This is a genomic window from Streptomyces sp. NPDC058086 (assembly GCF_042885015.1).
Taxonomy (GTDB): domain Bacteria; phylum Actinomycetota; class Actinomycetes; order Streptomycetales; family Streptomycetaceae; genus Streptomyces.
In genome coordinates, this window is record NZ_JBHVST010000032.1 from 55,692 (window position 1) to 104,660 (window position 48,969).

A 48,969-nucleotide genomic window follows, 5' to 3' on the forward strand; every position below is an offset into this window, starting at 1 on the left:
GTACGAGCTGGCGAGCACCGTCGACGTGGACGCGGCCGTCGCCGCCGCCCGTGAGGCGTTCCCCGGCTGGGCGGGCGCCACCCCCGGCGAGCGCTCCGACGCCCTGCACCGGTTCGCCGCCGTGCTCGCCGACCGTGCCGAGGAGTTCGCCCGGGCGGAGTCGCTCCAGTGCGGAAAGCCCCTCAAGCTGACCCGCGAGTTCGACGTGCCCGGCACCATCGACAACACCGCCTTCTTCGCGGGCGCGGCCCGGCATCTGCAGGGGCAGTCCGCGGGCGAGTACTCCGGCGACCACACCTCGTACGTACGCCGCGAGCCCATCGGTGTCGTCGGCTCCATCGCGCCCTGGAACTACCCCCTCCAGATGGCCGCCTGGAAGATCCTCCCGGCGATCGCCGCGGGCAACACGATCGTGCTCAAGCCCGCCGAGCTGACCCCGCTGACCTCGCTGCTCTTCGCCATGGCCGCCACCGAGGCCGGCATCCCGGACGGCGTGATCAACATCGTGACGGGGGCCGGCAAGGACGTCGGTGAGCACCTCGTCGGCCACCCCGACGTGGCGATGACCTCCTTCACCGGGTCCACCGCGGTCGGCAAGCGCGTCGCCGAGATCGCCACCTCGACCGTCAAGCGGCTCCATCTGGAACTGGGTGGCAAGGCCCCGTTCGTGGTCTTCGACGACGCGGACCTGGACGCCGCCGTGAACGGCGCGGTCGCGGGCTCGCTCATCAACACCGGGCAGGACTGCACGGCCGCCACGCGCGCGTACGTGCAAAGGCCCCTCTACGAAGAGTTCGTGTCCAGGACGGCCGCCCTGATGGCGAGCGTCCGCCTCGGCGACCCGTTCGCCTCCGGCACCGACCTCGGCCCGCTGATCTCGCACGCCCAGCGCGACCGCGTGGCCGGATTCGTCGACCGGGCCCGCGGCTACGCGCGTGTGGTGACCGGCGGCGAGATCCCCGAAGAGCTCAAGGACGGCGCCTACTACCGGCCCACGCTCGTCGCCGACGCTCCCCAGGACAGCGAGATCGTCCAGTCCGAGATCTTCGGTCCCGTCCTGGTGGTGCTCCCCTTCGACAGCGACGACGAGGGAATCAGGCTCGCCAACGACACTCCGTACGGTCTCGCCGCCTCCGCGTGGAGCCGGGACGTGTACCGGGCCAACCGCGCGACCCGCGAGATCAAGGCAGGCTGCGTGTGGGTCAACGACCACATTCCGATCATCAGCGAGATGCCGCACGGCGGCTACAAGGCGTCCGGCTTCGGCAAGGACATGTCGGCGTACTCGTTCGAGGAGTACACCCAGATCAAGCACGTCATGTTCGACAACACCGCGGTCGCCAGGAAGGACTGGCACCGCACGATCTTCGGGGACCGGCCCTAGGGGGTGTTTGAGAAGTCCCGCACAGCACCCGCGGCGCCCGGCACGCACCCTCGCCGCACCGGCCAAAGACCCTAGTAGCTCCGCTACGAGGGCCTTCGTCCGGCACGCCGAGGGCACGCACCGAACACCGCAGGCACCGCACTGGACTTCTCAAACACCCCCTAGTCGATCCGGAGCCGGCCGCGCGTCGGCTTCCGACTATCGCCGAGTGGCAGACCAGGCCGCCAGACCACGGCCGCGACCCTTCCGAAAGGGCATCACGAGCATGGAGCAGTACGAGCCCGACCGCCTCTCCCCGGCCCAAGTGGCCGCCATGCGGCGCAGTTTCAGGAATGGCAGGGCCGCGCTCAGCCGCCGCTCGCTGCTGCGCGCCTCCGCGGGCGGCGCGCTCGCCGTCGGCGGGCTCGGCGCGCTGAGCGGTTGCGGGATCCCGGCCGCGGGCAAGACCCAGGGCGGCGTCTCCGCCGAGGACCACTCGGCCAAGGAGAAGACGATCAACTTCTCCAACTGGACCGAGTACATGGACGTCGACGACAGCGGGAAGCACCACCCGACGCTCGACGCGTTCACCAAGCGCACGGGCATCTCGGTCAAGTACACCGAGGACATCAACGACAACGTCGAGTTCTTCGGCAAGATCAAGCCGCAGCTCGCCGCGGGCCAGGACACCGGGCGCGACCTGATCGTGGTCACCGACTGGCTGGCCGCCCGGCTGATCCGCTTCGGCTGGGTGCAGAAGCTGAACGCCTCCAACCTCCCGCACGCGTACGCCAATCTGTCCGCCCAGTTCCGCAGCCCCGACTGGGACCCGGGACGCGCCTACTCCTACCCCTGGCAGGGCATCTCGACCGTCATCGCCTTCAACAAGAAGGCGTTGAACGGCATCGAGGTGAAGTCGGTCTCCGACCTGCTCGACAACCCCAAGCTCAAGGGGCGCGTCGGCTTCCTCTCGGAGATGCGCGACAGCATGGGCATGACGCTGCTCGACATGGGCAAGGACCCGGAGAAGTTCACCGACGACGACTTCGACGCGGCGATCGCCCGCCTCCAGAAGGCCGTCGACAAGGGCCAGATACGCCGCTTCACCGGCAACGACTACACGTCCGACCTCACCAAGGGTGACCTCGCGGCCTGTGTCGCCTGGGCGGGTGACATCGTCCAGCTCAAGGCGGACAGCCCGGACGTGGACTTCATCATCCCGGACAGCGGCTACCTGACGTCCACGGACAACATGCTGATCCCCAACAAGGCCCGTCACAAGACGAACGCCGAACGGCTCATGGACTTCTACTACGAGCCCGGTCCGGCCGCACAGCTCGCCGCGTACATCAACTACGTCTGTCCCGTCGACGGGGTCAAGGACGAGCTTGCGAAGATCGACAAGTCGGCGGCGGACAACCCGCTGATCATCCCCGACAAGGCCATGGCCGCGAAGTCCCACGCCTTCCGCTCACTGACGCAGAAGCAAGAGACGGCCTACGAAGAGAAGTTCGCCAAGCTCACAGGGGCGTAACGCCTCCGGCGGCTGAGCGGTTGCGGTGGTCCGGGCCGCCAGGGCGGTTGCCCGGCGCCCCAGAAGATCCATGCCGACTCCGCCGCGCGGCCCCCGACCGGCGCAGCGACCGCAGCCCGCCCCGGACACCCCTACGACCCCGACATTCAGGGACCACACCATGACGACAGACAACGGCGGCGACGTCCGCCTCTCCGGGATCAGCAAGACGTACGGCTCCTTCACGGCCGTCCACCCGCTCGACCTGACCGTCCCCGAGGGCTCCTTCTTCGCCCTCCTCGGGGCGTCGGGCTGCGGCAAGACCACCACCCTGCGGATGATCGCGGGCCTGGAGGAACCTTCCTCCGGCACCGTCTTCCTCGGCGACCAGGAAGTGACCCACCTGCCCCCGTACAAGCGGCCGGTGAACACCGTCTTCCAGTCCTACGCCCTCTTCCCGCACCTCGACATCTTCGAGAACGTCGCCTTCGGCCTGCGCCGGCGCGGCATCAAGTCGGTGAAGAAGCAGGTCGAGGACATGCTGGAGCTCGTCCAGCTCGGCGAGCAGGCCCGCAAGAAACCGCACCAGCTCTCCGGCGGCCAGCAGCAGCGCGTCGCCGTGGCCCGCGCCCTGATCAACCACCCCAAGGTGCTGCTCCTCGACGAACCGCTCGGCGCCCTCGACCTCAAGCTGCGCCGTCAGATGCAGCTGGAGCTCAAGCGCATCCAGACCGAGGTCGGCATCACCTTCGTGCACGTCACGCACGACCAGGAGGAGGCCATGACGATGGCCGACACGGTCGCCGTGATGAACGCGGGCCGCGTCGAGCAACTCGGCGCCCCCGCCGACCTCTACGAGAACCCGCAGACCACGTTCGTCGCCAACTTCCTCGGCACCTCGAACCTCATCGAGGCCGCCGTCGACAGCAAGAGCGGCGACGACATCGTCCTGGCGGCGGGCGGCGGCAAGCTGGTCCTGCCGCAGGCGCGATGTTCGGCGCCCACGACGACCGGCGGCAAGGTCCTGGTCGGAGTCCGCCCCGAGAAGATATCGCTCACGCACGTCGACGACGCGGGTCAGATCCCGGACGGCCGCAACCGGATCACCGGCAGGATCGCCGACTCCAGCTTCATCGGCGTCTCCACGCAGTACGTCATCGACAGCGCGGTCTGCCCCGAGTTCGAGGTCTACTCCCAGAACATCGACCGCGACGCCCGGCTCGCCCCCGGCGCCGAGGTGGTCCTGCACTGGAGCCCGGCGCACACCTTCGGTCTCGACGCGGCGCAGGACATCGACGCGGGTGTGGAAACGGTCGAGGCGGAGGCCGCCTGATGGCCAGCGTCACCGAGGCGCCACTCCTCGCGCCGCAGCCCGACAAGAAGCCGCCCCGCAAGCGCGGCCGCCTCGTCCCGTACTGGCTGCTCCTGCCCGGCATCCTCTGGCTGCTGATCTTCTTTGCGCTGCCGATGGTCTACCAAGCCTCCACGTCCGTACAGACGGGCTCCCTGGAGCAGGGCTTCAAGGTCACCTGGCACTTCCAGACGTACTGGAACGCGCTGGCCGACTACTGGCCCCAGTTCCTGCGCTCGGTGTTGTACGCGGGCGCCGCGACGATCCTGTGCCTGGTGCTCGGCTACCCGCTGGCGTATCTGATCGCCTTCCGCGCGGGCCGCTGGCGCAATGTCGTGCTGATCCTGGTCATCGCGCCGTTCTTCACGAGCTTCCTGATCCGCACGCTCGCCTGGAAGACGATCCTCGCGGACGGCGGCCCGGTCGTCGGCGCGCTCAACACCCTGCACGTCCTGGACGTCACCAACTGGCTCGGCTTCACCTCCGGCGACCGCGTCCTGGCCACACCACTCGCGGTGGTCTGCGGCCTCACGTACAACTTCCTGCCCTTCATGATCCTGCCGCTCTACACCTCGTTGGAGCGCATCGACGGACGCCTCCACGAGGCGGCGGGCGACCTGTACGCGAAGCCGTTCACGACCTTCCGCAAGGTCACCTTCCCGCTGTCGATGCCCGGCGTGGTCTCCGGCACGCTGCTGACCTTCATCCCGGCCAGCGGTGACTACGTGAACGCCGACCTGCTCGGCTCCACGGACACCCGGATGGTCGGCAACGTCATCCAGACGCAGTTCCTGCGGATCCTCGACTATCCGACGGCCGCCGCGCTCTCGTTCATCCTCATGGCCGCGATCCTCATCATGGTCACCCTCTACATCCGCAAGTCCGGGACGGAGGATCTGGTCTAAATGGCCTTCGTACGCTGGTTCAAGCGGAATCTCGTCGTCATCGGTGGACTGCTGACGCTGGGATATCTGCTGCTGCCCAATGTCATTGTCACGGTGTTCTCCTTCAATAAACCGAAGGGGCGCTTCAACTACGAGTGGCAGCAGTTCTCCCTGGACGCCTGGCGCGATCCGTGCGGCGTCGCCGACATGTGCGGCTCGCTCTCGATCAGCCTCCAGATCGCCGTCTGGGCGACCATCGGGGCCACGATCCTCGGCACGATGATCGCCTTCGCCCTCGTGCGCTACCGCTTCCGGGCGCGCGGCGCGGTGAACTCGCTGATCTTCCTGCCGATGGCGATGCCCGAGGTCGTCATGGCCGCCTCGCTGCTCACCCTCTTCCTCAACCTGGGTGCTCAGTTGGGTTTCTGGACGATCCTGATAGCCCACATCATGTTCTGCCTCAGCTTCGTCGTGACGGCCGTCAAGGCGCGTGTGATGTCGATGGACCCGCGCCTGGAGCAGGCGGCACAGGACCTCTACGCCGGCCCGGTGCAGACGTTCCTGCGCGTCACCCTGCCCATCGCGGCCCCCGGAATCGCGGCGGGCGCGCTGCTCGCCTTCGCGCTCTCCTTCGACGACTTCATCATCACCAACTTCAACGCGGGCTCGACCGTCACCTTCCCCATGTTCGTGTGGGGCTCGGCGCAGCGCGGAACACCCGTTCAGATCAATGTCATCGGTACGGCCATGTTCATCGTCGCCGTACTGTTCGTCCTGGCCGGAATGGTCATCAGCAACCGCCGCAACAAGCAAAAGGCGTAGTAAAAGGCATCGCGGAAGGCATAACCCACAGAGAAATTTCGGTGGGTAATTCAGCTGTAGGGAGTTGAAATCATGGCCCCAAGCGCCATGACCCGTTGGACCACGTCTCTTTCCGAAGCCCAGCCGGTTCCGTACTGGCTGGACGACCCCGGCAAGCCCCACCCCGAGCCCGCTCTCACCGGCGCCGAGACCTGCGACCTGCTCGTCGTCGGCGGTGGCTACAGCGGACTGTGGACCGCGCTCATCGCCAAGGAGCGCGACCCGCAGCGTGAGGTGGTGCTCCTGGAGGGCCGCGAGGTGGGCTGGGCCGCCTCGGGCCGCAACGGCGGCTTCTGCGCCGCGTCCCTGACCCACGGCCTGGCCAACGGACTCACCCGCTGGCCGGACGAGATCAGGAAGCTGGAGGAGCTGGGCGCCCGCAACCTCGACGAGATCGAGGCGGCCGTCGCCCGCTACTCCCTCGACTGCGACTTCGAGCGCTCCGGCGAGATCGACGTCGCCACCGAGCCGCACCAGGCGGCCGAACTGCGCGACTGGCACGAGGAACTGCAAGACCGGGGCCTGGCGGACGGCATCGAGTTCCTGGACGCCGACGCGGTCCGCGAACAGGTCGACTCGCCGACCTTCCTCGCGGGTCTGCACGACCGCCGCGGCGTCGCCATGCTCCACCCCGCCAAACTCGCCTGGGGTCTCAAGCGGGCCTGCCTGCGGCTCGGAGTGCGGGTGCACGAGCACACGCCCGCGCTCGCCCTGAAGGCGTACGGCGCCGGCATGGCCGTACGCACCCCGTACGGTTCCGTCCGCGCCCGCAAGGTGGCGCTCGCCACCAACATCTTCCCGAACCTGGTCAAGCGGGTGCGCGCGTACACCGTTCCGGTCTACGACTACGCGCTGATGACCGAACCCCTGACCGCGGACCAGCTGGCGTCCGTCGGCTGGAAGAACCGGCAGGGCCTCGGGGACTCGGCGAACCAGTTCCACTACTTCCGGCTCTCCGCCGACAACCGCATCCTGTGGGGCGGTTACGACGCGATCTACCCGTACGGCGGCCGGGTGCGCGCCGAGTACGACGACCGCCCGGAGACGTACGCGAAGCTCGCCGGGCACTTCTTCACCTGCTTCCCGCAGCTGGAGGGCGTCCGCTTCACCCACGCCTGGGGCGGCGCGATCGACACCTGCTCGCGCTTCTCGGCCTTCTTCGGCACGGCGCACCAGGGGAGGGTCGCCTACGCGGCCGGGTACACGGGTCTGGGCGTGGGCGCGACCCGGTTCGGCGCGGACGTGATGCTCGACCTGCTGGCGGGGGAGCGCACCGAGCGCACGGAACTGGAGATGGTCCGCAAGAAGCCCCTGCCGTTCCCGCCCGAGCCCTTCGCCTGGACGGGCATCGCGCTCACCAAGTGGTCGCTGGCGCGGGCGGACACCCACGGCGGGCGGCGCAATCTCTGGCTGAAGACGATGGACAAGCTGGGACTGGGCTTCGACAGCTGAGCCGCGCCGGCGCGGCGTGCGCCGCAGTGGTTGATCCACAGGCGTGCGCCCAGCTCATCCATCGTGATCCGGCTCACCACCAACACGTGGTGGAAACCCGCGTAATGCCCGGCCCGAACCTCCCTCCCCTCTGTGACGCGACCAGCGTCGACACGAGGAGAGAGAGGTTCCGCCATGACAGGGGCCAAGACGGCGGTCGAGTGGCTGGCGTCCGTTGCGCCGGATCCCGAGGCCTGCCGCCGGGAATGGGAGCGCAATCTGCTGGGGGTCGCGCTGCTGCCGGCCGGCAGGCTCTGGGACGTACTGATCCTGCCGGGCGAGCTCGGCTATCCCACGCTCGACGTGCTGACCCGGGTGATCGACCGACTCGGCCCGGTGCTCGTCGACTTCGGCGACGCCCGGATGGGTTTCTTCGTGCCGCCCGGCACCGCTGCGCGCTGGCTCGGCACGGGGATGCGCACGGCGGGGCGCGGTACGTGGATCGTGGTGCCGTACCCCGGACGGGCCACCGGCGGGGTCCGCTGGCTGATCCCGCCGGACGGCACCGGCACGCTCACCGATCCGGCGCTGCTGGAACTGGCCATGCACGAGGCGGCGGCGGGCATCGCCGGAAACGAGGGTCGATAGCCGCCACGGGGACGGACCGCGGTAACGGACCCCGGTGACAGCCAAAGGTCTTGACAACAGGATTGGTCTGGACCAAATTGGGCGCGCTCCACCCTCCTGAATTCCCCCATGCCCGGAGGCAGTTGTGGATCGCACCGAACGCACCAGACCGTCCACGCGTCAGAGGCTGCTCGCCGTGTGCACGGCCACCGTTCTGGCCGTATCCGGCCTCGCCGCACTCTCTTCGGCCGCCCGTGCGGCCGACGCGGACCTGGTCAGGAACGGCGGATTCGAGGCGGGCCTCGACGGCTGGACCTGTACGGCGGGCGCCGTCGTCAACTCACCGGTACGGAGCGGCAGTTCGGCGTTGCGGGCGACCCCGGCCGGCAGCGACTACGCGCAGTGCTCCCAGACGGTGACCGTCAAACCCGACTCCCAGTACACCCTCGCCGGATACGTCCGGGGCAGTTATGTCTACCTCGGCGCGAGCGGCACCGGCACCACCGACGTCTCCACCTGGACCCAGTCCGCCCCCGACTGGCAGCAGCTCACCACCACCTTCCGCACCGGCCCGTCCACCACCAAGGTCACCCTCTACGCCCACGGTTGGTACGGCACCGGCGCGTACTACGCCGACGACGTCTCCCTCGTCGGCCCCGGCGCCGATCAGGGACAGCCCCCGGCCGCGCCCACCGGCCTGGCCGTCGGCACGGTCACGTCCTCGACCGTCGCCCTGTCCTGGTCACCGGTCACCGGCGCGACGGGCTACGCCGTCTACCGCGACGGGGTGAAGGTCCAGACGGCCACCGGCACCTCGACCACCGTGAGCGGTCTCGCACCCTCGACGGCGTACGCCTTCCAGGTCGCGGCGGTGAACGACGCGGGGGAGTCGGCGAAGTCGGCGACGGTCACGGCGACGACGCCCACGGGCTCGGGAGGCTCCACCGGGCATGCCCTGGTCGGCTACCTCCACGCGAGCTTCGCCAACGGCTCCGGCTACACCCGCATGGCCGACGTCCCCGACAGCTGGGACATCATCGACCTGGCCTTCGGCGAGCCGACCTCCACCACCTCCGGCGACATCCGCTTCACCCGCTGCCCCGTCACCGAATGCCCGACCGTCGAGAGCGACGCCGACTTCAAGGCCGCGATCAAGGCCAAGCAGGCCGCGGGCAAGAAGGTGCTGATCTCGATCGGCGGCCAGAACGGCCAGGTGCAGTTGACGACGACGGCCGCCCGCGACACCTTCGTGTCCTCCGTCTCGAAGATCATCGACACCTACGGCCTGGACGGCCTGGACATCGACTTCGAGGGCCACTCGCTCTCCCTGGACGCGAACGACACCAACTTCAAGAGCCCGACCACACCGGTGATCGTGAACCTGATCTCGGCTTTGAAGACCCTGAAGGCCAAGTACGGCTCCAAGTTCGTCCTGACGATGGCCCCGGAGACCTTCTTCGTCCAGCTCGGCTACCAGTACTACGGCACGGGCAAGTGGGGCGGCCAGGACCCGCGGGCCGGCGCCTACCTCCCCGTCATCTACGCCCTGCGCGACGACCTGACCCTTCTGCACGTCCAGGACTACAACTCCGGGTCGATCATGGGCCTCGACAACCAGTACCACTCCATGGGCGGCGCCGACTTTCACATCGCGATGACCGACATGCTGCTGACCGGCTTCCCGGTCGCGGGCGACGCGAACAACGTCTTCCCGCCCCTGCGGCCGGACCAGGTGGCGATCGGCATGCCGGCGTCGACGAACGCGGGCAACGGTTACGTCGCGCCGTCCGAGGTCACCAAGACCCTGGACTGCCTGACCAAGAAGACCAACTGCGGCTCGTACGCCACGCACGGCACCTGGCCGGGGCTGCGCGGGCTGATGACGTGGTCGATCAACTGGGACCGCTTCGGGAGCTGGGAGTTCCAGCGGACCTTCGACGGCTATTTCGGCTGACGGCTGTTTCGGCCGAGGAAGAGCCGGAGCAAGAGCAGCAGCACCGCGCAGAGGCACCAACTGGCCGCCACGTCCAGCGGCCAGTGGTAGCCCCGCCGGATCAGGCCGAAGGCGACGCCCAGGTTCAGGGCGAGACAGCCGACGAGCAGGGCGCGGCGGGCCCCGGCGCCCCGCAGCCACGGAATCAGCACCAGGGCCGCACCGCCGTACGCGATGACGGCGGTGGCGGTGTGGCCCGAGGGATAGAAGCCCGTGCTCGGGCCCATGACCGGTGGGCCCGGCCGGGCGACCAGCTCTTTCAAAGGCACGATCAATGCCGGAACGACCGCCATCAAGGCCGCCGCCGCGACGGACGGCAGCCACCAGCGCTCCCACCCGGCCGCGCGGGCCCGCCACGCCACGTATCCGAGCACGACAGCCAGGACCGGCACCGCGACGGTGACATTGCCCAGATCGGCCAGCAGTTCGGAGACGCGGTCGGGGTGGACGAGACGGCCGCTGAGGCGTTCGTCCGCGCGGGCGAGGGGGCCGTGGGCCGCGACCTGCCAGGTGATCAGCGCGAAGAGGAGGGCCGGAAGGCCGAGAAGTCCGGGACGCCCGAGGAGGAAGGTCGGCCACCCCGGAACAGGGGGGGTAGTTCCGAGGCGGCCGTCCAGATCGGGTCGTCGCGCGCCCCGGGGGGTTTGGGGCGGGCGACTGTCCGATCGGTGAGGAGATCCGGAGCCGGAAGCTCCGGGTGTGTGCGCGAGGGCACGACCAGGGCGAAGCTGGGGAGGCCTCGACCCGGTGTCACCCACAGTCCCCTGTGGGCGGGGTGTATCTCTCATCTGGGTAGAACCTACGGCAGGGGATCCGGCTCCGACAGACGCAATCGCGTCCCGTCATGCACCTCGCACACGTTCTTCACACGCTCTGACCCCGGTCGCCGCAGCCCCGGAACCAAGCGGAATCCGCGCGGGGCGGTCGGCCGGGGTCCGGGGCTGGGACGGGTGGGGCGTCAGATACGGGCGAAGGCCTGCTCGATGATGTCGAGGCCCTCGTTCAGCAGGTCCTCGCCGATGACCAGCGGCGGCAGGAAGCGGAGGACGTTGCCGTAGGTGCCACAGGTCAGGACCAGCAGGCCCTCCTGGTGGCAGGCCTTGGCGAGCGCGGCGGTCGCCTCCGCGTTGGGCTCCTTGGTGGCGCGGTCCTTGACCAGCTCGATGGCGATCATGCCGCCACGGCCGCGGACGTCGCCGATGATGTCGAACTTCTCGGCCATCGCGCCGAGGCGGGCCTTCATGACGGCCTCGATGTTCTTCGCCTTGGCGTTGAGGTCGAGCTCCTTCATCGTCTCGATCGCGCCGAGCGCGCCCGCACAGGCCACGGGGTTGCCGCCGTAGGTGCCGCCCAGGCCACCCGCGTGCGCGGCGTCCATGATCTCGGCGCGGCCGGTCACGGCGGCGAGCGGCAGACCGCCCGCGATGCCCTTGGCGGTGGTGATCAGGTCCGGGACGATGCCCTCGTCCTCGCACGCGAACCACTGGCCGGTGCGGCAGAAGCCGGACTGGATCTCGTCCGCGACGAAGACGATGCCGTTGTCCTTGGCGAACTTGCTGATGGCGGGAAGGAAGCCCTTCGCGGGCTCGATGAAGCCGCCCTCGCCGAGCACCGGCTCGATGATGATCGCGGCGACGTTGTCGGCGCCGATCTGCTTGTTGATCATGTCGATCGCCTGGGCGGAGGCCTCGGCGCCGGCGTTCTCCGGGCCGGTCAGCCAGCGGTAGCCGTACGCCACCGGCACCCGGTAGACCTCGGGCGCGAACGGGCCGAAGCCGTGCTTGTACGGCATGTTCTTGGCGGTCAGCGCCATCGTGAGGTTCGTACGGCCGTGGTAGCCGTGGTCGAAGACGACGACGGCCTGGCGCTTGGTGTACGCACGGGCGATCTTGACGGCGTTCTCGACGGCCTCGGCGCCCGAGTTGAACAGGGCCGACTTCTTGACGTGGTCACCCGGCGTGAGCTCGGCCAGCGCCTCGGCGACGGCGACGTAGCCCTCGTACGGCGTGACCATGAAACAGGTGTGGGTGAAGTCCTGGAGCTGCGCGGAGGCGCGGCGTACGACGGCCTCGGCGCTCGCGCCGACGGAGGTCACGGCGATGCCGGAGCCGAAGTCGATCAGACGGTTGCCGTCGACGTCCTCGATGATGCCGCCGCCGGCGCGCGTGGTGAAGACAGGGAGCACCGAACCCACACCGGCCGCGACCGCGGCGGTGCGTCGGGCCTGCAGTTCCTGCGACTTCGGGCCGGGGATGGCGGTGACGACGCGGCGCTCCTGCGGAAGTGCGGTCATGAGGGGCTCCCTGATGATCTTGCGAACCGGACGGCCCCGCGACGGACGGGGTGCGCCGGGCGGGGTGTTTTCGGACTCTTGACTTCTTTCTTCGCAGGCTAGGGCCGGGAACGGAGGGTCGGCATGCTCCATGTGGGCGTTGTCGGAGGAATCCGTTGTCCGCGGTGGACATAGAGGGGCGAGAGGCTGATGGTCCCGGTCCGTCGGCGGTCCGTCGCCGCTCCGTCCGGGCAAGGCGCGGACCCGGCCGCGTAAACGGTGAACTCCCCCCGCAGGGGCACTAGATTGACTCGCGGACGAAGCACGGAGCGGCTGGTCAGGGGGCAGGGCGATGGACAGCGACGGGACGCAGGACGCGCGGGGCGGGCATACCGGTGCCGTGCCGGGACCCGCCGTGCCGCCGCCACCCGGGCCTCCGCCACCTGGAGTACCCCCCGTACCGAGGGGAACGCCGCCGCGGCCCACGGGTCTGCCGTCCGTGCCCGAGCAGTCCCCGGCCCCCCGGCCCACCGTCGCCGACTGGCTCAACAAGCCGCGACCCGCCGCCGGACCCGGGATCTGGCGGTACGGATACCGGGTGCGTCGCCCGTCGAAGGGGCGGGAGCGGCTCTCGCCGGTCACGATCGTCGGGCTCGCGGTCCCGCTCGTGGTGGCACTGGTCGTCTGGTCGCTGTGGCGCCACGGCAGCGTCCCCTACATGTGGGTCGTGCTGAAGCTGTTCACACCGGACGACTGGTGGTGGAGCGGCACCACCTCGCCCAAGGTGTGGCAGGGGGCGGAGGCCATCGAGGTCTACAACGGGGTCTTCTTCGGCGTGCTGGTCTACACCATGGGCCGGCTGGGGAGCTGGCCCGAGGTCGTCCGCCACTACGTCACCGGGCGGCCCCAGCCCCTGCGCGCCGCCCTCGCCGCGCTGGGCGCACTGATCGCCCTGACGTTCGTCTTCCCGAACGCCTTCCCCGGAGTCGGCTGGGACGCCCTGCCGGTCGTCGCCCCACTGTTCTCCCTCGTGGCCCTGGTCTTTGGCGGCTATGACCTGTTCCAGTCGCAGCTGATCACCGACGGGCTCTACACGCTGATCACCCTGCTCGTGGTGTGGCCGTTCGCCCGTATCGGCGCCTGGCGCGGCTACGCCAGGCAGTGGCTCGCCGCCCGGGCCGCCCGCAACGAGGCACAGGAGGCCGGCACCGCGAAGTTCGCGCCGGACCTGCCCGCCGCCCAGTGGCCCGAACTCCGTGACGCCGGACAGCACGAGGCGGCGGAGCTGCTCACCGCCGAGGTGCTCGGCGGCCGGATGAACGACGTGGACTGCGCCCGGGTGCGGCGCGCGTGGACCACGGCGAAATGGGACGCCACGCGCCTGGCGGCCTTCGTCGACACCGTGCTGCGACGGGGCGGGGCGGCCTGGACGCATCCCTCCGGGGCCCGGGACCTGCCCGCCCGCACCGCGGCGCACGACGTGCTCGCGGGACAGGTGCGCATCGGGCGGTGGACGACCGGGGACCGTACCCCGGAGGCCTACGACGGCGGGGGCGCGGCCCTCGAGCCGGAGGCCCTGGGCACCTCCCTGCTCGCCGTAGGTCCTTCCGGTTCCGGGAAGACCCGGCACCTGGTCGGACCCGTCGTCGAGTCGCTCGCCCTGCAGGCGCTCACCGGGCGGTGCGCCGTCGTCGCGGTCGCCGCCGCCGGGACGCCGCTCGGCCCGGACTCGGCCTTCGACGTCGTGGTGAAGATCGGCGACCCCGCCTCCGTCCACGACCTCGACCTGTACGCGGACTCCGACGACCCCGACGAAGCGGCCTCCTTCCTCGCCGAAGGGCTGGCCGGGGACCTCGACGCGGTGGCCGGCCAGCGGGCCACCACCGCGCTCGCCCAACTCCTCGGCCCCTACCGGGCCGTGCACGGCACCTTCCCGCCCATGTCCGTCCTGCGGGAACTCCTGGAAGGCGTACCGGCGGCCCTGACCGCCCTGCTCCAAGCCCTCTCGGGACCGCAGCACGCCGGAATGCGCCGCGAACTGGAAGCCCGCATGCGGCAGGTCGGCAGCCCGGCCGACGCGGGCCCGGCGCTCGCCGACCGACTGGCGCTCCTGGACCGGCCGGCCTTCGCCGACTTCTTCGGCGCGGGCGGCACCACCCGCGCCTTCTCGCTGCGCGCCGTGGCCCACCATCCGCTGCGGGTGCGGATCGACCTGCCCGAGCACGGACACGAGGAAGCCGCCCGGCTGCTCGCCCGGCTCGTACTGGCCCAGTTCACCGCCGTCGTACGCGGCGGCGAGCGCCCGCACTTCGCCTGCCTGGTCCTCGACGACGCCACCGGAACGCTGACGCCCGACTCCGTACGCCGCATCCAGCGCCTGCGCTCCCAGAACGCGGGGGTGGTGCTCGCCCTGCGCACGATCGGCGACATCCCCGAGGCGCTGCACGGGCCGCTGTACGGCGCCGTGGGCTGCCGGATGGCGTTCTCCGGCGTCACGACCTGGGACGGCAGCCGCTTCGCCCACGCCTGGGGCACCGAGTGGGTCGAGACCCGTGACGTGGCCAAGCACACCGTCTTCGCGGACCAGCCGATGACCCGGGCCATCCACGCCCTGCGCAAGCTGGTCACCGGAAAGGCCGTCACCACGGACGCGGTGACCATAAGGAAGGTCGAGCGGGAGCGCTGGTCGGCGTCCGAGCTGGCGCACGAGGTGCCGCCGGGGCACGCGGTGCTGTCGCTCACCACGGTGGGGGGAGAGCACGCGCCGCCGTTGCTGGTGGATCTGCGGAGCTAGGGCCTGTCCGGACACAAGGTCACCGGGTGACCGTACGGTGAGGCAGAATCGACATAGGTCGTTCATACGTTGCGGCCAAAAGATCACACCGTCCGTGACCGTCGAAGATCCTGTGAAGACCTGAAGGTCCCATGCGCCCCACGCTCGCCTCGATCGTCCACCACTCCGCGCTCAAACTGACCGTGCGGGCGGGCGAGGACCGTCTGGACGTACCCGTCCGCTGGGCCCACGTCAGCGAGCTCGCCGACCCCGTGCCGTACATGGAGGGCGGGGAACTGCTGCTGATCACCGCGCTCCAGCTGGACGCGGAGGATCCGGACGTCATGCGGCGCTATGTGAAGCGGCTGGTGGGAGCCGGAGTCGTCGGGCTCGGCTTCGCCGTCGGGGTCAACTACGACGAGATCCCGAAGGCCCTGGTCGACGCGGCGGAGGAAGAGGGCCTGCCGCTCCTGGAGGTCCCCCGCCGCACCCCCTTCCTGGCCATCAGCAAGGCGGTGTCGGCCGCGATCGCCGCGGACCAGTACCGGGCTGTGACGGCGGGCTTCGCCGCGCAGCGGGAACTGACGAAGCAGGCCCTGAGCGACGGCCCCGAGGGGCTGCTGTCGGCGCTCGCAGGGCAGGTGGACGGCTGGGCGGCCCTGTACGACGCGTCCGGCGCCGTCGTCGCCACCGCGCCCGAGTGGGCCGGGCGGCGAGCCGCGCGGCTCACCCCCGACGTCGAACGGCTGCGGGAGCGCCCCGCGCCCGCCAGCTCCGTCGTCGGCGGCGAGGACCGTGTGGAACTCCACTCCCTCGGCACCGGCCGCCGCCCCCGCGCCGCGCTCGCCGTCGGAACGGCCGCCGCCCTCGGCACCGCCGAGCGCTACGCCGTGCACTCCGCGATCGCACTGCTGACCCTCACCACCGAACGCTCACGGTCGCTGCACGCCGCCGAGCAGCGCATCGGGGCGGCGGTGCTGCGCATGCTGCTCGCCGGGCAGCCCGAGCACGCGCGAACCGTGGCCGGAGACCTCTACGGGGAACTGCTCGACGCGCCCTTCCGGCTGATTCTCGCCGAGTCGGCGTCCGCTTCGGCGGCGCGGGCGCACGCGGACGGGCACGCGCGCGTGGCTGCCGCGAAACCGTCCAAGGCCCCTGTCGTCGTGCCGGACCCGACGAACGGCGACCCGCTCGGCGGGCTCGCCGAGATCGTCGAGTCGGCCGCCGCCCGCTCCGGTGAGTCCGTGCTCGTCGTGCCCGACGGGGAGCGGCTGGTCGTGCTCGCCGTGGACGGAGGCGCGGCGGTGACGGCGTGCGGGGAGTACGCGGCCGCGCTGGACGCCGCGCGGATCGCCACCCGGGAGCAGCCCGTCGGCGACGAGGACGAACTGGTTGTCGGGTTGTCGGCGCCCACCGGGCCGATCGCCGCGGCCGCCGCCTACAAGCAGGCCGAGCAGGCGCTGTCCGTGGCCCGGCGGCGGGGGCGGTCGCTGGTCGAGCACGAGGAGCTGGCCGCGGGGTCCGTGCTGCCGTTGCTCGCCGATGACGCGGTGCGGGCGTTCGCGGACGGGTTGCTACGCCCGCTGCACGAGCACGACGCCACCGGGCGGGGGGATCTGGTCGCCTCGCTGCGGGCGTGGCTGTCCCGGCACGGGCAGTGGGACGCCGCCGCCGCGGACCTGGGTGTGCACCGGCACACCCTGCGTTACCGGATGCGACGCGTCGAGGAGATCCTCGGCCGCTCCCTCGACGACCCCGACGTCCGCATGGAACTGTGGCTGGCGCTGAAGGCGACGGCGGCGGGGGAGTAGGAACGCCGGGTGAGTTCTTCGTCCGCGGGCCGGTGGGGACTGTCGCCGACCTGGGGGCTCCGTCTTTGGACCCCCGGTGGGTTCTTCGTCCGCGGCCGGTGGGGGCTGGTCGCGCAGTTCCGCGCGCCCCTGGGGCGGGGAACTGCGCCCCGCATCCCCGCCCGCCCCGGGTTCAGGGGCGCGGGGAACTGCGCCGTCTTTTTTGGGGGCCTGGGGCGTAGCCCCCGGTATGGGACGCGTCGGGGGCGAGGAAAACCCGGTGGCCACCTCGATCGTGCCAAAGCGGAGTGCCACGACCCGGTACTGCTACGTCCCGGACAAACGACCTCCCGCCGCCCCGGCCCTACCGTGGACGACGAACGCCAAGGACTCCTCAACCTCGGAAGGGCCGGGAATCGACATGACTTCCACCCACGCCTTCTGGCTCGCCGGCCGCCAGGCCACCGGTGAGACCACCTTCGATGTCACCTCGCCGTGGGACGGCCGGGTCGTCGGTCAGGTCAGCGTCCCGACCGAGGCCCAGGTCGAGGAGGCCGTCGCCGCCGCGTACGCCGTACGCGACGAGTTCGCCGCCACCCCCGCCCACGTCCGCGCCGCCGCCCTCGACCACGTCAGCAAGCGTCTGGTCGAGCGCACCGAGGAGATCGCGCAGCTCATCTCCGCCGAGAACGGCAAGCCGATCAAGTGGGCCCGCGGCGAGGTCGGCCGCGCGGTGTCCGTCTTCCGGTTCGCCGCCGAGGAGGCCCGGCGCTTCAACGGCGGCGAGGCCCAGCGCCTCGACACCGACCTCGGCGGCCAGGGCCGCCTGGCCCTCACCCGCCGCTTCCCGAAGGGCGTCGTCCTCGGCATCGCGCCCTTCAACTTCCCCCTCAACCTGTGCGCCCACAAGATCGCCCCGGCCATCGCCGCCGGTGCGCCGATCATCCTGAAGCCGGCGCCCGCGACCCCGCTCTCCGGCCTGATCATCGGTGACCTGCTCGCCGAGACGGAGCTGCCGGCCGGCTCCTGGTCGATCCTCCCGGTCTCCAACGACCGGATGCCCGCCCTCGTCCAGGACGAGCGGCTCCCGGTCATCTCCTTCACCGGGTCCGAGAAGGTCGGCTACGCGATCATGGACTCGGTGCCGCGCAAGCACTGCACCCTGGAGCTCGGCGGCAACGGCGCGGCCGTCGTCCTCGGCGACTGGGCGAGCGACGAGGACCTGGACTGGGCCGCGACCCGCATCGCCACCTTCTCCAACTACCAGGGCGGCCAGTCCTGCATCTCCGTGCAGCGCGTGATCGCGGACGCGTCGGTGTACGACCGGCTGCTGCCGCGCATCGTCGCCGCCGTCGAGGCCCAGGTCACCGGCGACCCGTCCGACGACAAGACGGACGTCGGCCCGCTGGTCAGCGAGGCTGCCGCCGAGCGCGTGGAGTCCTGGGTCGACGAGGCCGTCCGGTCCGGCGCCACCCTCCTCACCGGCGGCAAGCGCGACGGTGCCTCCTACGCGCCGACCGTGCTCGCCGACGTACCGGCCGAGGCGACGATCTCCTGCGAGGAGGTCTTCGGACCGGTCCTCACCGTGCGCAAGGTGGACGGGGAGGCGGAGGCCTTCGCCGCCGTCAACGACTCCAAGTACGGCCTCCAGGCAGGCGTGTTCACGCACGACGTGCAGGTCGCCTTCCGTGCCCACCGCGCACTGGAGGTCGGTGGCGTGGTCGTCGGCGACGTGCCGTCCTACCGTGCCGACCAGATGCCCTACGGCGGTGTGAAGCAGTCCGGTGTCGGCCGTGAGGGCGTCAAGTTCGCGATGGACGACTACACGTACGAGCGGGTCCTCGTGCTGACGGGCCTCGCGCTCTAAGGACACGAGAGTTTCAGAGGCGCGACAGTCGACGGCCGGAACCCACTGTGCGGGGGTTCCGGCCGTCGGCGTCAGCATCCTCGTCCGCCCGGCACAGCAGACCGCCGGCTACCGAGGCGTCACGGTGAAGTGGTGAGCACCGGCGTGCAGAGCGGTGATCGTCGCGTAGCCGTCGACGACCTTCACGTCACGGTGTGCGGCGCGGTGTCCGTCCCACACCTTGTCCCCGTTGACGCGCACGCCGACTGACGCGGCCGCCGTTCCGGAAGCAGTGACGGACAGTGCCACGGCACTGGCTCCCGCCACCACCACTGCGCGTCGGCCGGGGCCTGGCTGCGAAGCCTGCTCGTCACTGGGGCTCATGCTTCCTCATCTCTCATCACCATTGACTGAAACGATTCAATTCCGGGGGTGACGTGAAGCTGTCGCAGGGCGTTCCCGTCGTGCAGGGGTTGCACAGGGTGGGCCGCTCTCCGTGTGGGAATGGGCGGAAATGACCTACGGCCCGCCCCGCGGAAGCCGCTGTGCGGCGTCGTCCAGGGCGGTGGCGAACAACCCCTTCCCCACGCCCGCCGCGCCCGCTGCCACAGCGAGCCGGACATTCGCCGCGGCCGGTGCGACGGCATGGAATACCGGATCACGGGCCGCCGCGGCGCGGACACTCAAACGTTGCACGGGCTCACTGGAACGGCGGTCGGCGGACGTTCCCCCCGCACGAAAGGCCCGGCACCGGTGCCTTCCGGTGCCGGGCCCCTGGTGGTCGGCCTGTCCGGACCCTCAACCGGAGAAGTCGACCCGCGCGAGCCGCAGTGGGCCGCGCAGCCCGATACGCAGGTCGTGCACACCGCCGGCCACGAACTCGGCGCCGGTGGTGGTGTAGTCGTACGGGCCCTTCGTCCCGCCGAAGGTGACCGTCGCGAGTGACGGGCCCCCGTCCAGCGACACCTCGACGACTCCTTCGCCGGATGCCTCGACATCGACCCGCGTGACACCGCTTCCGAAGTCGCAGCCGCGGTAGGCGAGTTCGCCCGTCGCGTCGGCCCTCGGTGTCACCGCGTCGCCCGACACCTTCGTACGGTCGACGATCTCGATGTCCCGCTGTTCGTCGAAGTCGGCCGCGTTCAGGCCGAGTTCGCGCACCGGGCGGGGAGCGGCGGGCTCGCCGGCGAGGTCGGTCGTGGCGCGCAGACGGATGTCCTCGCTGGACGCGCCCGCGAGGAGTTCGTACGCGCCCGGCTCCAGACGGGGCCTGCCGACCGTCACGTCCCAGAACTCCAGGGCGGAGAGGGGGAGTTCGAAGGTCAGCCGCTCCGAGGTGCCGGGGGCGAGGTGGAGGCGCCGGTGGGCCAGCAGCTCGCGGCGGGGGCGCGGCACCGACGGGTCCACGGCGCGCGCGTAGAGCTGGGCCACCTCGTCCGCGGGCGCCTCGCCCGTGTTGGTGACCGTGAAGGAGACCTTCAGTGCGGCCTCCGCCTCGGTGACCTCCAGATCCTCGTACGCGAACGTCGTGTACGCGAGACCGTGGCCGAACGGGAACAGCGGGGTGCCCTCGAAGTACAGATACGTCTGGCGGCCGCCGATCACGTCGTAGTCGAGCAGGTCGGGCAGGTCCGCGTCGGAGGCGTACCAGGTCTGCGGGAGGCGGCCCGCGGGGGAGACGTCACCGGCCAGGACGCGGGCCAGGGCGGTGCCCGCCGCCTGGCCGCCGTGCGCGGTCCACAGGACGGCGGGGAGGTCGGCGGGGTCCACCGCGTAGGGGTACGCCGAGACCAGGGCGAGGACGGTGTCCGGGTTCGCGGCGCGGGCGGCGCGCAGCAGGCGCTCCTGATGGGCGGGGAGCCGGAGGGTGGTGCGGTCCTCCGTCTCGCGGCCGTTGATGTGCGGGTCGTTGCCCGCCACGACCACGACGACGTCGGCCGCCTCCGCCGCGCGGGCCACGGCATCCTCGCCGCGCTCGGTGAACTCCAGCTCGAAAATCTCCGGGGCGTCGTCGGCAACCCTGACGCCGTCGGCGGCGACAGAGAGATGCCCACCCGTCCCGACGTGCCTCAGGAGGTGGCCGCTCCCATGGGATCCGGAGCGGGAACCCGCCGGTTCGAGGCGGAACGTCTCCTGGACGACCCAGCCGCCCGGCTGGTCGGCGGACGCGCGGAGGTAACCGTCCTCGGCGACCGAGAGGTAGCGGCCGTCGGGGGCCCGCAGGGTCAGCAGCCCCTCGCCCCAGTCGATCAGCGCGAGGTCGGTGCCGGTGGCGTCGGTGGTGAGGGGCGGCAGGTCCGTGCGGCCCGCGAGCAGGGCCGGGTCCAGCGTGCCCTCGGCGCCGCGCACCTCGTCGTCCGCGTCCCCGGCGAGGGGCACCGACAGATACGTACCGGAGGAGGTCCTCAGGCGTACGCGGTCCACGCCCTCGGCGAAGTCGACGTGCTCGGCACCGAAGCGCTCGTACAGGCCCTCCAGCGGTGTGGAGCGGTGGATGAGTGTGCCGCTGTACCAGTCGAGCTTGCACTCGTCGGCGAGGAGGCCCACGACGGCGACGCGTACGCCCGGGCCGAGTGGCAGCAGGCCGTCGTTCTTGAGGAGGACGATCGCCTGCTCGGCCGTTTCCCGGGCGAGCGCGCGGTGGGCCGGGGTGTCGAAGTCCGAGGCGCCGGCATGGGGGTCCGTGTGCGGGTCGAACTCGCCGAGCCGGAAGCGGATCGCGAGCTGGCGGCGGACGGCCGCGTCGATGTCCGCCTCGCTCAACAGGCCCTTCTCCAAGGCCCCTCGGACCCGGTCCACGATCTTCGAACCGTCCGTGCCGTGGTCCGTGAAGCTGTCGACCCCGGCGAGGATCGCGGCGGCGGTCGCCTCCTCGTGGGTGTCGAAGTAGTGCTCGGAGTCGACCAGGTTGGAGGGGGCACCCGCGTCGGAGCACACCAGGAGGTCCTGGTCCGTCCAGGTGCGCAGGTGTTCCCGGAGGTACGGGGAGACGTGGTTGGGGCGGCCGTTGACCAGGTTGTACGCCGGCATCACGCCGGCCACCGCGCCCGCCTCGACGGTCGCGCGGAAGGCCCGCAGGTCGTACTCGTGCAGCACGCGCGGGCGGACCGAGGAGGACGTGGTGTCCCTGTCCGTCTCGTTGTTGTGGGCGAGCCAGTGCTTGAGGACGGGGGCCGTGCGCCAGTGGTCGGGGTGGTCGCCGCGCAGGCCCCGGGTGTACGCCGTGGCGATCGCGGAGGTGAGCTTCGGGTCCTCCGAGTAGCCCTCCTCGTTGCGGCCCCACAGCGGGTGGCGCAGCAGATTGACCGTGGGGGACCAGACGTTGAGGCCCACCCGGTCGTCGCGGGCGCGCATCGAGCGGACCTCGGCCGAGACGGCCTCACCGACGCGGCGTACGAGTTCGTCGTTCCAGGTCGCGCCGAGGCCGACGGCCTGGGGGAAGACCGTCGCCGGGCCCATCCAGGCCACACCGTGCAGCGCCTCCTGGCCGGTGCGGAACGCGGCCACCCCGAGCCGCTCCACGGCGGGCGCGAACTGGTGCAGGAACGCGATGCGCTCGTCGAGCGTGAGCCGCGCCAGCAGATCGTCGATGCGCTTCGCGAACGGCAGCCGCGGATCGCGAAAAGGCGGCGTAGGCGGCGTTTGTGCGGTCACGTGGTGATCCCTTTGCGGTGGAGCGACGGGGTGCTTTCGAAGCGCTTCGATGCTCGATCGCCCGAGGGGCGGGTGTCAAGACACCTCGACGCAACAACTCCGTTTCCTCATTGGCATTTCAAGCGCCGGATGAGTCCGCTCCAGTCCTCCACACCTCCGAGGAATCTTGGAATCGGCTCTTGTGCACCCCCAGGTGTTCACTTAACCTCGCAGCAACATCGAAGCGCTTCGACTAGTGGGGCGGCTCCCTCGGGGGCACGCAGTCCTCCACGCAGTCCTCCGAGGACCGCTTCGGCTCAGCCAGTTCCACTCAAGACACCGCAGCCGACGGCTCCACCGCCGGGTGTCCTGCTGTGCGCCATGAAGGGTTGACGCAATGACGCCGAACGCCGCCACCTCCGCCACCTCCGCTCCCAGCCGGAGAAGCTTCCTCGCCTCCACCGCGGTCGCCGCCGCGGCGGTAGCGGGAGGGATGCCGCTGCTCGCCGCCTGCGGCGGCTCGGACAGCGGCTCGGGCGGGGGCACGTCGGCGGGCAAGAACGCCAAGAAGCTGCTGCCGGCCTACGTCGCGACCAACGTGGTGACCCCTGACATCGCCGCCAAGAACGGCTCCGCGGTCGGCTTCACCAGCAAGCTCGACATCGCTTCCCTGAAGACCTCGGTGCCGAAGAAGCTCGGCAAGGGCGGCAAGGTCAGCATCATGTCGCCGTTCTGGGGTTCCCCGCCGAAGGGGGACAACGCCTACTACAAGGCGATGAACGACCTGATCGGTGTCGACGTCCAGTGGCAGAACCAGGACGGCAACACCTACGACCAGAAGCTCGGCGCGGTCCTGGCCTCCAGTGACATCCCGGACGTCGTGGTCATCCCCGGCTGGAACATGGGCGGCAAGATACCCAGCGCCATCATCGGCAAGTTCGCGGACCTCGGCCCGTACCTCTCCGGGGACGCGATCAAGGAGTACCCGAACCTCGCGGCGATCCCGACGGACGCCTGGCAGCGCTCCCTCTTCGGCGGCAAGCTGCGCGGCCTGCCGCAGCCGGCCCCGTACGTCACCGGCATCGTGCCCCTGTACCGCAAGGACATCTTCGACAAGGAGGGGTACGAAATCCCCACCTCGGCCGACGAGTTCACGGCGCTGTGCAAGGAGATCACCAACGCCAAGGCCAAGCGGTGGGCCTGCCTCGACATGAAGTGGACCGCCTTCCAGTCCTTCGGTGTGCTCTCGGGCAGTGAGAAACCGCTCGGCTGGAACCTCGTCGACGGCAAGATGGTCTACCGCATCGAGACCCAGGAGTACCTCGAAGCGCTGGAGTGGACCCGCAAGCTGTTCGCCGCCGGATACGTCCACCCGGACGCCAAGCTGGGCAAGAGCGCGGCCACCGACCCGGGCCCCAAGTTCGCGGCCGGCGAGTTCCTCATCTACGCCCAGAACATCTCACAGTGGTGGAGCCGCACCGCCGAACAGGCCACCCAGAACCCGGACTACAAGATCTGGGGCATGGACATCTTCGGCCACGACGGCGGTGCCCCGACCCTCTGGGCCGAGCAGCCGGCCGGCATCTTCGCCTTCGTCAGCAAGAAGGCCTCCGAGTCCGTGATCCGTGACGTGCTCGCCGTCGCGAACGTCACCGCCGCGCCGTACGGCACCAAGGAGTACATGCTCACCAACTACGGCGTCGAGGGCACCCACTACACCGTCAAGAACGGCGTTCCCACCAAGACCGACCAGGGCAACAACGAGGTCATCAACGCCTACGTCATGGTCGCGAGCCCCACCGCGACCATCGCCCACCCCGACTTCCCCGAGGTCGCCAAGGCGCAGGTCGAGTGGCAGCAGCGGATGGGCGCCTTCACCAAGAAGTCCTCCTTCTACGGCATGCAGATCACCGAGCCCTCCCGCTACACCAACCTCTCCAACGACTTCGAGCAGCTGGAGGACGACATCGTCCGCGGCCGCAAGAAGATCAGCGACATGCAGCAGGCCGTCTCCGACTGGAAGAGCAAGGGCGGCGACAAACTGCGCGACTGGTACAAGAAGCTGCTCGACGAGAACGGCTCGGCGACGAGCTGACCGGGCACCGAGGCAAGGAGAACGGCCGTGTCCCACAGCACGGTGCCTCGGAGCGGGACCGAGGCCGACACGACAGGGAAGACCCCGGTGGCGTCCGGCGGCGCCATCGGCTCCCGGGAGAAACGCCCCTCCGGGAAGGTGAGCCTGCGGCTCAGGTTCAGACGCGACCGCGTCCTGCTCCTGATGACGCTGCCGGCGGTCCTGCTGGTCCTGCTCTTCAACTATGTGCCGATCCTCGGCAACATCGTCGCCTTCCAGGACTACGACCCGTACATCAGCGACAACGGCATCGTCTCCATGCTGCACAGCCCCTGGGTGGGCATCGAGAACTTCCAGCGGGTCTTCGCGGACTCGGCGTTCTGGAGTGCCGTGCAGAACACCTTCGTGCTGTTCTTCCTCCAGCTCGTCCTGTACTTCCCGATCCCGATCGTGCTCGCGCTGCTCATCAACAGCGTGGTCAGGCCGAGGGTCCGGGCGCTCTCGCAGGCGATCCTCTACCTGCCGCACTTCTTCTCCTGGGTCCTGGTCATCGCCGTCTTCCAGCAGCTCTTCGGCGGCGCCGGAATCCTCTCGCAGCTGCTGCGGCAGCACGGGTACGACGGTCTCGACATCATGACCGACCCCAACACCTTCAAGTTCCTGATCACCGCGGAGAGCGTGTGGAAGGACGCCGGCTGGGGGATCATCGTCTTCCTCGCCGCGCTGTCCTCGGTCAGCCCGGACCTGTACGAGGCCGCCGCGATGGACGGCGCGGGTCGCTGGCGCCGCATGTGGCACGTCACGTTGCCCGCGCTGCGCCCGGTGATCGCCCTGCTGTTGGTGCTCCGCGTCGGTGACGCCCTCACCGTCGGCTTCGAACAGATCCTGCTCCAGCGCGACGCCGTCGGACCAGGAGCGGCGGAGGTCCTCGACACCTTCGTCTGGTGGAACGGCGTCCGCAACCAGGACTTCGGCTACGCGGCGGCCGCCGGACTGATCAAGGGCGTGGTCAGCCTCGGCCTGGTCCTCGCCGCGAACAAGGTGGCCCATCTCATGGGCGAGCAGGGGGTGTACAAGAAGTGACCGCCGTCATCGACAAACCCGTGCGCGGCCCCGGCCGCCTGGCCGCGCCGCCCCGGCCGGTGTGGGAGGAAGAGCCCAGCAAGGCAGGCCTCGCGGGCAAGGGACTCGTGCTGACCCTCGCCTGCCTGGGGATCTTCTTCCCGCTGTGGATCGTCATTGTCACCAGCCTCTCCTCACGGAAGACCATCGACGAGGCCGGCGGCCTGGTGATGGTGCCCAAGGGCATCACCTTCGTCGCCTACAAGGAACTCCTCAGCGGCGGCCAGGTCACCCGCGCCTCGGTCATCAGCATCCTGATCACCCTCGTCGGCACGCTGTTCTCCATGACCGTGTCCGTCCTGTGCGCCTACGGCCTCTCCCGCATCGGCTCGCTCGGCCACCGCTGGATCCTGATGGCACTGCTGGCGACCATGTTCTTCAGCGCCGGTCTCATCCCGACCTATCTGCTGGTGCAGTCGCTGGGCCTGACCGACAGCTATCTCGCGCTGATCCTCCCGAGCGCGATCAGCGTCTTCAACATCCTGGTGCTGCGCGGGTTCTTCATGGGCATCTCGCAGGAACTCATCGACAGCGCCCGCATCGACGGCGCCGGTGACCTCCGCATTCTGTTGCGGATCGTCATGCCGCTCTCCCGCGCGGTCCTCGCGGTGATCACCCTCTTCTACGCCGTCGGGTACTGGAGCGCCTGGTTCAACGCCTCGCTCTACCTCAACGACCAGGACATGATGCCGTTGCAGAACGTCATGATCCAGCTCGTACAGAAGCAGGAGGCACCGGTGGGCCTCGGCCAGGCCATCAAGACCGGCCAACTGTCCGGCCTGGCCGTGCAGATGGCGGTCATGGTGATGGCGTTGCTGCCGGTGGCCGTGTTGTCGCCGTTCGTGCAGCGGCATTTCAAGAAGGGCATGTTGACGGGCGCGGTGAAGGGCTGACCGGCGCCTGTTGAAGAGGGCGCTCCGGTCGTTCGGTGACTGCGGGTTGTTCGTGGCCGGGCGCGCCCACGCGGCGGAGCCGCATATCGATTCAGCCCCGCGCCTCTCAGGTAACTCCCCTGACCGTCTCTCCGCAGAACGAGGTATGTCATGCACGCGTCCCGACTGAGCCGCCGGGCCGTTCTCGCCGGGGGTGCCGCCGCCGCGCTCACCACCGTGGCGCTCCCTCAGGGCCGCGCGCACGCCGCCGAGGTCACCGCCGCCACCCCCTCCTACCGCTGGCGCAACGCCGTCATCGGCGGTACCGGATTCATCACCGGGGTGCTGTTCCACCCGGCCGTACGAGGGCTCGCCTACGCCCGGACCGACATCGGCGGCGCCTACCGCTGGGACGAGCGCGCCGCCCGCTGGACCCCGCTCACCGACCACCTCGGCTGGGACGACTGGAACCTGCTCGGTGTCGAGTCGCTCGCTGTCGACCCCGCGCACCCGGACCGGCTCTACCTCGCTCTCGGCACCTACGCCCAGTCGTGGGCCGGCAACGGCGCGGTCCTGCGCTCCGACGACCGCGGCGCCACCTGGACCCGCACCGACCTGGACGTGAAGCTCGGCGCCAACGAGGACGGGCGAGGCGCCGGTGAGCGGCTCCTCGTCGACCCGTGCGACGGCGACACCCTGTGGCTGGGGACCAGACACGACGGGCTGCTCAAGTCCACCGACCGGGGCGCCACCTGGGCAGGCGTGAGTACCTTCCCGGCGAAGGCGAACTCCTCCGGGCAGGGCATCACGTTCCTCGTCGTGGCCGGGCGCGCCGTCTACGCCGGCTGGGGCGACGGCGACGGCACCACGGGCACGGCGAACCTGTACCGCACCTCCGACGGCACGACCTGGGAGGCCGTCCCCGGGCAGCCGTCCAACGCCGCAGCCAAGGTCCCGCTCCGCGCCGCGTACGACCGGCTCACCCGCGAGCTGTACGTGACGTACGGCGACGCGCCCGGCCCGGGCGGCCAGTCCGACGGCAGCGTGCACAAGCTGCGCACGGCTACGGGGACTTGGACCGAGGTCACCCCGGTGAAGCCGGGCGGGACGACGAGCGAGGGCTCGGCGGACACCTTCGCCTATGGCGGTGTCGCCGTCGACGCCCGCCGCGCGGGCACCGTCATCGTCTCCACCAACAACCGGTGGGCCGACGGCGACACCGTGTTCCGGTCCACCGACGGTGGCCGTACCTGGGCGTCTCTGAAGGACGTGGCTGTCTTCGACGTGTCCGAGACTCCTTTCCTCGACTGGGGTGAAGACCAGCCGAAGTTCGGCTGGTGGATCCAGGCGCTCGCCCTCGACCCGTACGACTCGAAGCACCTCGTGTACGGGACCGGCGCGACCCTCTACGGCACCCACGACCTCAGACACTGGGCGCCGCGGATCCGTGGTCTGGAGGAGACGGCCGTGCGCCGGCTGATCTCGCCCCCGGCCGGGGAGGCGCATCTGATCAGCGGACTCGGGGACATCGGTGTGATGTACCACGAGCGGCTCACGGCGTCTCCGTCGCGCGGCATGGCGACGAATCCCGTGTTCGGGTCGGCGACGGGACTCGCGCAGGCCGCGGCCAAGCCGTCGTACGTCGTCCGGACGGGCTGGGGCGACCACGGCAACGGCGCGTACTCCCAGGACGGCGGGCGGACCTGGGCGCCCTTCATGGCCCAGCCCGACATCGCCAAGAACGCACCGGGGCCGATCGCCACCAGCGCCGACGGCGGTACGCTGCTGTGGTCCTTCGTGCACTGGGACGGCACGAAGTACGCGGCTCACCGCTCGGCGGACAACGGCGCGACCTGGTCCGAGGTCTCCTCCTTCCCGAAGGGCGCCACGCCGGTCGCCGACCCGGCCGACCCGACGCTCTTCTACGCGTACGACACCGACACAGGAACGCTATACGCCAGCACTGACAGTGGCCGTTCCTTCACCTCCCGTGCTGGTGGACTGCCCTCCGGGGACAACCAGTTCAAGCTGGCCGCCGCCCCCGGGCGGAGCGGTGACCTGTGGCTGAGCGTGAAGTGGAACGGGCTCTACCGGTCCACCGACGGGGGCGTCACCTTCGCCAGGATCGCCAGCTGCTGGGCCTCGTACACCCTCGGCTTCGGCAAGGCGGCCGACGGCGCCGACTACCCGGCCGTCTATCAGGTCGGCTCCACGGAGACGATCACCGCCGTCTACCGCTCCGACGACGCGGCCGAGACCTGGGTGCGGATCAACGACGACGCCCACCAGTGGGGCTGGATCGGCGAGGTCATCACCGGAGACCCGCGTGTGTACGGCCGTGTGTACCTCGGTACAAACGGGCGCGGCATCCAGTACGGGGAGCAGGTCTGATGCCCGCGCCCGAAAAGAAGTCCCTGGCACCCACGCTCGCAGACGCCACCCGCGGACGCATCCTCTTCGGCGGCGACTACAACCCCGAGCAGTGGCCGGAGGAGCTCTGGCCGGAGGACATACGGCTCATGAAGGAGGCCGGCGTCAACTCCGTCACCGTCGGCGTCTTCTCCTGGGCCAAGCTCGAACCGACACCCGGCGCACGGGAGTTCGGCTGGCTCGACCGGCTCATGGACCTCCTGCACGAGAACGGTATCGGAGTCGTCCTCGCCACCCCCACCTCCTCGCCCCCGCCCTGGATGGGCCGGCTCCACCCGGAGACCCTGCCCCGCGACGCGGACGGCCGTGTCGAGTGGTGGGGCGGCCGCCAGCACTTCGCCCACTCCAGCGCCGTCTACCGGCGCCACGCCGCCGCCATCACCGAGGACCTCGCCGCCCGCTACGGCGGCCATCCCGCCCTCACGATGTGGCACATCAACAACGAGTACTGCACCTACGACTGGGGCGACGAGGCGGCCGCCGCCTTCCGGCGCTGGCTCCAGGGCAAGTACGGCACGCTCGACGCCCTCAACACCGCCTGGGGCACCGCCTTCTGGAGCCAGGGCTACGACGTCTGGGAAGGCGTCCTCCCGCCGCGCCACGCCCACTACATGAACAACCCCACCCAGGTCCTCGACTTCAAGCGCTTCACCTCCGACGCCCTCCTGGAGTGCTACCTCGCCGAACGCGACATCGTCGCCCGGCACACCCCGCACATCCCCGTGACCACCAACTTCATGCCGTTCTGGCAGGGCCAGGACGCCTGGGCGTGGGCCGAGCGGGAGGACGTGGTCTCCGTCGACATCTATCCGGACCCGCGCGACCCGCTCGGCGCCCAGTACGGCGCGCTCATCCACGACATGACCCGCTCGCAGGCCCGCGGCGGGCCCTGGATGGTCATGGAGCAGGCGGCGGGGCCCGTGAACTGGCGTGGTGTGAACCATCCGAAGCCCCACGGGCTCAACCGGCTCTGGTCCCTCCAGGCCGTCGCCCGCGGCGCGGACGCCGTCTGCTATTTCCAGTGGCGGCAGTCCCGGCAGGGCGCCGAGAAATTCCACTCCGGGATGGTCAGCCACGCGGGGGAGCGAGGCCGCACCTTCCAGGAGGTCAAGCGGATCGGGTCCGAACTCGCCCTGCTGAGTGCCAAGGTGACGGATACGCGGGTCGTCGGCGCCGACATCGCCGTACTGCTGGACTGGAACGCCTGGTGGGCGAGTCAGCAGGACGGGCGGCTGTCCTGCGAGGTCGACCACCAGAGCGTCGTACGCGCCTGGCACCGCGCCCTGTGGGAGGCGAACACCACCACCTCCTTCGCCCACCCCGAGCACGACCTGTCCGCGTACAAGCTGGTCGTCGTCCCGCAGCTGTATCTGCTGACGGACAGGGCGATCGACAACCTTGTCGGGTATGTACGCGGCGGTGGCACGCTCGTCTCCGGCTTCCTGACCGGCGTCGCCGACCAGGACGACCGGGTGCGGCCCGGCGGCATGGACGAGCGGCTGCGCGAACTCTTCGGCATCCGCACCCTGCACGAGTGGTGGCCGCTGGACGCCGACGAGAAGGTCGAGGCCGAGGGCTTCCGGGGCACGCTGTGGTCCGAGGAGATCGAGGCCGCGGACGACACCTACGCGGTCGTCCGGTACAAGGGCGGTGAGCTGGACGGTCTTCCGGCCGTACTGCGCAAGGGCCGCGCCTGGTACCTGTCCACCCTCCCCGAGCCCGAGGCGCTGTGGCCGCTGCTCGCCGGGATCGCCGAGGACGCGGGAGTACGGCTGCCGCTCGACCACCTCCCGGTGGACGTGGAAGCGGTACGCCGGGGCGAACTGCTCTTCCTGCTCCACCACGGGCGGGACACGGTGACCGTGCCGGTTCCGGGACGCCATCGCGATCTGCTGACCGGCCAGGACGTCGTCGATGCCGTGGAGCTGGGGCGGTACGGGGTCGTCGTACTGGAGGCAGCGCCGTGAGCGAGCCCGCGGGCGGCCCCACGGACGAGCCCGCCCACGTCTCCACGGACGCTCCCGTTCACGCCTCCACGGACGCTCCCGTCCACGCCTCCACCGACGCGCCCGTCCACGGCACCTGGGAGCCCGCCCCCGCCGCCCGCTGGGAGGACGCCTTCCTGAGTGGGAACGGCCGACACGGCGTCATGGTGTTCGGCGATCCGAACGATGACCGGGTCATCGTCAACCATCACTCCCTGGTCCGCCCGAACGGCAGTGCGGACGCCCGACCGCCCGAGCTGGCCGAACGGCTGAAGAGCGTCCAAGACCGGTTGCTGGCCGGTGACGTCGACGCCGGGGAGGACTTCACCGACGGACGACCGCTGCTGTGGGTGCAGCCCTTCCATCCGGCCTTCCAGGTGCGGCTGCGCCGGTCGCCACGGGAGTCGCGCGCCTACCGGCGCGAGGCCGACTTCACCAGCGGTGTCGTCCGCGCCGAGTGCGAGGACCGGCGCAGCGAGGTCTTCGTGTCGCGCGCGGACGACGTCATCGTCCAGCACGTGACCGAGGCCGACCTCACCGCCGACGTGACGCTCGACCACCAACTACCGGGTGCTCCATCGGATGTGACGGTAGGTCACAGTTCCGTCCTCACCGCCGAGGGCGCTCTCCTCACCCTGCGGGCCCGCTATCCGGGCAGTGAGCGGGCGTACACCGGGGTGACGCTCGCCGTGGTCACCGGTGGCCGGACGCTCACCGCGCCGCCCGGGATACGGGTCGAGGGTGCGCGTTCGGTGCTGCTGCTCACGCGGGTACGGCGGCACAAGGGGGAGTGGGACGCGCTCGCCGAGGCCCGTGAGCTGCGCGCCCTGCTGCCCGACGACGACGAGGACGCGTACGACCGTCTCCTCGCCCGGCACACCGCCCTGCACCGCCCCGCCTACCTGCGGGCGGGCCTGGAGCTGGGCGCCGACCCGGCCGAACGGGCGCTCCCCGGCTCGGAGTTGGTCCGCCGTCCGAAAAGCCCCGCCCTGCTCGAACGGCTCTTCGCGGCCGGTCGCTACCACCTGCTGTCCGCCGCCGGAATGCTGCCGCCACGCCTGACCGGGCTGTGGACCGGCGACTGGGACACCGGCTGGTCGGGAGCCTTCACCACCGACGCCAACGTCAATCTCCAGACGGCGTCGGCCGCCGCGGCGGCGCTCCCGGAGGTGTCCGAGGCCCATGCCGCCCTGATCCACGGCCAGTTGCCGCACTGGCGCGACAACGCCCGGGCGATCTTCGGCACCCGGGGTGTCGTCGCCCCCGCGCACACCGACGGCGAGTCCGGGCACATCTACCACCTCAGCCGCGAGTACCCGCTGCACGTGTGGACCGCGGGCGCCGACTGGCTGCTGAAGCCCCTCGTGGACCACGACGAGACGCGCGGCGCACGCGACCCGCGCCTGTCGGCCGCGCTCGCCGAAGTGGCGTACTTCTACGAGGACTTCCTCACCCGGACCGACGAGAACGGCCACGTCGTGATCGTGCCGTCCTACTCGCCGGAGAACCGGCCCGCCACCGCGCGCTGGATCACCCTCAACGCCGCCATGGACCTCTCCGCGGCGCGCCACGCCCTCCGCACGGCCGCCGACCACCACCCCGGACCCGACGCCGAGCGCTGGCGCGCGCTCGCCGACCGGCTCCCGCCGCACCGCGTCAACGCCGACGGGGCACTCGCCGAGTGGGCCTGGCCCGGCCTCGACGACACCTACGACCACCGGCACCTCAGCCACCTCTACGGCGTCTGGCCGCTCGACGAGATCAACCCGTACGACACCCCCGAGCTCGCCGCGGCGGCCCACCGCGCCCTCGTACTGCGCGGCGCCGAGAACGACTCCGCGCACGGCCACCTCCACCACGCCCTGGTGGCGGCCCGACTGCGGGACGCCCAGCGGGTGGCGGGCGCCCTCGACAACGTCCTGGCCGGGGACTTCTTCCATGTCTCCCTGATGAGCGGCCACTACCCGAACCGGCACGTCTACAACGCGGACGCCGCCCACACGCTCCCCGCTGTGCTCATCGAGATGCTCGTCCAGTCCACGCCCGGACGGCTGGTCCTCTTCCCCGCGCTCCCCACGGTGTTCCCGAGCGGCCGGCTCCACGGCATCCGCACCCGGTTCGGCGCCGAGGTCGACCTGACCTGGAGTCCCGGGGAGCGCACGGCCGTCATCCGCCCCACCCGAACCGCGCGGATCGATCTCAGGACTTCCGCCGGCGCGCGACCGCTCTCCCTGAGCGCCGGAGAAGACTGCGTCCTCACCCTGGGGCCGCAGTAGCACCCGCAGTTCCCCCCACCCATGGAAGGGACACCATGGCAACACGGACACTCGGCAGGGCCGCCAAGGCCCTGCTGGCCCCCGCGCTCGCGCTCGGCGCCACCGTCGGCCTCGCCTCCGCCCCCGCCCAGGCGGCCGTCTGGAGCTCCTGCGAGCAGTACGGGAACACCAGCCTCAACGGGTACACGCTCTACAACAACATCTGGGGCTCCGGCGCGGGCAGCCAGTGCATCTGGGCCAACTCCGGTACAAACTGGGGGGTTTGGGCCAACCACCCCAACACAGGTGGCATCAAGTCGTACCCGAACGCCAAGAAGGTGATCAACAAGTCGATCACCTCGCTCGGCTCGCTCAGCAGCGGCTACAACGTCACGGTCCCGTCGTCCGGCGCGTACAACACGTCGTACGACATCTGGGACACCGGCTACAAGTACGAGGTCATGCTCTGGGTGAACAAGACCGGAGCCGTCGGCCCGCTCGGCACCTCGCAGGGCACCCTCACCCTCGGCGGCCACACCTGGACCGTCTACAAGGGCAACAACGGATCCAACGACGTCTTCTCCTTCGTGCGCACCTCGAACTCCACCTCCGGCACCGTCGACGTCCTGCCGATCCTCAAGTGGATCAAGGACACCAAGGGATGGTTCGGCAACGTGACCATCGGCGACCTCCAGTTCGGCTTCGAGATCACGTCCTCGTCCGGCGGTCTGGACTTCGCGACCAACAGCCTGTCGGTCAGCAGTAGTTGACCGACCCTCCAGGAGGCATCAGCGGCCCGGTTCCCGCGTCGCGCGGGGGCCGGGCCGTCGCGACACGAGCCGCGCGGCACCGGCACACCCGGCGCCGGCCAGCGCGAAGCCCAGCACGCTGGGGTTCAGGTAGCCGGGAACGACGTCGGTGACATAGCTGTCGCCGTCCCCCGTCTCGCAGACGAACCGGAGGGGCAGATAGCGCACCGTGTAGTCGACGATGCCCGGGTCCTGAGCCCACTCCTCCCGGCCCGGTGTGCGACAGGGCCGCAGCGGTGCCGAGTCGGCGCCGTTCTCCTCCGCGTCCATGACCGCGCCGACCAGATGGAGCAGGCCCCACACGTACAGGACGGCCGTGGCGGCCCCCATGAGGGCGGCGGCGACGCGCAGCCACACCACGCGGTCGGCCTGCCGGGGGCCGATCCGGCCGAGGGTGCCGAAGCAGTACCCGACGAAGGCGAAGGCCGCGACCAGGCTCCCCGGGACGAGCGGCAGGAGCAGGTACACCATCCGGTGACTTCAGCAGCCCAAGATCGCCTCGGCTGTGATGGAGCCCACAGTTCCGGCAACAGTAGCGTCACAGATCATGCGGGGGAGGCCCGCCCGGCCTCCCCCGCATGCGCGCGGCTACTCCGCCACAGGCAGCCGTGCCCCGTCCCGCAGGAACAGCGGGATGCGGTCCAGAGGGGCGTCGACGGTGACGGCCGCGCCGCCCTCGTACGTCTGGCCGGTCCACGCGTCGGTCCACCAGGCGCCCGCCGGAAGGTACGTCGTGCGCACCGTCGCGCCCGCCGTGAGCACCGGCGCGACCAGGAGGTCGGAGCCGAAGAGGTAGGAGTCGTCGACCGACCAGGCCGCGTGGTCCTCGGGGAACTCGAGGAACAGCGGGCGCATCACCGGCAGCCCCTCCTCATGGGCCTCCCGCATGACGTCCAGCACATAGGGCTTCAGCCGCTCGCGCAGCCGCAGATACTTCTCCAGGATCGCGCCGGCCTCCTCGCCGTACGACCAGACCTCGTTCGGGCCGCCGGTCATGTCGGGGCCCAGCGGCATACCGGGGTCGCGGAAGCCGTGCAGGCGCATCAGCGGGGAGAGCGCGCCGAACTGGAACCAGCGGACCATCACCTCGCGGTACGCCGGGTCCTCGGGGTCGCCGCCGTGGAAGCCGCCGATGTCGGTGTTCCACCAGGGGATCCCGGAGAGCGCGGTGTTGAGGCCGGCGGCGATCTGGCGGCGCAGCGTCGCGAAGTCGGTGCCGATGTCGCCGGACCACAGGGCGGCGCCGTAGCGCTGACTGCCCGCCCACGCCGAGCGGTTGAGAGTGACGACCTCGGTCTCGCCGACAGCGAGCATGCCCTCGTAGAAGGTGCGGGCGTTCTCGCGGGGGTAGAGGTTGCCGACCTCCAGACCCGGGCCCGCGTGGTAGCGCAGGTTCTCCTGGAAGCCCGGCTTCAGCTCCGGCTCGCAGGCGTCCAGCCAGAAGGCCGAAATGCCGTACGGGTCGAGGTAGTTGCCCTTCACGCGCGACCACAGGAAGTCACGGGCCTCGGGGTTCGTCGCGTCGTAGAAGGCCACCTGGACGGTGGAGGCGACCTCTTTGTCGGGCCAGTCGGCGTGGGCCATCGGGCCGTACTCGGTGCCGATGAAGTAGCCGCGCTGCTCCATGAGCGGGTGGTTCTCGGAGAGCGGGGAGACCGACGGCCAGACGGACACGACCAGCTTGACGCCGAGTTCGGCGAGCTCGCGCTGCATCGCCGCCGGGTCCGGCCACTCCGCCGGGTCGAACTTCCAGTCGCCCAGGTGGGTCCAGTGGAAGAAGTCGCAGACGATGGCGGACAGGGGCAGTCCCCGTCGCTTGTACTCCCGTGCCACGCCGAGGAGTTCGTCCTGCGTGCGATAGCGAAGCTTGCACTGCCAGAAGCCGGCCGCCCACTCGGGCAGCATCGGCGTACGGCCGGTGGCGGCGCTGTAGCGGCGCTGGGCGTCGGCCGGGGTGCCCGCGGTGATCCAGTAGTCGAGCTGGCGGGCGGAATCGGCGACCCAGCGGGTGCCGTTGCCCGCGAGCTCGACCCGGCCGATCGCGGGGGAGTTCCACAGGAACGTGTACCCGCGGCTGGACGTGAGCACCGGGACGGTGACCTCGGCGTTGCGCTGGATCAGGTCCAGGACCGTGCCCTTCTGGTCGAACAGCCCGTGCTGGTGCTGGCCGAGGCCGTACAGCTTCTCGCTCTCATAGGCGGCGAAGCGCTGTTCCAGGCGGTGATGGCCGCTTCCCGTCGGGGTGTACAGGCGCGGGCCGGGCCACCAGAAGTGAGCGCGCTCCTCGGCGAGGAGTTCCGTGCCGTCGGCCGTGCGGAGGAAGCGGAGCAGGCCCTCGGCGCTGACCTCGACGGTCAGTGCGCCGACCGTCAACCGGCCCGCACCGTCCTGGATCCTGACGGTGCTCTCGGTCACCTGCGGCTCGTCGAGGAGCGCGCAGGGGAGGCCTTCGAGTACCGGGCCGCCCAGGCGTGCGCGGACCCGGACCGCGTCCGGGCCCCAGGGCTCGATGCGGACGGTCTCCTGACGTCCGCTCCACTCCAGCGCGCCGTCCCGCTCGCGGAACGTGCCGACGGTCGGGGAGGACTGCGCGAGGCTGACCGCGCCTGACTGGGTCTGGTTTTCGGCAGGCTGATTCACGGGGGCGCTCCTGAAGGAATGCAGACATGAGGAATGCAGACATGCAGACATGGGGTGCCCGGCGAGGAGGGCACAACGCTGGGGCTGGGGCTGGGGCAGTGCGGTGTGATGCGGTGCGGTGCGGTGCGGTGAAGGGCGGGACGGGGAGTGGCGTGGCCGGGCCCCGGTCAGGCGGCGGTCGGCGCCGGGCCCGTGCTCGCCCGTACCGTCAACTCAGGGGCGATGAGCACGACTTCGTCCTTGCCGTGCCCTTCCAACTTGGCGATCAGATGCTCCACGGCGAGCCGGCCCATCTCCTGCGCCGGGATGGCGACCGAGGTCAGCCGCACCGAGGCCTGTGTCGCGACCTGGTCCGGGCAGATCGCGATCACCGACATGTCCTCGGGGACGGCCCGGCCCTGCTGGCGCAACAGCGCGAGCAGCGGCTCGACCGCGGACTCGTTCTGCACGACGAAGCCCGTGGTGCCGGGGCGCTCGTCGAGGATGCGGGCGAGGGTCAGGGCCATCGCGTCGTACCCGCCCTCGCAGGGGCGGTGCAGCACGCGCAGGCCCAACTCCCTCGAACGGGACCGGAGTCCGTCGAGGGTGCGCTCGGCGAAGCCGGTGTGCCGCTCGTAGACCGCGGGAGCCTCGCCGATGACAGCGATGTCACGGTGGCCCAGCAGCGCGAGGTGCTCGGCGCACAGCGCGCCCGTCGCGCCGAAGTCGAGATCGACGCAGGTCAGGCCGGAGGTGTCGGCGGGCAGGCCGATCAGTACGGAGGGCTGGTCCGTCTGGCGCAGCAGCGGGAGCCGTTCGTCGTCGAGCTCCACGTCCATCAGGATCATCGCGTCGGCGAGCCCGCTGCCGGTGACGCGGCGCACGGCGTCGGGACCCTCCTCGCCGGTGAGCAGGAGCACGTCGTAGCCGTGCGTGCGGGCGTGGGTCGCCACCGCGATGGCGATCTCCATCATCACGGGTACGTACATGTCGGTACGGAGCGGAACCATCAGCGCGATGATGTTGGAGCGGCTGCTCGCCAGGGCCCGGGCGCCCGCGTTCGGGTGGTAGCCGAGCTCCTGGATGCTCCGCTCGACCCGCTGCCGGGTGCTCGCGGAGATGGACCGCTTGCCGCTGAGGACATAGCTCACCGTGCTCGCCGAGACTCCGGCGTGCTGGGCGACCTCGGCGAGGGTGACCATCCAGCTCTCCAAGCATTGTGTGAAGCGCTTCGACAGTGCGCATTGCGGACAAGGGCGTGTGAGGGTGGCTCGACAGTAGCTCGACGGGTGGTGGGTGTCCATAGGTTGTCGAAGCGCTTCGACGGGATTCTTGCGGTGCGGGTCGGGAGTCGTCGTCGTGCCGCGCGACGGCACGTTCGCCGTGCCGTGCCCGGGCGTGTTTCCAGTGTCGGGCGCCGGTACGTTTCGCGCGCCGGACTTCGCCGTGCGGCGGCAACCTTTCGAGCCCCGGTGGTCACTGAGAAGGCGTACGCAGACCGTTTTCCGGAAGGACCTTCGATGCAACACCGCCGACCGCGCCTGTCCAAGAAGGCGAAGACGATGCTCGCGGGAACGGTGGCGCTCGCGGCCGCCGCGGGCGTCACCGTCGCCCAGGCAGGCGAGGCCAGCAAGAAGTGCGGCGCCTTCGAAACCGTCACGATGGGCAAGTACTACGTCAACAACAACCTCTGGGGGCAGGACGACGGCACGGGCACCCAGTGCGTCTGGGACACCTCGCGCTCCGGCGACACCATCGGCTGGGGCACGAACTACACCTGGACCAGCAAGGCCGGCAAGGAGAACAGCGTCAAGTCGTACGCCAGTACCGTGCTCGGCTGGCACTGGGGCTGGAAGGCCGACAAGGCGGCCACCGAACTGCCCGTCCGGGTCGGCGACCGCAAGCCGGTCAAAACCAGCTGGGAGTTTTCGGTCAGTTCCAACCCCGGCACCATGAACGTCGCCTACGACCTGTGGCTGCACGACAAGAACAACGCGGACTGGCAGGACCAGCCCGCCGACGAAATCATGGTCTGGCTCAACCGGCAGGGTGGTGCGGGCCCCCTCGGCACCAAGTACGGCAGCGTGAGCCTCGACGGCGCCATGTGGGACATCTACCAGGGCGACATCGGCTGGAAGGTGTACTCCTTCGTCCGCCGCGCCAACACCACCAAGGCCTCCCTCGACCTCGACGACTTCACTCAGGCCCTGGTCCGCCGCAAGCTGCTCGGCAACGACAAGTACCTCTCCGGCATCGAGTCGGGCAGCGAGGTCTTCCGCGGTTCGGGGCGGCTGGACACCAAGGCGTACTCCGTCGACATCGGCTGACATCCGCCGGCATCGGCCGGCATCGGCCCAAACCCATGGGGTACACGTTCACACGAACGCGCGCGAGGACTGGTGGGCTCACCCGTATTCGGGTAAATACGATCGAGTAGAACCGATCGGTAACGAAGGTCCCCAAGATCCCTATGCGCGGCGAGGTGAGCCTCATGTCCGCAACACCCCACCAGCCCACCGTCACTGAACGTGAGGCACGTCAGGTCGCGGAGGCGGCCCGCGAACAGGACTGGCGCAAGCCCAGCTTCGCCAAGGAACTGTTCCTCGGCCGCTTCCGCCTCGACCTGATCCACCCGCACCCCATGCCCCCCGAGGACGACGTACAGCGCGGCGAGGAGTTCCTCGCCAAGCTGCGCGACTTCTGCGAGACGAAGATCGACCCGGCCCGTATCGAGCGCGAGGCACAGATCCCGGACGAGGTCATCGACGGCCTCAAGGACCTCGGCGCCCTCGGCATGAAGATCGACACCAAGTACGGAGGCCTCGGCCTCACCCAGGTGTACTACAACAAGGCGCTCGCCCTCGTCGGCTCCGCGAACCCGGCGATCGGTGCCCTGCTGTCCGCACACCAGTCGATCGGCGTACCGCAGCCGCTGAAGCTCTTCGGCACCCAGGAGCAGAAGGACGTCTTCCTGCCGCGCTGCGCCCGCACCGACATCTCGGCCTTCCTCCTCACCGAGCCGGACGTCGGCTCCGACCCGGCGCGGCTCGCCACGACCGCCGTGCCGGACGGCGACGACTACGTCCTCGACGGGGTGAAGCTCTGGACGACCAACGGCGTCGTCGCCGATCTGCTCGTCGTCATGGCGCGCGTCCCGAAGTCCGAGGGCCACAAGGGCGGCATCACGGCGTTCGTGGTGGAGGCCGGCTCCGAGGGCGTCACCGTCGAGAACCGCAACGCCTTCATGGGCCTGCGCGGCCTGGAGAACGGCGTCACCCGCTTCCACCAGGTCCGCGTCCCGGCCGCGAACCGGATCGGCCCGGAGGGTGCGGGCCTGAAGATCGCCCTCACCACCCTCAACACCGGCCGCCTCTCACTGCCCGCCATGTGCGTCGGCGCGGGCAAGTGGTGTCTGAAGATCGCCCGCGAATGGTCGGCGGCCCGCGAGCAGTGGGGCAAGCCGGTCGCCTTCCACGAGGCCGTCGGCTCCAAGATCTCCTTCATCGCGGCCACCACCTTCGCCCTCGAAGCCGTCGTCGACCTGTCCTCCCAGATGGCCGACGAGAACCGCAACGACATCCGCATCGAGGCCGCCCTCGCCAAGCTGTACGGCTCCGAGATGGGCTGCCTGATGGCCGACGAACTGGTCCAGATCCGCGGTGGCCGCGGCTTCGAGACCGCCGAGTCGCTGGCGGCGCGCGGCGAGCGGGCGGTGCCCGCCGAGCAGATCCTGCGCGACCTGCGCATCAACCGGATCTTCGAGGGCTCCACGGAGATCATGCACCTGCTGATCGCCCGCGAGGCCGTCGACGCCCACCTGTCGGTCGCCGGTGACCTCATCGACCCCGACAAGTCCCTCTCGGACAAGGCGAAGGCAGGCGCGAACGCGGGTGTCTTCTACGCCAAGTGGCTGCCGAAACTGGTCGCGGGACCGGGGCAGCTCCCGCGCTCGTACGGCGAGTTCAACCGGCATGTGGATCTCTCCCCGCATCTGCGCTACGTCGAGCGCAACGCCCGCAAGCTCGCCCGCTCCACCTTCTACGCCATGTCCCGCTGGCAGGGCCGGATGGAGACCAAGCAGGGCTTCCTGGGCCGGATCGTCGACATCGGCGCCGAGCTCTTCGCGATGAGCGCGGCCTGCGTCCGCGCCGAACACCTGCGCCTCACCGGGCAGCACGGCCGAGAGGCCTACCAGCTCGCCGACGCCTTCTGCCGCCAGTCCCGCATCCGCGTCGACGAACTCTTCGGCCGCCTGTGGAGCAACACCGACGACCTCGACCGCAAGGTCGTCAAGGGCGTACTGGCGGGCACGTACGAATGGCTGGAGCAGGGCGTGATCGACCCGTCCGGGGAAGGCCCCTGGATCGCCGACGCGACACCCGGCCCGAGCCGGAAGGAAAACGTCCACCGCCCCATTCGCTGACCCTTTCCCCAGGAATTCACTGCCGCCCCGGTTCGCCATTCCGCCGCTTGCCGCACCGAATATGTGCGTCAACAATGAGGAGAATGGCGAACGGGGACGGCAGATGCGCCAAGGAATCGGGGAAGAACACGGTCACGGCCTTTCCGCGCAGCTGACGCGCGCCCGTGCCGAGGCCCGGCGTCAGCTCGACGAACCGGATCCCGCAGGGGCCCTGCGGACCGTACGCAAAGAGGTGCGGCCGCTGGCGCAGAAGCTGCGCGAAGCCGCGCCCGAGACCTTCGAGGCGCACCGCGACGCCCTCGCGGTTCTCCTCAACGACTGCGCGCTCGCCCTGGTCGACACGGAGCCGCGCCCGCCGGTGCCCTCCTTCGACGCCGTACGGATCCGGCGCATCGACCTCGGCGACGTCGACGGTCTGCTGGACGCCGGACGGCCGGGGGAACGGCCCGTCATCCAGCAACTCTTCCGCAGCGCACTCGACGTGGTCGACGATCCCGTCCTGCGCGAGGTGATCACAGCGAATCAGCAGGGCGTCCACATTCTGCAACGAGCCAATCACTGGATTCGGATGCTCGTGGACGCCGTTTAGTTCTGGGGGAATTCCTATGACGGGCAAAGGTCTGGACGTCATCACCGGCAGGATCATGCGAGCCGGCGAGGGCCGTGTGCTGCGCAGGCTCCAGCGCGTCGTCGATCAGGTCAACTCCTTGGACGAGGAGTTCAGGGCCTTGTCGGACGAGGAACTCCAGTCCCTCACCCCGGAGTTCAAACAGCGCCACGCCGACGGCGAGAGCCTGGACGACCTGCTGCCGGAGGCCTTCGCCGCGATGCGCGAGGCGGCCCGGCGCACCCTGGGCATGCGCCACTTCGACGTCCAGGTGATGGGCGGCGCGGCGCTGCACCTCGGCGACATCGCGGAGATGCAGACGGGGGAGGGCAAGACCCTCGTCGCCACCCTCCCCGTCTATCTGAACGCCCTGTCCGGCAAGGGAGTCCACCTCGTCACGGTCAACGACTACCTCGCCGAGCGCGACGCCGAGTGGATGGGCCGCGCCTACCGCTTCCTGGGCCTGACCGTCGGTGTCATCAAGTCCGAGTCGACGCCCGCCGTGCGCCGCGCCCAGTACGCCTGCGACATCACCTACGGCACCAACACCGAGTTCGGCTTCGACTACCTGCGCGACAACATGGCCTGGTCGCGGGACGAACTCGTGCAGCGCGGCCACCACTTCGCGATCGTCGACGAGGCCGACTCCATCCTCATCGACGAGGCCCGCACCCCGCTGATCATCTCCGGCCCCGCCGACCAGCCCACCCGGTGGTACGAGGCCTTCGCGGGGCTCGTACGACGGATGAAGGGCGTCCGCGTCCAGGAGGAACTCTTCACCCGGCCGGCCGAGAAGGAGGAACTGGCGGCGCTGCGGGCCAGGTACGACTACGAGTACGACCCCAAGAAACGCACCGTCGCGATCCTGGACCGGGGCGTCGAGTACCTCCAGGACCAGCTCGGCATCGAGAGTCTGTACGAGTCCGACCACACCTCCCTCATCGGGCACCTCAACAACGCCCTGAAGGCAAAGGAGCACTTCAAGAGGGACAAGGACTACGTGGTCGTGGACGGCGAGGTGCTGATCGTCGACGAGCACACCGGCCGCATCCTCGCGGGCCGCCGCTACAACGAGGGGCTGCACCAGGCGATCGAGGCGAAGGAAGGGGTGACGATCAAGGACGAGAACCAGACCCTCGCCACGATCACCCTGCAGAACTTCTTCCGCCTCTACGAGAAGCTCGCCGGCATGACCGGCACGGCGATGACGGAGGCGGCCGAATTCCACCAGATCTACCAGCTCCAGGTCGTGCCGATCCCGACCAACCGGCCCCCGAAGCGCGCCGACGACCCCGACCAGATCTACCGCACCGTGGACGCCAAGTACGCCGCGATCGTGGAGGACATCGCCGAGCGGCACGCCCAGGGGCAGCCGATCCTCGTCGGCACCACGTCGGTGGAGAAGTCCGAACTGCTCTCCGCGCTGCTCAGGAAACGCGGTGTCCGGCACGAGGTGCTCAACGCCAAGAACCACCAGCGCGAGGCCCAGATCGTGGCCCAGGCGGGCCGCAAGGGCGCCGTCACCGTCGCCACCAACATGGCGGGCCGCGGCACCGACATCATGCTCGGCGGCAATCCCGAGTCCCTCATAGCCGCAGAGCTGGAGAAGCGCGAGCTCACCGAGGAGGAGCACCCCGACGCCTGCCGCGAGGTGCGTGAGCGCGTCACCGCCGCGGTCGGGGCGGCGTACGAGGAGGTCAAGGAGCTCGGCGGGCTCTATGTGCTGGGCACCGAACGCCACGAGTCCCGCCGTATCGACAACCAGCTGCGCGGCCGCTCCGGACGCCAGGGCGACAACGGCGCCTCCCGCTTCTACCTCTCCCTGGAGGACGACCTGATGCGCCTGTTCCGCGCCCAGGTCGTGGACCGCGTGATGTCCATGGCGAACGTCCCCGACGACATCCCCATCGAGAACAAGATGGTCACCCGCGCCATCGCCTCCGCCCAGGCCCAGGTCGAGCAGCAGCACTTCGAGTCCCGCAAGGACGTCCTGAAGTTCGACGAGGTGCTCAACCGGCAGCGCACCCTCATCTACGCCGAGCGCCGCCGCGTCCTGGCGGGGGAGGACCTGCGCGAACAGCTCCTGCACTTCATGGACGACACCGTGCGGGCGTACATCGAACAGGAGACCAGCGAGGGCTTCCCCGAGGAATGGGACCTGGAGCGGCTCTGGGGCGCCTTCAAACAGCTCTATCCGGTACGGGTCACGATCGAGGCCCTGGAGGAGGAGGCCGGCGAGCGCGCGAACCTCACCGCCGACGACCTGACCGAGGCCGTGACCCGGGACATCCACGACCGCTACGAGGCCCGCGAGAGCGAACTCGGCGCCGACGCCCTGCGCGACCTCGAACGCCTCGTCGTCCTCAACGTCCTCGACCGCAAATGGCGCGAGCACCTCTACGAGATGGACTACCTCCGCGACGGCATCGGTCTGCGCTGGACGCTCGGCCGGGAACCCATCGTCGAGTACGAGCGCGAGGGCTTCGACATGTACGGCGCGATGACCGACGCCATCAAGGAGGAGTCCGTCGGCTACGTCTTCAACCTGGACGCCTCCGGCGGTCCGCCCGGGACCCTCGAACGCCGCGACCGCGTCGAGGACCTGCACTTCACGGCCCCCACCATGGACACGGCGGAGGGCGTGGTCGAGGGCGACTTCGCCCCGGCGGACGCCGACGCGCCCGCGACTGCTCCCGGGGCAGCCCCCGCGCCCGCCGCCGCGCCGTCACGCGGCGGCGCGCGCCCCGGCAGGTCCAAGGCGCGGCGCCGCCGCAAGCGGTGAGGACGCGGGGGCCGGCAGGAGAGACAGGGCCTAGCAGTACTTGTCGCTGGGATCCCGCGTCGTCCACGAGCACGCGTCGACCTTGCCGCCGTTCGCCTTGGTGAGCGTGGCGGTGTCGCTGGTGTTGTTCCAGACGTACGCGCGGCGGTTCTGGTACTTGTCCCCCGCGGTGTCCCTACCGCTGCCCGTGTGCACCTTCATGGTCTTGTGCGCCCCGATCTTCACGTTCGGGAAGGTGTACCTGTGGTTCGAGACGTCCTTGAGGATCCAGCCCTTGAGCGAGATCGCCGCCGAACTGGTGTTCTTGATCTGCACCCACTCGGCGTTGAGGCTCGCGTTGGAGCGGTTGTCCGAACCGGGACTGTCGAACCAGACGTGGTAGATGGTCACACCGCCGGCCGCCTGCGCCGGCGTGCTGAGAAGAAACGTGCCTGTCAGTGCCACGGCGCCCGCGAGCGCGGGCAGGGCAGCGCGTATCCGCATGAGAACCCCCCAGGGTGTCGCCCCCCGGCCGGTCGTCCACCGGCCAGTGAGAGTGACGACGTGCATGAAGTGCTATCACATGATCTTCACGCTGGTTTCACAAAGGGTGATTTCGCTTCCTCCGGTACGTCGGGGTGCTAATGGGGTCAGAAGAGAGGAGAAGCGAGGAGAAGAGGGGAGCCCTGTCCTGTGCGGGTCGCGCAGCGGCCACAATGGGGGGATGAGCGACAGTCCAGCCCCCCTCGCTGATCCGCATCTCGTCTTCGACCCCGTGGACGGAGTCCGGGATGTCGTGATCCTCGGCTCCACCGGCTCGATCGGCACCCAGGCCATCGACCTCGTGCTGCGCAACCCCGACCGGTTCCGGGTCACCGCGCTCTCCGCCGCCGGCGGCAGGGTCGGACTGCTCGCGGAGCAGGCCCACCGGCTGCGTGTACGCACGGTCGCGGTCGCGCGCGAGGACGTCGTACCGGCGCTGCGGGAGGCGCTCACGGCCGAGTACGCACCGGGTGAGACCCTTCCCGAGATCCTGGCCGGCGCGGACGCCGCCACCCGGCTCGCCGCCTCCGACTGTCACACCGTCCTCAACGGCATCACCGGCTCCATCGCCCTCGCCCCCACCCTCGCCGCCCTGGAAGCGGGCCGCACCCTCGCGCTCGCCAACAAGGAATCGCTCATCGTCGGCGGCCCGCTGGTGAAGGCGCTGGCCAAGCCCGGCCAGATCATCCCGGTCGACTCCGAGCACGCGGCGCTCTTCCAGGCACTGGCGGCCGGTACGCGCGCCGATGTGCGCAAGCTGGTCGTGACCGCCTCCGGCGGACCCTTCCGGGGGCGTACGAAGGCGGAGCTGGCGAACGTCACTCCCGCCGAGGCCCTCGCGCACCCGACCTGGGCCATGGGCCCGGTGATCACCATCAACTCCGCGACCTTGGTCAACAAGGGGCTGGAAGTCATCGAGGCGCACCTCCTCTACGACATTCCCTTCGATCGCATTGAGGTGGTCGTGCACCCGCAGTCGTATGTCCACTCGATGGTTGAGTACACGGACGGATCGACACTGGCCCAGGCGACGCCCCCCGACATGCGGGGACCGATCGCCATCGGTCTCGGCTGGCCCGAACGCGTCCCGGACGCGGCGCCCGCCTTCGACTGGACCAAGGCGTCGAGCTGGGAGTTCTTCCCGCTCGACAACGACGCGTTCCCCTCCGTCGGGCTCGCCCGGCACGTGGGGCAGCTCGCGGGCACGGCCCCGGCGGTGTTCAATGCCGCCAACGAGGAGTGCGTGGACGCGTTCCTGAACGGCGCCCTGCCGTTCAACGGGATCATGGAGACCGTCACCCGGGTGGTCGAGGAACACGGCACACCCGGAACGGGAACTTCCCTGACCGTGGCAGACGTCCTCGAAGCGGAGACCTGGGCACGCGCCCGGGCCCGTGAACTGACCGCACAGACGGCGCGGACAGCACCAATGGCACAGACGACAACCGCGGAGGCTCGTGCATGACGACCCTGATGATGATCCTCGGCATAGTCGTCTTCGCGGTCGGCCTGCTCATCTCGATCGCCTGGCACGAGCTGGGACATCTGTCGACGGCCAAGCTCTTCGGCATCCGTGTGCCGCAGTACATGGTCGGCTTCGGGCCGACCATCTGGTCGCGGAAGAAGGGCGACACCGAGTACGGGGTGAAGGCGGTCCCGCTCGGCGGCTACATCCGCATGATCGGGATGTTCCCGCCCGGACCGGACGGCCGTATCGAGGCGCGCTCCACCTCCCCCTTCCGGGGCATGATCGAGGACGCCAGGTCGGCCGCCTTCGAGGAGCTCCAGCCCGGCGACGAGACCCGCCTCTTCTACACGCGCAAGCCGTGGAAGCGCGTGATCGTGATGTTCGCGGGCCCGTTCATGAACCTCGTCCTGGCCGTCGCGATCTTCCTCGGCGTGATGATGACGTTCGGGGTGCAGACCCAGACCACCACGGTCGGCAAGGTCTCGGACTGTGTCATTCAGCAGAGCGAGAACCGGTCGAAGTGTGCGACGAGCGACCAGGCCGCGCCCGCCAAGGCCGCCGGGCTCAAGGGCGGCGACAAGATCGTCGCGTTCAACGGCAAGGCGATCGGCGACTGGGCGGCGCTGCAGTCCGACATCCGCTCCAACCCCGGCAAGGACGTCACGCTCACCGTCGAGCGCAAGGGGCAGAAGGTCGACCTGACCGCTCACCTGATCAAGAACCAGGTCAGCAAGACCGACGGCAACGGCGGCTATGTCGAGGGCAAGTACGTGTACGCCGGCTTCCTCGGCTTCACGCCCGCCTCCGGCATCGTCCAGCAGTCGTTCGGCCAGTCCGTGAACCGCATGGGCGACATGATGCAGAACGGCGTCGAGTCGCTCGTCTCGCTGCCCGGCAAGATCCCCGACCTGTGGAACGCGGCCTTCGGCGACGGCCCCCGCAAGGCGGACTCCCCGATGGGCGTGGTCGGCGCGGCCCGTATCGGCGGTGATGTCTTCACCCTCGACATCCCGGCATCGCAGCAGGTCGCGATGATGCTGCTGCTGGTCGCGGGCTTCAACCTCTCCCTGTTCCTGTTCAACATGCTCCCGCTGCTCCCGCTCGACGGCGGGCACATCGCGGGCGCGCTGTGGGAGTCGCTGCGGCGGAACGCGGCGAAGGTGCTGAGGCGGCCGGACCCGGGCCCGTTCGACGTGGCGAAGCTGATGCCGGTGGCCTATGTGGTGGCCGGAATCTTCGTCTGCTTCACGATCCTCGTCCTGATCGCGGACGTTGTTAACCCGGTGAAAATCTCCTAGGCGGTCTCTTGGCAAGACACCGTTCGTGGCGGCCGGGCACCCTGGGTGTCCGGCCGCCATCCGTTGGGTGGGTTTAGGGGCGTGATGTGCTCGGGCGTGCGCCGGTGCCGTAATCTCGGAGCCTGGAGCCCACGATTCCGGGACCTTGATCCACAACTTGGGGTTGCACAGCAGATGACTGCGATTTCTCTCGGCATGCCGTCCGTTCCGACCAAGCTCGCCGAGCGTCGGAAGAGCCGGCAGATCCAGGTCGGAACCGTGGCCGTGGGTGGAGACGCACCCGTCTCGGTGCAGTCGATGACGACCACGCGTACGTCGGACATCGGCGCCACGCTGCAGCAGATCGCCGAGCTGACCGCCTCCGGCTGCCAGATCGTACGGGTGGCGTGCCCGACCCAGGACGACGCCGACGCCCTCGCCACGATCGCCCGCAAGTCGCAGATCCCGGTCATCGCGGACATCCACTTCCAGCCGAAGTACGTCTTCGCGGCGATCAACGCGGGCTGCGCGGCCGTCCGTGTGAACCCCGGCAACATCAAGCAGTTCGACGACCAGGTCAAGGAGATCGCGCGGGCCGCGAAGGACACCGGCACCCCGATCCGGATCGGCGTCAACGCGGGTTCGCTCGACAAGCGGCTCCTCCAGAAGTACGGCAAGGCGACCCCCGAGGCGCTCGTCGAGTCAGCCCTCTGGGAGGCGTCCCTCTTCGAGGAGCACGACTTCCGGGACATCAAGATCTCGGTCAAGCACAACGACCCGGTGGTCATGGTCAACGCGTACCGCCAGCTGGCGGCGGCGTGCGACTACCCCCTGCACCTCGGTGTGACGGAGGCGGGTCCCGCCTTCCAGGGCACGATCAAGTCGGCGGTGGCGTTCGGAGCGCTGCTCTCCGAGGGCATCGGCGACACGATCCGGGTGTCCCTGTCGGCGCCGCCCGCCGAGGAGGTCAAGGTCGGTCTCCAGATCCTGGAGTCGCTGAACCTCAAGCAGCGGGGCCTGGAGATCGTGTCCTGCCCGTCCTGCGGGCGTGCCCAGGTCGACGTGTACAAGTTGGCGGAAGAGGTCACCGCCGGTCTGACGGGCATGGAGGTCCCCCTCCGCGTCGCCGTCATGGGCTGCGTCGTGAACGGTCCGGGCGAGGCCCGCGAGGCCGACCTCGGCGTCGCCTCCGGTAACGGCAAGGGGCAGATCTTCGTCAAGGGCGAGGTCATCAAGACGGTCCCCGAGTCGAAGATCGTCGAGACGCTCATCGAGGAAGCGATGAAGCTTGCCGAGCAGATGGAGGCCGACGGTATCGCCTCCGGCGAGCCTTCGGTGTCGGTAGCGGGCTGACCCCCCCTTGGCGCAAGGGACCCGGGTGCCCCTC

At 69.9% G+C, this 48,969-nt stretch carries 34 protein-coding genes (1 of these 34 cut by a window edge); 25 read left to right on the top strand and 9 right to left on the bottom strand.

The features are described from left to right. From ACFVWD_RS24875 to ACFVWD_RS24910, 8 genes are all read left to right on the top strand, one after another. On the top strand, positions 1 to 1,384 hold the 3' portion of the coding sequence (locus ACFVWD_RS24875; protein WP_389599043.1) for a gamma-aminobutyraldehyde dehydrogenase. The gene continues 140 nt to the left of window position 1, outside the view; the window shows 1,384 of its 1,524 coding nt (coding positions 141-1,524); its start codon lies off the left edge, out of view; the stop codon is at positions 1,382 to 1,384. A gap of 265 nt (positions 1,385 to 1,649) precedes the next feature. After that, on the top strand, positions 1,650 to 2,897 hold the full coding sequence (locus tag ACFVWD_RS24880) for a spermidine/putrescine ABC transporter substrate-binding protein (RefSeq protein ID WP_389599045.1): 1,248 nt from the start codon (positions 1,650 to 1,652) through the stop codon (positions 2,895 to 2,897). A 160-nt stretch (positions 2,898 to 3,057) separates the two neighbouring features. Next, on the top strand, positions 3,058 to 4,209 hold the full coding sequence (locus ACFVWD_RS24885) for an ABC transporter ATP-binding protein (RefSeq protein ID WP_389599047.1): 1,152 nt from the start codon (positions 3,058 to 3,060) through the stop codon (positions 4,207 to 4,209). Continuing rightward, positions 4,209 to 5,132: an ABC transporter permease gene (locus tag ACFVWD_RS24890; RefSeq protein ID WP_054235322.1), complete on the top strand. Its 924-nt coding sequence runs from the start codon at positions 4,209 to 4,211 to the stop codon at positions 5,130 to 5,132. Before ACFVWD_RS24885 ends, ACFVWD_RS24890 begins: the two co-directional genes overlap by 1 nt. Next, on the top strand, positions 5,133 to 5,933 hold the full coding sequence (locus tag ACFVWD_RS24895; protein ID WP_217572762.1) for an ABC transporter permease: 801 nt from the start codon (positions 5,133 to 5,135) through the stop codon (positions 5,931 to 5,933). Positions 5,934 to 6,005: 72 nt separating this feature from the next. Continuing rightward, complete coding sequence (locus tag ACFVWD_RS24900; protein WP_389599049.1) at positions 6,006 to 7,424, top strand: NAD(P)/FAD-dependent oxidoreductase; 1,419 nt, start codon at positions 6,006 to 6,008, stop codon at positions 7,422 to 7,424. A 174-nt stretch (positions 7,425 to 7,598) separates the two neighbouring features. Next, positions 7,599 to 8,051 (top strand): hypothetical protein, encoded by a 453-nt coding sequence (locus tag ACFVWD_RS24905; RefSeq protein ID WP_389599050.1) that lies wholly within the window; start codon positions 7,599 to 7,601, stop codon positions 8,049 to 8,051. A 124-nt stretch (positions 8,052 to 8,175) separates the two neighbouring features. Continuing rightward, a complete protein-coding gene (locus ACFVWD_RS24910) occupies positions 8,176 to 9,984 on the top strand; it encodes a chitinase (protein WP_389599052.1) in 1,809 nt (602 codons plus the stop codon). Here ACFVWD_RS24910 and ACFVWD_RS24915 read toward each other — a convergent pair. Together ACFVWD_RS24915 and gabT are read right to left on the bottom strand one after the other, a co-directional pair. After that, complete coding sequence (locus ACFVWD_RS24915; RefSeq protein WP_389599053.1) at positions 9,972 to 10,781, bottom strand: phosphatase PAP2 family protein; 810 nt, start codon at positions 10,779 to 10,781, stop codon at positions 9,972 to 9,974. The genes ACFVWD_RS24910 and ACFVWD_RS24915 overlap by 13 nt on opposite strands. A gap of 200 nt (positions 10,782 to 10,981) precedes the next feature. Then, positions 10,982 to 12,316: a 4-aminobutyrate--2-oxoglutarate transaminase gene (gene gabT / locus ACFVWD_RS24920; RefSeq protein WP_389599054.1), complete on the bottom strand. Its 1,335-nt coding sequence runs from the start codon at positions 12,314 to 12,316 to the stop codon at positions 10,982 to 10,984. 331 nt (positions 12,317 to 12,647) lie between these two features. Here gabT and ACFVWD_RS24925 point away from each other — a divergent pair, with 331 nt between their 5' ends. The 3 genes from ACFVWD_RS24925 to ACFVWD_RS24935 all read left to right on the top strand — a co-directional run bounded on the left by ACFVWD_RS24925 (position 12,648) and on the right by ACFVWD_RS24935 (position 18,725). Beyond that, on the top strand, positions 12,648 to 15,089 hold the full coding sequence (locus ACFVWD_RS24925) for an ATP/GTP-binding protein (RefSeq protein WP_389599056.1): 2,442 nt from the start codon (positions 12,648 to 12,650) through the stop codon (positions 15,087 to 15,089). A gap of 131 nt (positions 15,090 to 15,220) precedes the next feature. Continuing rightward, positions 15,221 to 16,879: a PucR family transcriptional regulator gene (locus tag ACFVWD_RS24930; RefSeq protein ID WP_389599058.1), complete on the top strand. Its 1,659-nt coding sequence runs from the start codon at positions 15,221 to 15,223 to the stop codon at positions 16,877 to 16,879. A gap of 400 nt (positions 16,880 to 17,279) precedes the next feature. After that, positions 17,280 to 18,725, top strand: coding sequence for an aldehyde dehydrogenase family protein (locus ACFVWD_RS24935; protein WP_389599060.1), 1,446 nt, complete (start codon positions 17,280 to 17,282; stop codon positions 18,723 to 18,725). A gap of 108 nt (positions 18,726 to 18,833) precedes the next feature. Here ACFVWD_RS24935 and ACFVWD_RS24940 read toward each other — a convergent pair whose 3' ends face one another. The 3 genes from ACFVWD_RS24940 to ACFVWD_RS24950 form a co-directional block, all read right to left on the bottom strand. After that, a complete protein-coding gene (locus tag ACFVWD_RS24940; RefSeq protein WP_389599062.1) occupies positions 18,834 to 19,088 on the bottom strand; it encodes a hypothetical protein in 255 nt (84 codons plus the stop codon). A 135-nt stretch (positions 19,089 to 19,223) separates the two neighbouring features. Beyond that, positions 19,224 to 19,400, bottom strand: coding sequence for a hypothetical protein (locus ACFVWD_RS24945; RefSeq protein WP_389599064.1), 177 nt, complete (start codon positions 19,398 to 19,400; stop codon positions 19,224 to 19,226). Between the two features lie 102 nt (positions 19,401 to 19,502). Further along, on the bottom strand, positions 19,503 to 22,358 hold the full coding sequence (locus ACFVWD_RS24950) for a glycoside hydrolase family 3 C-terminal domain-containing protein (RefSeq protein ID WP_389599066.1): 2,856 nt from the start codon (positions 22,356 to 22,358) through the stop codon (positions 19,503 to 19,505). Between the two features lie 376 nt (positions 22,359 to 22,734). On the opposite strand from ACFVWD_RS24950, the gene ACFVWD_RS24955 reads away from it, so the two are divergent. The 7 genes from ACFVWD_RS24955 to ACFVWD_RS24985 all read left to right on the top strand — a co-directional run bounded on the left by ACFVWD_RS24955 (position 22,735) and on the right by ACFVWD_RS24985 (position 33,845). Continuing rightward, positions 22,735 to 24,432 carry an extracellular solute-binding protein gene (locus ACFVWD_RS24955; RefSeq protein WP_168496152.1) on the top strand — a complete coding sequence of 566 codons (1,698 nt, stop codon included), beginning with the start codon at positions 22,735 to 22,737 and terminating at the stop codon, positions 24,430 to 24,432. Positions 24,433 to 24,459: 27 nt separating this feature from the next. Then, positions 24,460 to 25,494 (top strand): ABC transporter permease, encoded by a 1,035-nt coding sequence (locus ACFVWD_RS24960; RefSeq protein ID WP_389599067.1) that lies wholly within the window; start codon positions 24,460 to 24,462, stop codon positions 25,492 to 25,494. Further along, complete coding sequence (locus tag ACFVWD_RS24965) at positions 25,491 to 26,426, top strand: carbohydrate ABC transporter permease (RefSeq protein ID WP_389599068.1); 936 nt, start codon at positions 25,491 to 25,493, stop codon at positions 26,424 to 26,426. Before ACFVWD_RS24960 ends, ACFVWD_RS24965 begins: the two co-directional genes overlap by 4 nt. Positions 26,427 to 26,576: 150 nt before the next feature. Further along, on the top strand, positions 26,577 to 28,796 hold the full coding sequence (locus tag ACFVWD_RS24970) for a 1,4-beta-glucanase (protein ID WP_389599070.1): 2,220 nt from the start codon (positions 26,577 to 26,579) through the stop codon (positions 28,794 to 28,796). Further along, complete coding sequence (locus tag ACFVWD_RS24975; protein WP_389599072.1) at positions 28,796 to 30,802, top strand: beta-galactosidase; 2,007 nt, start codon at positions 28,796 to 28,798, stop codon at positions 30,800 to 30,802. Before ACFVWD_RS24970 ends, ACFVWD_RS24975 begins: the two co-directional genes overlap by 1 nt. Positions 30,803 to 30,957: 155 nt before the next feature. Further along, a complete protein-coding gene (locus ACFVWD_RS24980; protein WP_389599090.1) occupies positions 30,958 to 33,096 on the top strand; it encodes a glycoside hydrolase N-terminal domain-containing protein in 2,139 nt (712 codons plus the stop codon). Positions 33,097 to 33,131: 35 nt separating this feature from the next. Beyond that, positions 33,132 to 33,845, top strand: coding sequence for a hypothetical protein (locus ACFVWD_RS24985; protein WP_168496164.1), 714 nt, complete (start codon positions 33,132 to 33,134; stop codon positions 33,843 to 33,845). A gap of 18 nt (positions 33,846 to 33,863) precedes the next feature. On the opposite strand, the gene ACFVWD_RS24990 is transcribed toward ACFVWD_RS24985, so the two are convergent. From ACFVWD_RS24990 to ACFVWD_RS25000, 3 genes are all read right to left on the bottom strand, one after another. Further along, positions 33,864 to 34,355, bottom strand: coding sequence for a hypothetical protein (locus ACFVWD_RS24990; protein ID WP_389599073.1), 492 nt, complete (start codon positions 34,353 to 34,355; stop codon positions 33,864 to 33,866). A gap of 117 nt (positions 34,356 to 34,472) precedes the next feature. Continuing rightward, entirely contained in the window at positions 34,473 to 36,524 is a 2,052-nt protein-coding gene (locus ACFVWD_RS24995; RefSeq protein WP_389599075.1) for a TIM-barrel domain-containing protein, read from the bottom strand. A 167-nt stretch (positions 36,525 to 36,691) separates the two neighbouring features. Continuing rightward, positions 36,692 to 37,705 carry a LacI family DNA-binding transcriptional regulator gene (locus ACFVWD_RS25000; protein WP_168511689.1) on the bottom strand — a complete coding sequence of 338 codons (1,014 nt, stop codon included), beginning with the start codon at positions 37,703 to 37,705 and terminating at the stop codon, positions 36,692 to 36,694. 318 nt (positions 37,706 to 38,023) lie between these two features. On the opposite strand from ACFVWD_RS25000, the gene ACFVWD_RS25005 reads away from it, so the two are divergent. The 4 genes from ACFVWD_RS25005 to secA all read left to right on the top strand — a co-directional run bounded on the left by ACFVWD_RS25005 (position 38,024) and on the right by secA (position 44,315). Continuing rightward, positions 38,024 to 38,830 (top strand): endo-1,4-beta-glucanase, encoded by an 807-nt coding sequence (locus tag ACFVWD_RS25005; RefSeq protein ID WP_389599076.1) that lies wholly within the window; start codon positions 38,024 to 38,026, stop codon positions 38,828 to 38,830. A 164-nt stretch (positions 38,831 to 38,994) separates the two neighbouring features. After that, positions 38,995 to 40,926: an acyl-CoA dehydrogenase family protein gene (locus ACFVWD_RS25010; protein ID WP_389599078.1), complete on the top strand. Its 1,932-nt coding sequence runs from the start codon at positions 38,995 to 38,997 to the stop codon at positions 40,924 to 40,926. A gap of 103 nt (positions 40,927 to 41,029) precedes the next feature. Continuing rightward, complete coding sequence (locus ACFVWD_RS25015) at positions 41,030 to 41,515, top strand: hypothetical protein (protein ID WP_389599080.1); 486 nt, start codon at positions 41,030 to 41,032, stop codon at positions 41,513 to 41,515. A 16-nt stretch (positions 41,516 to 41,531) separates the two neighbouring features. Beyond that, on the top strand, positions 41,532 to 44,315 hold the full coding sequence (gene secA / locus ACFVWD_RS25020; RefSeq protein WP_389599082.1) for a preprotein translocase subunit SecA: 2,784 nt from the start codon (positions 41,532 to 41,534) through the stop codon (positions 44,313 to 44,315). Between the two features lie 30 nt (positions 44,316 to 44,345). Here secA and ACFVWD_RS25025 read toward each other — a convergent pair whose 3' ends face one another. Next, positions 44,346 to 44,798, bottom strand: a complete 453-nt coding sequence (locus ACFVWD_RS25025; protein WP_168496180.1) for a lamin tail domain-containing protein — start codon at positions 44,796 to 44,798, stop codon at positions 44,346 to 44,348. Positions 44,799 to 45,018: 220 nt separating this feature from the next. On the opposite strand from ACFVWD_RS25025, the gene dxr reads away from it, so the two are divergent. From dxr to ispG, 3 genes are all read left to right on the top strand, one after another. Then, positions 45,019 to 46,302 carry a 1-deoxy-D-xylulose-5-phosphate reductoisomerase gene (gene dxr, locus ACFVWD_RS25030; RefSeq protein WP_389599084.1) on the top strand — a complete coding sequence of 428 codons (1,284 nt, stop codon included), beginning with the start codon at positions 45,019 to 45,021 and terminating at the stop codon, positions 46,300 to 46,302. Beyond that, a complete protein-coding gene (locus tag ACFVWD_RS25035) occupies positions 46,299 to 47,603 on the top strand; it encodes a M50 family metallopeptidase (protein WP_389599086.1) in 1,305 nt (434 codons plus the stop codon). The genes dxr and ACFVWD_RS25035 overlap by 4 nt, the downstream gene beginning before the upstream one ends. Before the next feature lie 174 nt (positions 47,604 to 47,777). Continuing rightward, positions 47,778 to 48,935 (top strand): flavodoxin-dependent (E)-4-hydroxy-3-methylbut-2-enyl-diphosphate synthase, encoded by a 1,158-nt coding sequence (ispG, locus tag ACFVWD_RS25040; RefSeq protein WP_095852303.1) that lies wholly within the window; start codon positions 47,778 to 47,780, stop codon positions 48,933 to 48,935. Positions 48,936 to 48,969 lie beyond the last annotated feature (34 nt).

Bases quoted from the DNA above. Each gene is read 5' to 3' on its own strand.
- ACFVWD_RS24880 (WP_389599045.1), top strand. From the start codon at position 1,650: ATGGAGCAGTACGAGCCCGACCGCCTCTCCCCGGCCCAAGTGGCCGCC.
- ACFVWD_RS24885 (WP_389599047.1), top strand. From the start codon at position 3,058: ATGACGACAGACAACGGCGGCGACGTCCGCCTCTCCGGGATCAGCAAG.
- ACFVWD_RS24890 (WP_054235322.1), top strand. From the start codon at position 4,209: ATGGCCAGCGTCACCGAGGCGCCACTCCTCGCGCCGCAGCCCGACAAG.
- ACFVWD_RS24895 (WP_217572762.1), top strand. From the start codon at position 5,133: ATGGCCTTCGTACGCTGGTTCAAGCGGAATCTCGTCGTCATCGGTGGA.
- ACFVWD_RS24900 (WP_389599049.1), top strand. From the start codon at position 6,006: ATGGCCCCAAGCGCCATGACCCGTTGGACCACGTCTCTTTCCGAAGCC.
- ACFVWD_RS24905 (WP_389599050.1), top strand. From the start codon at position 7,599: ATGACAGGGGCCAAGACGGCGGTCGAGTGGCTGGCGTCCGTTGCGCCG.
- gabT (WP_389599054.1), bottom strand. From the start codon at position 12,316: ATGACCGCACTTCCGCAGGAGCGCCGCGTCGTCACCGCCATCCCCGGC.
- ACFVWD_RS24925 (WP_389599056.1), top strand. From the start codon at position 12,648: ATGGACAGCGACGGGACGCAGGACGCGCGGGGCGGGCATACCGGTGCC.
- ACFVWD_RS24930 (WP_389599058.1), top strand. From the start codon at position 15,221: ATGCGCCCCACGCTCGCCTCGATCGTCCACCACTCCGCGCTCAAACTG.
- ACFVWD_RS24935 (WP_389599060.1), top strand. From the start codon at position 17,280: ATGACTTCCACCCACGCCTTCTGGCTCGCCGGCCGCCAGGCCACCGGT.
- ACFVWD_RS24940 (WP_389599062.1), bottom strand. From the start codon at position 19,088: ATGAGCCCCAGTGACGAGCAGGCTTCGCAGCCAGGCCCCGGCCGACGC.
- ACFVWD_RS24955 (WP_168496152.1), top strand. From the start codon at position 22,735: ATGACGCCGAACGCCGCCACCTCCGCCACCTCCGCTCCCAGCCGGAGA.
- ACFVWD_RS24970 (WP_389599070.1), top strand. From the start codon at position 26,577: ATGCACGCGTCCCGACTGAGCCGCCGGGCCGTTCTCGCCGGGGGTGCC.
- ACFVWD_RS24975 (WP_389599072.1), top strand. From the start codon at position 28,796: ATGCCCGCGCCCGAAAAGAAGTCCCTGGCACCCACGCTCGCAGACGCC.
- ACFVWD_RS24985 (WP_168496164.1), top strand. From the start codon at position 33,132: ATGGCAACACGGACACTCGGCAGGGCCGCCAAGGCCCTGCTGGCCCCC.
- ACFVWD_RS24990 (WP_389599073.1), bottom strand. From the start codon at position 34,355: ATGGTGTACCTGCTCCTGCCGCTCGTCCCGGGGAGCCTGGTCGCGGCC.
- ACFVWD_RS25000 (WP_168511689.1), bottom strand. From the start codon at position 37,705: ATGGTCACCCTCGCCGAGGTCGCCCAGCACGCCGGAGTCTCGGCGAGC.
- ACFVWD_RS25005 (WP_389599076.1), top strand. From the start codon at position 38,024: ATGCAACACCGCCGACCGCGCCTGTCCAAGAAGGCGAAGACGATGCTC.
- ACFVWD_RS25010 (WP_389599078.1), top strand. From the start codon at position 38,995: ATGTCCGCAACACCCCACCAGCCCACCGTCACTGAACGTGAGGCACGT.
- ACFVWD_RS25015 (WP_389599080.1), top strand. From the start codon at position 41,030: ATGCGCCAAGGAATCGGGGAAGAACACGGTCACGGCCTTTCCGCGCAG.
- secA (WP_389599082.1), top strand. From the start codon at position 41,532: ATGACGGGCAAAGGTCTGGACGTCATCACCGGCAGGATCATGCGAGCC.
- ACFVWD_RS25025 (WP_168496180.1), bottom strand. From the start codon at position 44,798: ATGCGGATACGCGCTGCCCTGCCCGCGCTCGCGGGCGCCGTGGCACTG.
- dxr (WP_389599084.1), top strand. From the start codon at position 45,019: ATGAGCGACAGTCCAGCCCCCCTCGCTGATCCGCATCTCGTCTTCGAC.
- ACFVWD_RS25035 (WP_389599086.1), top strand. From the start codon at position 46,299: ATGACGACCCTGATGATGATCCTCGGCATAGTCGTCTTCGCGGTCGGC.
- ispG (WP_095852303.1), top strand. From the start codon at position 47,778: ATGACTGCGATTTCTCTCGGCATGCCGTCCGTTCCGACCAAGCTCGCC.